This window comes from Paenibacillus alba (assembly GCF_013204855.1).
GTDB classification, from domain to species: Bacteria; Bacillota; Bacilli; order Paenibacillales; family NBRC-103111; genus Paenibacillus_E; species Paenibacillus_E alba.
In genome coordinates, this window is the sequence record NZ_JABMKZ010000002.1 from 346,030 (window position 1) to 403,069 (window position 57,040).

59 protein-coding genes (2 of these 59 running past the window's edge) are annotated in these 57,040 nt (G+C 47.0%); 13 read left to right on the forward strand and 46 right to left on the reverse strand.

Features of this window, described 5'->3' with window-relative positions; all coding sequences use genetic code 11:
• Positions 1–52 carry the final stretch of a helix-turn-helix transcriptional regulator gene (locus tag HQN90_RS01635; protein ID WP_173215850.1) on the forward strand. The gene continues 938 nt to the left of window position 1, outside the view, so only the last 52 of its 990 coding nucleotides appear in the window; the start codon falls outside the window, past its left edge; it ends in the stop codon at positions 50–52.
• Between the two features lie 315 nt (positions 53–367).
• Positions 368–859: a cysteine dioxygenase gene (locus tag HQN90_RS01640; protein WP_173215852.1), complete on the forward strand. Its 492-nt coding sequence runs from the start codon at positions 368–370 to the stop codon at positions 857–859.
• A 56-nt stretch (positions 860–915) separates the two neighbouring features.
• Here HQN90_RS01640 and HQN90_RS01645 read toward each other — a convergent pair whose 3' ends face one another.
• The 3 genes from HQN90_RS01645 to HQN90_RS01655 all read right to left on the reverse strand — a co-directional run bounded on the left by HQN90_RS01645 (position 916) and on the right by HQN90_RS01655 (position 4,076).
• On the reverse strand, positions 916–2,298 hold the full coding sequence (locus HQN90_RS01645) for a glycine--tRNA ligase (protein WP_173215854.1): 1,383 nt from the start codon (positions 2,296–2,298) through the stop codon (positions 916–918).
• Between the two features lie 370 nt (positions 2,299–2,668).
• Entirely contained in the window at positions 2,669–3,469 is an 801-nt protein-coding gene (locus HQN90_RS01650) for a carbon-nitrogen family hydrolase (RefSeq protein ID WP_246361997.1), read from the reverse strand.
• A gap of 82 nt (positions 3,470–3,551) precedes the next feature.
• A complete protein-coding gene (locus HQN90_RS01655) occupies positions 3,552–4,076 on the reverse strand; it encodes a DUF1572 family protein (RefSeq protein WP_079420782.1) in 525 nt (174 codons plus the stop codon).
• Between the two features lie 152 nt (positions 4,077–4,228).
• Between HQN90_RS01655 and HQN90_RS01660 the strand changes: the two genes are divergently transcribed.
• The 8 genes from HQN90_RS01660 to mtnB all read left to right on the forward strand — a co-directional run bounded on the left by HQN90_RS01660 (position 4,229) and on the right by mtnB (position 13,439).
• Positions 4,229–5,431 (forward strand): pyridoxal phosphate-dependent aminotransferase, encoded by a 1,203-nt coding sequence (locus tag HQN90_RS01660; protein ID WP_338042263.1) that lies wholly within the window; start codon positions 4,229–4,231, stop codon positions 5,429–5,431.
• Between the two features lie 400 nt (positions 5,432–5,831).
• On the forward strand, positions 5,832–6,932 hold the full coding sequence (proB, locus tag HQN90_RS01665) for a glutamate 5-kinase (RefSeq protein WP_173215856.1): 1,101 nt from the start codon (positions 5,832–5,834) through the stop codon (positions 6,930–6,932).
• A gap of 25 nt (positions 6,933–6,957) precedes the next feature.
• The gene (locus tag HQN90_RS01670; protein ID WP_173215858.1) at positions 6,958–8,694 is read left to right on the forward strand and encodes a proline--tRNA ligase; all 1,737 of its coding nucleotides are present in this window, start codon (positions 6,958–6,960) and stop codon (positions 8,692–8,694) included.
• Positions 8,687–9,934, forward strand: coding sequence for a glutamate-5-semialdehyde dehydrogenase (locus HQN90_RS01675; protein ID WP_173215860.1), 1,248 nt, complete (start codon positions 8,687–8,689; stop codon positions 9,932–9,934). The genes HQN90_RS01670 and HQN90_RS01675 overlap by 8 nt, the downstream gene beginning before the upstream one ends.
• A gap of 27 nt (positions 9,935–9,961) precedes the next feature.
• Positions 9,962–10,831 carry a pyrroline-5-carboxylate reductase gene (gene proC, locus HQN90_RS01680; protein ID WP_173215862.1) on the forward strand — a complete coding sequence of 290 codons (870 nt, stop codon included), beginning with the start codon at positions 9,962–9,964 and terminating at the stop codon, positions 10,829–10,831.
• Between the two features lie 42 nt (positions 10,832–10,873).
• A complete protein-coding gene (locus HQN90_RS01685; RefSeq protein ID WP_173215864.1) occupies positions 10,874–12,142 on the forward strand; it encodes a 2,3-diketo-5-methylthiopentyl-1-phosphate enolase in 1,269 nt (422 codons plus the stop codon).
• A complete protein-coding gene (locus tag HQN90_RS01690) occupies positions 12,139–12,801 on the forward strand; it encodes a 2-hydroxy-3-keto-5-methylthiopentenyl-1-phosphate phosphatase (RefSeq protein WP_173215866.1) in 663 nt (220 codons plus the stop codon). Before HQN90_RS01685 ends, HQN90_RS01690 begins: the two co-directional genes overlap by 4 nt.
• Positions 12,798–13,439, forward strand: a complete 642-nt coding sequence (mtnB, locus tag HQN90_RS01695) for a methylthioribulose 1-phosphate dehydratase (protein WP_173215868.1) — start codon at positions 12,798–12,800, stop codon at positions 13,437–13,439. The genes HQN90_RS01690 and mtnB overlap by 4 nt, the downstream gene beginning before the upstream one ends.
• A gap of 583 nt (positions 13,440–14,022) precedes the next feature.
• On the opposite strand, the gene HQN90_RS01700 is transcribed toward mtnB, so the two are convergent.
• From HQN90_RS01700 to HQN90_RS01740, 9 genes are all read right to left on the reverse strand, one after another.
• On the reverse strand, positions 14,023–14,703 hold the full coding sequence (locus tag HQN90_RS01700; RefSeq protein WP_173215870.1) for a DnaD domain-containing protein: 681 nt from the start codon (positions 14,701–14,703) through the stop codon (positions 14,023–14,025).
• Positions 14,704–14,747: 44 nt separating this feature from the next.
• Positions 14,748–16,037 carry an asparagine--tRNA ligase gene (gene asnS, locus HQN90_RS01705; RefSeq protein ID WP_173215872.1) on the reverse strand — a complete coding sequence of 430 codons (1,290 nt, stop codon included), beginning with the start codon at positions 16,035–16,037 and terminating at the stop codon, positions 14,748–14,750.
• Between the two features lie 66 nt (positions 16,038–16,103).
• Positions 16,104–17,312, reverse strand: coding sequence for an acetate/propionate family kinase (locus tag HQN90_RS01710; protein WP_173215874.1), 1,209 nt, complete (start codon positions 17,310–17,312; stop codon positions 16,104–16,106).
• Positions 17,309–18,181 carry a 3-hydroxyacyl-CoA dehydrogenase family protein gene (locus tag HQN90_RS01715; protein ID WP_173215876.1) on the reverse strand — a complete coding sequence of 291 codons (873 nt, stop codon included), beginning with the start codon at positions 18,179–18,181 and terminating at the stop codon, positions 17,309–17,311. Before HQN90_RS01715 ends, HQN90_RS01710 begins: the two co-directional genes overlap by 4 nt.
• A gap of 140 nt (positions 18,182–18,321) precedes the next feature.
• The gene (locus tag HQN90_RS01720) at positions 18,322–18,519 is read right to left on the reverse strand and encodes a hypothetical protein (protein WP_173215878.1); all 198 of its coding nucleotides are present in this window, start codon (positions 18,517–18,519) and stop codon (positions 18,322–18,324) included.
• A gap of 239 nt (positions 18,520–18,758) precedes the next feature.
• Positions 18,759–20,264, reverse strand: coding sequence for an AAA family ATPase (locus tag HQN90_RS01725; RefSeq protein WP_173215880.1), 1,506 nt, complete (start codon positions 20,262–20,264; stop codon positions 18,759–18,761).
• Positions 20,257–20,787, reverse strand: a complete 531-nt coding sequence (locus HQN90_RS01730; protein WP_173215882.1) for a hypothetical protein — start codon at positions 20,785–20,787, stop codon at positions 20,257–20,259. The genes HQN90_RS01725 and HQN90_RS01730 overlap by 8 nt, the downstream gene beginning before the upstream one ends.
• A gap of 114 nt (positions 20,788–20,901) precedes the next feature.
• Positions 20,902–21,390, reverse strand: coding sequence for a cell wall elongation regulator TseB-like domain-containing protein (locus tag HQN90_RS01735; protein ID WP_173215884.1), 489 nt, complete (start codon positions 21,388–21,390; stop codon positions 20,902–20,904).
• Between the two features lie 42 nt (positions 21,391–21,432).
• The gene (locus HQN90_RS01740; RefSeq protein ID WP_173215886.1) at positions 21,433–22,728 is read right to left on the reverse strand and encodes an amidohydrolase; all 1,296 of its coding nucleotides are present in this window, start codon (positions 22,726–22,728) and stop codon (positions 21,433–21,435) included.
• 289 nt (positions 22,729–23,017) lie between these two features.
• On the opposite strand from HQN90_RS01740, the gene HQN90_RS01745 reads away from it, so the two are divergent.
• A complete protein-coding gene (locus tag HQN90_RS01745; RefSeq protein WP_173215888.1) occupies positions 23,018–23,644 on the forward strand; it encodes a DUF47 domain-containing protein in 627 nt (208 codons plus the stop codon).
• A 61-nt stretch (positions 23,645–23,705) separates the two neighbouring features.
• Positions 23,706–24,707 (forward strand): inorganic phosphate transporter, encoded by a 1,002-nt coding sequence (locus HQN90_RS01750; protein WP_173215890.1) that lies wholly within the window; start codon positions 23,706–23,708, stop codon positions 24,705–24,707.
• A gap of 955 nt (positions 24,708–25,662) precedes the next feature.
• Here the strand turns inward: HQN90_RS01750 and HQN90_RS01755 are convergent.
• From HQN90_RS01755 to HQN90_RS01820, 14 genes are all read right to left on the reverse strand, one after another.
• Positions 25,663–26,283 carry a redox-sensing transcriptional repressor Rex gene (locus HQN90_RS01755; protein ID WP_079420745.1) on the reverse strand — a complete coding sequence of 207 codons (621 nt, stop codon included), beginning with the start codon at positions 26,281–26,283 and terminating at the stop codon, positions 25,663–25,665.
• Positions 26,284–26,285: 2 nt separating this feature from the next.
• Positions 26,286–29,141, reverse strand: a complete 2,856-nt coding sequence (gene dinG / locus HQN90_RS01760; protein ID WP_173215892.1) for an ATP-dependent DNA helicase DinG — start codon at positions 29,139–29,141, stop codon at positions 26,286–26,288.
• Positions 29,142–29,231: 90 nt separating this feature from the next.
• The gene (locus tag HQN90_RS01765; protein WP_173215894.1) at positions 29,232–29,825 is read right to left on the reverse strand and encodes a tetratricopeptide repeat protein; all 594 of its coding nucleotides are present in this window, start codon (positions 29,823–29,825) and stop codon (positions 29,232–29,234) included.
• A 79-nt stretch (positions 29,826–29,904) separates the two neighbouring features.
• The gene (gene panD / locus HQN90_RS01770) at positions 29,905–30,288 is read right to left on the reverse strand and encodes an aspartate 1-decarboxylase (RefSeq protein ID WP_079420739.1); all 384 of its coding nucleotides are present in this window, start codon (positions 30,286–30,288) and stop codon (positions 29,905–29,907) included.
• Positions 30,289–30,293: 5 nt separating this feature from the next.
• Positions 30,294–31,157 (reverse strand): pantoate--beta-alanine ligase, encoded by an 864-nt coding sequence (gene panC / locus HQN90_RS01775; protein WP_173216472.1) that lies wholly within the window; start codon positions 31,155–31,157, stop codon positions 30,294–30,296.
• 23 nt (positions 31,158–31,180) lie between these two features.
• The gene (gene panB, locus HQN90_RS01780) at positions 31,181–32,038 is read right to left on the reverse strand and encodes a 3-methyl-2-oxobutanoate hydroxymethyltransferase (RefSeq protein ID WP_079421022.1); all 858 of its coding nucleotides are present in this window, start codon (positions 32,036–32,038) and stop codon (positions 31,181–31,183) included.
• Positions 32,039–32,284: 246 nt separating this feature from the next.
• Positions 32,285–33,253: a biotin--[acetyl-CoA-carboxylase] ligase gene (locus tag HQN90_RS01785; RefSeq protein WP_173215896.1), complete on the reverse strand. Its 969-nt coding sequence runs from the start codon at positions 33,251–33,253 to the stop codon at positions 32,285–32,287.
• Positions 33,254–33,302: 49 nt separating this feature from the next.
• Entirely contained in the window at positions 33,303–34,625 is a 1,323-nt protein-coding gene (locus HQN90_RS01790) for a CCA tRNA nucleotidyltransferase (RefSeq protein ID WP_173215898.1), read from the reverse strand.
• Positions 34,626–34,654: 29 nt separating this feature from the next.
• Positions 34,655–35,827 (reverse strand): N-acetyl-alpha-D-glucosaminyl L-malate synthase BshA, encoded by a 1,173-nt coding sequence (bshA, locus tag HQN90_RS01795; protein ID WP_173215900.1) that lies wholly within the window; start codon positions 35,825–35,827, stop codon positions 34,655–34,657.
• A gap of 17 nt (positions 35,828–35,844) precedes the next feature.
• On the reverse strand, positions 35,845–36,537 hold the full coding sequence (bshB1, locus tag HQN90_RS01800; RefSeq protein WP_173215902.1) for a bacillithiol biosynthesis deacetylase BshB1: 693 nt from the start codon (positions 36,535–36,537) through the stop codon (positions 35,845–35,847).
• 1 nt (position 36,538) lies between these two features.
• Positions 36,539–36,958 carry a methylglyoxal synthase gene (locus HQN90_RS01805; protein WP_079420734.1) on the reverse strand — a complete coding sequence of 140 codons (420 nt, stop codon included), beginning with the start codon at positions 36,956–36,958 and terminating at the stop codon, positions 36,539–36,541.
• Positions 36,959–36,984: 26 nt separating this feature from the next.
• Positions 36,985–37,788 carry a 4-hydroxy-tetrahydrodipicolinate reductase gene (dapB, locus tag HQN90_RS01810; RefSeq protein WP_173215904.1) on the reverse strand — a complete coding sequence of 268 codons (804 nt, stop codon included), beginning with the start codon at positions 37,786–37,788 and terminating at the stop codon, positions 36,985–36,987.
• A 33-nt stretch (positions 37,789–37,821) separates the two neighbouring features.
• The gene (locus tag HQN90_RS01815) at positions 37,822–38,325 is read right to left on the reverse strand and encodes a tetratricopeptide repeat protein (RefSeq protein WP_173215906.1); all 504 of its coding nucleotides are present in this window, start codon (positions 38,323–38,325) and stop codon (positions 37,822–37,824) included.
• Between the two features lie 63 nt (positions 38,326–38,388).
• Positions 38,389–38,727, reverse strand: coding sequence for a nucleotide pyrophosphohydrolase (locus HQN90_RS01820; protein ID WP_079420731.1), 339 nt, complete (start codon positions 38,725–38,727; stop codon positions 38,389–38,391).
• Between the two features lie 112 nt (positions 38,728–38,839).
• On the opposite strand from HQN90_RS01820, the gene HQN90_RS01825 reads away from it, so the two are divergent.
• Complete coding sequence (locus HQN90_RS01825) at positions 38,840–39,712, forward strand: YitT family protein (protein WP_079420730.1); 873 nt, start codon at positions 38,840–38,842, stop codon at positions 39,710–39,712.
• Positions 39,713–39,754: 42 nt separating this feature from the next.
• On the opposite strand, the gene HQN90_RS01830 is transcribed toward HQN90_RS01825, so the two are convergent.
• The 20 genes from HQN90_RS01830 to trpD all read right to left on the reverse strand — a co-directional run.
• Positions 39,755–40,633, reverse strand: coding sequence for a sporulation protein YpjB (locus HQN90_RS01830; protein WP_173215909.1), 879 nt, complete (start codon positions 40,631–40,633; stop codon positions 39,755–39,757).
• 66 nt (positions 40,634–40,699) lie between these two features.
• Positions 40,700–41,362 (reverse strand): DUF1405 domain-containing protein, encoded by a 663-nt coding sequence (locus HQN90_RS01835; RefSeq protein ID WP_246361999.1) that lies wholly within the window; start codon positions 41,360–41,362, stop codon positions 40,700–40,702.
• Between the two features lie 62 nt (positions 41,363–41,424).
• Complete coding sequence (locus HQN90_RS01840) at positions 41,425–42,315, reverse strand: menaquinol-cytochrome c reductase cytochrome b/c subunit (protein WP_173215911.1); 891 nt, start codon at positions 42,313–42,315, stop codon at positions 41,425–41,427.
• A 20-nt stretch (positions 42,316–42,335) separates the two neighbouring features.
• The gene (gene qcrB / locus HQN90_RS01845; protein ID WP_028554311.1) at positions 42,336–43,007 is read right to left on the reverse strand and encodes a menaquinol-cytochrome c reductase cytochrome b subunit; all 672 of its coding nucleotides are present in this window, start codon (positions 43,005–43,007) and stop codon (positions 42,336–42,338) included.
• Between the two features lie 17 nt (positions 43,008–43,024).
• The gene (locus HQN90_RS01850) at positions 43,025–43,570 is read right to left on the reverse strand and encodes a QcrA and Rieske domain-containing protein (protein ID WP_173215913.1); all 546 of its coding nucleotides are present in this window, start codon (positions 43,568–43,570) and stop codon (positions 43,025–43,027) included.
• 282 nt (positions 43,571–43,852) lie between these two features.
• The gene (locus tag HQN90_RS01855) at positions 43,853–44,284 is read right to left on the reverse strand and encodes a DUF2487 family protein (RefSeq protein ID WP_173215915.1); all 432 of its coding nucleotides are present in this window, start codon (positions 44,282–44,284) and stop codon (positions 43,853–43,855) included.
• Between the two features lie 70 nt (positions 44,285–44,354).
• Positions 44,355–45,380, reverse strand: coding sequence for an LCP family protein (locus tag HQN90_RS01860; RefSeq protein WP_173215917.1), 1,026 nt, complete (start codon positions 45,378–45,380; stop codon positions 44,355–44,357).
• A gap of 155 nt (positions 45,381–45,535) precedes the next feature.
• Positions 45,536–45,727: an IDEAL domain-containing protein gene (locus tag HQN90_RS01865; RefSeq protein ID WP_079420724.1), complete on the reverse strand. Its 192-nt coding sequence runs from the start codon at positions 45,725–45,727 to the stop codon at positions 45,536–45,538.
• Between the two features lie 207 nt (positions 45,728–45,934).
• Positions 45,935–47,050, reverse strand: coding sequence for a hypothetical protein (locus HQN90_RS01870; RefSeq protein ID WP_173216476.1), 1,116 nt, complete (start codon positions 47,048–47,050; stop codon positions 45,935–45,937).
• 135 nt (positions 47,051–47,185) lie between these two features.
• Positions 47,186–47,767 carry a histidine phosphatase family protein gene (locus HQN90_RS01875; protein ID WP_173215919.1) on the reverse strand — a complete coding sequence of 194 codons (582 nt, stop codon included), beginning with the start codon at positions 47,765–47,767 and terminating at the stop codon, positions 47,186–47,188.
• 49 nt (positions 47,768–47,816) lie between these two features.
• Positions 47,817–48,446: an anti-sigma factor family protein gene (locus tag HQN90_RS01880; protein ID WP_173215921.1), complete on the reverse strand. Its 630-nt coding sequence runs from the start codon at positions 48,444–48,446 to the stop codon at positions 47,817–47,819.
• A 7-nt stretch (positions 48,447–48,453) separates the two neighbouring features.
• On the reverse strand, positions 48,454–49,035 hold the full coding sequence (locus HQN90_RS01885; protein ID WP_079409677.1) for an RNA polymerase sigma factor: 582 nt from the start codon (positions 49,033–49,035) through the stop codon (positions 48,454–48,456).
• A gap of 412 nt (positions 49,036–49,447) precedes the next feature.
• Entirely contained in the window at positions 49,448–50,320 is an 873-nt protein-coding gene (locus HQN90_RS01890; RefSeq protein ID WP_173215923.1) for a polysaccharide deacetylase family protein, read from the reverse strand.
• 180 nt (positions 50,321–50,500) lie between these two features.
• Positions 50,501–51,589 (reverse strand): prephenate dehydrogenase, encoded by a 1,089-nt coding sequence (locus HQN90_RS01895; RefSeq protein WP_173215925.1) that lies wholly within the window; start codon positions 51,587–51,589, stop codon positions 50,501–50,503.
• Between the two features lie 23 nt (positions 51,590–51,612).
• Positions 51,613–52,713 carry a histidinol-phosphate transaminase gene (hisC, locus tag HQN90_RS01900; protein WP_079409674.1) on the reverse strand — a complete coding sequence of 367 codons (1,101 nt, stop codon included), beginning with the start codon at positions 52,711–52,713 and terminating at the stop codon, positions 51,613–51,615.
• A gap of 19 nt (positions 52,714–52,732) precedes the next feature.
• On the reverse strand, positions 52,733–53,548 hold the full coding sequence (gene trpA / locus HQN90_RS01905) for a tryptophan synthase subunit alpha (RefSeq protein WP_173215927.1): 816 nt from the start codon (positions 53,546–53,548) through the stop codon (positions 52,733–52,735).
• Positions 53,549–53,551: 3 nt separating this feature from the next.
• Positions 53,552–54,748 (reverse strand): tryptophan synthase subunit beta, encoded by a 1,197-nt coding sequence (gene trpB / locus HQN90_RS01910; protein WP_079409672.1) that lies wholly within the window; start codon positions 54,746–54,748, stop codon positions 53,552–53,554.
• Positions 54,745–55,443 (reverse strand): phosphoribosylanthranilate isomerase, encoded by a 699-nt coding sequence (locus tag HQN90_RS01915; RefSeq protein ID WP_173215929.1) that lies wholly within the window; start codon positions 55,441–55,443, stop codon positions 54,745–54,747. The genes trpB and HQN90_RS01915 overlap by 4 nt, the downstream gene beginning before the upstream one ends.
• A 32-nt stretch (positions 55,444–55,475) precedes the next feature.
• Entirely contained in the window at positions 55,476–56,261 is a 786-nt protein-coding gene (gene trpC, locus HQN90_RS01920; protein WP_173215931.1) for an indole-3-glycerol phosphate synthase TrpC, read from the reverse strand.
• Positions 56,251–57,040, reverse strand: the 3' portion of a protein-coding gene (gene trpD, locus HQN90_RS01925; RefSeq protein ID WP_173215933.1) for an anthranilate phosphoribosyltransferase. It continues 251 nt past the right edge of the window; 790 of the gene's 1,041 nt are visible here — the last part of the coding sequence; the start codon falls outside the window, past its right edge; the stop codon is at positions 56,251–56,253. Before trpD ends, trpC begins: the two co-directional genes overlap by 11 nt.

Below are 57,040 nucleotides of genomic sequence, written 5' to 3' on the forward strand. Positions count from 1 at the left end.
GCAGCATGCATACGGTCCGAACATTACAACAAAAGCACGGTCTGATCATTAATACAGGCGTCTTCACGGATATTGGAGGCGACTATCTGATTAATGTCTTCTATGACACGGTCAAACGTGCGTCTGCGAATATGACCCGCTCCATGGCGGATAATCTCAAGCGCAGCCCCCCATGAACCATTTTTGATTACAAATAGGCGGTTGGATTCAGCAGTTGTGAAAAAACTGCTATGTCCAATCGCCTTTTTTATTGCATCAACGCACACCCTAACACTTTGAACTTTGCGTGCATATAATATATAAAGATTTCTTATCACTTGACCAATTTATCGTGATAAAGAAGCAAATGCCTAGGAGGCGGAAAACCATGACATTATTGAAAGCAATTGAACAGTCATTCTGTAAATTGCAGGAGCCATCGCTTGAACAACTTCAAGCAGCGATGGCCTCCATTGAAAGCTTGCTTCATGAGGTCCCGAAATATAAAACAGAACCAGAGCATCTGGCTTATGGCCGAAATGTCATCTATAGCGCTACAAACTTGGAAGTGATCGTCATCCATATTCCCGCATTTGAAGCTACCGCTATCCACAATCACGGTCAATCCATCGGAGTTGCCTATCTAACACAAGGCTCATTAATCAACACCAAATTTCATTTGGATTCTGAAGGGTACCCTGTGACCGACGCTGAGGATGCCATTAACGCCAAAGAATACTTCACAGCTCCCTCCGAGCAAATTCATCAGCTAAGCAATCCTAGCCCAGAAGCGGCCATTTCTATCCATGTCTACAGTCCTCCCCTTCGACAAGTAGAACGGTACCTCCCTTATAGCGAAATCCTTGACTATGTCATCTAACTATGAAAAACCCCCTGCATTCACGCAGCAATGCGTGCTTACAGGGGGTTTTGCTATTAAAATTGAAGCGAGTTCTCGATGAAGGCTTTCAATTCGGAAATAGGCATCCGCGTTTGTTCCATCGTATCACGGTCACGAACGGTCACTTGACCATCGGTTTCGGACTCGAAATCGTATGTGATACAGAATGGCGTACCGATTTCATCGTGACGACGATATCTTTTGCCAATGGATCCTGTGTCATCGTAATCCACCATGAAATGCTTCGCAAGATCCGCAAATACGGCTTGTGCGCCTTCATTCAATTTCTTGGATAGTGGGAAAATAGCCGCTTTAACCGGTGCAAGCGCCGGGTGGAAGTGAAGAACCGTACGGCTGTCGTCACCTTCGAGCTTTTGCTCTTCGAAAGCATCAATCAACAGCGCTAAGGTAACCCGATCAGCACCTAGTGATGGCTCGATACAATAAGGAACATAACGCTCATTCGTATCTTGCTCGATGTAATTGAAATCTTCACCGGAATGCTCCATGTGCTGTTTCAAATCGAAATCGGTACGATCAGCGATACCCCACAGCTCGCCCCAGCCGAATGGGAATTTGTATTCGATATCTGTAGTCGCATTGCTGTAGTGGGAAAGCTCATCTTCGTTGTGATCACGCAGACGGAGATTGTCTGGCTTAGCGCCCAGCGACAACAACCAATTGTGACAGAAGCTTCTCCAGTACTCGAACCATTTCATGTCTTCTCCTGGCTTACAGAAGAACTCAAGCTCCATTTGCTCGAATTCACGCGTACGGAACGTAAAGTTGCCTGGCGTGATTTCATTACGGAAGCTTTTGCCGATTTGGCCGATACCGAATGGCAGTTTTTTGCGCATCGTGCGCTGCACGTTTTTGAAGTTAACGAAAATCCCTTGTGCCGTCTCCGGTCGCAGGTACACCACATTGGAACTGGCTTCTGTTACGCCTTGGAACGTTTTGAACATCAGGTTGAATTGACGAATATCCGTGAAATCCTTGCTTCCGCAATCTGGACAAACGATGTCGTTATCCACGATCAGCTTCATCATATCGTCAAAGGTCATGCCGTCCACGATGATTTCGATATCTTTTTCCGCCAGCTTGTTCTCGATCAATTTGTCTGCACGATGACGGGCTTTGCAGCTTTTGCAATCGATCATCGGGTCGTTGAAGTTGCCTACGTGACCGGATGCCACCCATGCCTGCGGATTCATCAGAATCGCTGCATCAAGACCTACGTTATACGGGGATTCTTGCACGAATTTTTTCCACCATGCGCGTTTGATGTTGTTTTTGAGTTCAACACCCAGCGGACCGTAATCCCACGTATTCGCCAAACCGCCATAAATTTCCGAGCCTGGGAATACAAAACCTCTGTGTTTCGCTAATGCTACGACTTGATCCATTGTGACACTCATTGCTCAATCGCTCCTTCATCTTCTCGTAAAATGGGGTCAATGACCTCTACTGACCCTCTGGTGCTGAGCAGACGCCAAAAAGGCTCAACATCCAAAGGCATCAAAAAATGCCTAGGGACGAGAGCCTGAAGCACCCGCGGTTCCACCCTAGTTGATACACCTGTTCAAAGCGTGCATCCCCTTTATCGTATTGGCTCCGGATAGCCTTTTTCCTTGAGCTTCTGTCTGGGCTCTCACCGTCCCCAGCTCGCTGAACAAGAAGTTGTTCAAGTACTATTCATCCTTCACAGCCACAATTGATCATTCAATTGGCTTTAGTTTACAGAAAAACCGCCAAAAAATCAAACGGTATCCGCTAAACTTTTTATTTTTAGTATAAATGCGGACGACGGTCTTCAAAAACAGGTATCTTGGCACGCACACGCACGACCTCTGTCAGATCAATCGTCGCTTGCAAGATCGCTTCCTGCTCCTCGCCTTCCACCAAAACCTCGCCCCAAGGATCAATAACCATCGAATGTCCGAAGAAATTCGTCGTTCCACTCGTCCCTACACGATTACAAGAAACAACATACATTTGATTTTCAATTGCTCTAGCCATAAGCAGCGTACGCCAGTGATGCAAGCGAGGATGCGGCCATTCCGCAGGAACGAACAAGATTCTAGCGCCATCAAGCGCTAATTTGCGAGCAAGCTCAGGAAACCGGATATCATAACAGATCATAGCACCTGCCGGAACGCCTTCCAGCTCGAAACGGCCAAGCTGATCCCCGCTATGCAGAAACTTTTCCTCATCCATCAGACGAAATAAGTGAATTTTGGAATACTCCGCAATTTCCGCTCCTTCCCGGTCAAACGCATAAATCGTGTTCAAGACACGATCTTCTCTTTTATCCGCGATGGAACCGCCTATCAGATTGACTTGATGCTTTTGGGCAAACTTACTTAGAAAGGCCTTCGTCCGTTCTCCGTTGGAGTCAGCAAGCTGCTGAATCTCGGTCAAGGCGTAGCCTGTATTCCACATTTCGGGAAATACAATAACGTCCGGCTTCTGCTCAGCCTGAATCGCTTGCTCCAAAAGTTTTTCCAGGTGCAAAAAGTTAGTATCGGGCTCACCGATGGTAATATCCATTTGAATTAGAGCAATATGCAACAACTGTGATTCGGACATGCGCTTGAAACTCCTTTCATGGGCAAAAATAGTGCTATCTCCTCATAGTAGTCGAAATTAGTGTTCAACTCAATCATTAGCGCTATGGTTTAAACGATTTGGACTGTCCTCTGGCAATACTCAGAGTCTGCCAATGCGCACTTGCCCAATGCTTGCTCAGAAATACGATTTGCCCAACATGATAGCCATAATGCGAAACTTGCCGCTGAATGGCCTGCAGTACCGTATGTCCCTCCCCACGAATAAGGACAATCTTGAGAACATCCTCAGCTGTGAGGGATTCCAATGTCTGAAAAAGAATGGCCCAGCCTTCCTCCCAAAGGGAAATCAGCGCTTCACGCGCAAGCTGTTTGCCTTCGAATTCGCCATCGCGTTCCCTTGTTTCTTTCTCACCATCTGTGGTTAAGAAATCCGTCCAGCGAGATCTCATATTCCCATGCATATGCTTGATCAGCACTTCCAAGGAATTCGACTCTTCATCTAAGGTTAAATAAAAATGCGCTTCCGCGGTTTGAGCCAAGGCTTTATCCGCCAGCTTTTTCATATTGACAAACGCACGTATTGATTCCTGCAAAAAAGCTTCTGCGACTTGGGATTGTTCCGACATCGTCTCATCACCTTTCTCATCCTATGGGATAACCATAAGACAAGGATCGCCAGAAGTAAAATCGATTATTTTCATCACTATGAAAAAAAGTTTAATCATGTTACATTAAGGATATTAATCAAAATCCCGACCTTCGGAGTGTGAATTAAACCGTGACGAAATTATCTACGAAATCAAGCGCCTTTTCCATACAGCCTGCTGAACGGATGAAAGGTTTACCGACGCAATTTTTCGCAACGCTCGTTGGCAAAGCCAACGCACAGATCGCACAAGGCCACGACGTTATCAATTTGGGCCAAGGAAATCCGGATCGTCCCACGCCTCCGCATATCGTGGCATCCATCCAAGAAGCAGCAGCCAATCCGCTGTATCACAAATATCCGCCTTTTAGCGGCTTCCCTTTCTTGAAGCAAGCTGTTGCCCAGCGTTACAAGGAAGATCACAACGTCGATCTTGATCCCGAGACAGAAGTCGCGATTCTGTTCGGCGGCAAAACTGGACTCATTGAGATCGCTCAGTGCTTGCTGAATCCCGGCGATGTATGCTTAGTTCCCGATCCAGGTTATCCAGACTACTGGTCAGGCGTAGCGCTGGCAGGCGCAGAAATGGCGTTCATGCCTCTGCGGGAAGAAAATAACTTCCTGCCTGATTACTCCCAGCTTAAGGAGTCCGATTTGAACAGAGCCAAGCTTATGTTCATTAATTATCCGAACAATCCGACAGGCGCCACAGCCCCTGCCTCCTTCTATGAAGATACCGTTGCTTTCGCAGAACGCAATGGTGTCGTGGTAGCAAGTGATTTCGCTTACGGAGCTATCGGTTTCGATGGTCAGAAGCCCGTGAGCTTCCTGCAAACTCCCGGTGCCAAAGAAGTGGGTATCGAGTTCTATACGCTTTCCAAAACATACAACATGGCCGGTTGGCGCGTAGGGTTCGCCCTCGGCAATAAAGAAGTAATCCGTCTTATTAACCTGATGCAGGATCATTATTACTGCTCTCTCTTTGGCGGTATTCAAGTTGCTGCCGCAACAGCATTAACAGGGCCGCAGGACTGTGTAACCGAGCTGCGCGACGTGTATGAGAGCCGCCGCAATGCCCTCTATTCCTCACTGGCTGGCATTGGCTGGCATGCTCGTCCTTCACAAGGTTCGTTCTTCTCGTGGCTGCCGGTCCCCAAAGGCCATACCTCACAAAGCTTGGCTGACCTCCTTCTGGAAGAGGCCAAAGTTGTTGTCGCACCGGGCATCGGCTTCGGGACACATGGAGAAGGATATGTGCGACTCGGACTCCTATCATCGGAAGAGAGATTGCAAGAAGCTGTCCAGCGAATCGGCACCCTGCATTTGTTTGAGTAGTCGCCACGAACAGGCTCGATGCGTTGGAGAATTAGGTGCTTGCTTCTTTACAAACGTTCGATCAGCGTGCTATTCTAGATAGAACCAAAAAAGGAAGTCCTCCAAAACTTCTATATCACAACGTAATGATGGGAATAGTAGGAACGTGAAGCACGTAGCCAGAGAGTAAGCTCCATAGTCTGAGAGAGCCTGCCGTGAACCGATTCTGAACCCGCCCCTGAACAGTCAACGATGAGTTGAACAGCCCCCTGCTGTTATTAGGGAATCTAGAGTGGGTGCTGCCTTGAGGCATGCGCCAATCTAAGGTGGTACCGCGGAAGCAACAGACTTTCGTCCTTATGTGTTAAGGACGGGAGTCTTTTTTGTATGTACATAGATAGAAATAAAGGATGGGATCGTTATGACTCAGCGCATTGTTGTCAAAATCGGCAGCAGCTCACTAACTTCAGATACAGGCGGTTTGAACCCTGACAAAATCCGTTTCTTCGCCACTGAGCTTGCACAATTGCAGAAAGACGGCAATCAAGTGCTGCTCGTCACGTCCGGCGCGGTTGCCGCAGGCTTCACCTCTCTCGGCTACCGCACACGGCCTAAGGTGCTGCATGAGAAACAGGCCGCTGCCGCCGTCGGCCAAGCGCTTCTGATGCAGGCGTACCATGAAGCCTTTGCGTCCCACGCGGTAAGCGTGGCGCAAATTCTGCTGACCCGGTACGACTTCTCCAACCGCAAGCGCGTCCAGAACGCGCTGATGACGATCGACGAGCTGCTGCAGCGCGGCGTCGTTCCGATCATTAACGAGAACGACACCGTCGCGGTCGACGAGCTGAAATTCGGCGACAACGATACGTTGTCTGCCTTGGTCGGCAATTTGGTCAAAGCCAGCAAATTGATCATCATTACCGATATGGACGGCCTCTACACGGACGATCCACGGAAAAACGCGAACGCGCAGCGCATCGAACGCGTGGACGCTATCAGCGATGAGCTGTTCAGCTTCGCTGGAGGCTCTGGGAGCGCGGTCGGCACCGGCGGCATGCGCTCCAAGGTCGAAGCCGCCCGCATCGCGATGCGCGGGGGCGTGCCGGTATTCATCGGGCGCGTGCTCGAGCCCAGCGATTTGGCCTATGCCGTGAACGGCACCGGCAAGGGCACCTACTTTGACACGGCGCTCAACAATTTGCCCGTGAAGAAGCAGTGGGTTGGCTTCCATTCCCTACCCCAAGGACAAATCCTTGTGGACCAAGGCGCGATGATAGCTTTGATCAGCGGTGGCAAGAGCTTGCTCCCCGCTGGCATCATCGGCGCTACCGGCGATTTCCACCCCGGCGATGTCGTCGAGGTCTTGAACAAGGAAGGCTCGCTGCTTGGCCGCGGCGTCGTCAATTACGCCGCTTGGCAGGTGCAAGCTGCCGCAGGGTTAAGCACCGATGAAGTTCAGAAGCGGGTCGAAGTCTCCCGCATTGAAGTGATTCATCGGGATGAATGGGTCCCTTTGACCTAGATAAGAAAGAGAGGCGAGCTGACACATGAGACAACAACGAATGCTGATCCCAACCCAACGCGACGTACCGGGAGATGCCGAAGCCGCAAGCCATCGCCTCATGCTGAGAGCGGGCTTGATCCGTCAGCTCTCAAGCGGAATTTACTCTTATTTACCTTTAGGGCTGAAAGCTCTTCAGCATATACAAGCAATTGTCCGTGAAGAAATGGATGCAGCAGGCGCTCAAGAAATGCTCATGCCTGCCCTCCATCCTTCCGAATTATGGAAAGCTTCCGGCAGATGGGACGTTTATGGCCCCGAGCTCATGCGTTTGGAAGATCGACATGGTCGGGAATTTGCCCTTGGCGCTACCCATGAGGAAGTTATTACTTCTCTTGTGAAGGATGAGATTCATTCCTACAAAAAGCTGCCGGTTACCCTGTATCAAATTCAGACCAAATATCGGGATGAACGCAGACCGCGTTTTGGACTTCTGCGCGGACGAGAATTTCTAATGAAAGACGCTTACTCGTTCGATCGAACGGAAAGCGGACTTGATGACAGCTATACCAGCATGTATAACGCTTATGTCCGAATTTTCACACGATGCGGCTTGAAGTTCCGAGCTGTTGAAGCAGATTCCGGCGCCATCGGCGGTACGGACACCCATGAATTCATGGCACTTGCCGATATCGGCGAAGATACCATTGTCTATTGTCCGACTTGCCAATATGCCGCCAATCTGGAAAAAGCCGTTGGTCGTATACCGCAATCATCGGAGTCCTTAGACACTCATAATGATTCGGCAGTATCTGAGCTCGTAAAAACTCATACGCCTGGCGTTAGCACAATTAAGCAATTAGGCCAATTTCTCGGTCAATCGCCCGCTCAGATCATCAAGTCGATTGCCCTGGAAGCGGATGGAAAGCCCGTCATCGTGCTCCTCCGAGGTGATTATGAGCTGAATGAAGTCAAACTGAAGCAGGCGATTGGCGCAGAGAATGTCACTCTACTATCCGAAGATGGCATCCTAAAGCTAGGATCAACTGCCGGATTTATCGGTCCCATCGGACTGCATAATGTCAAAATCGTTGCAGATGTGTCGGTCTATGGGCTGAAAAATGCTATCGTTGGCGCCAATGAACCCGACTATCACTTGCTCCATGTTGATCTTCAGCGCGATCTTCCTGGGTTAACCTTTCAAGATGTCCACAATGTCACTGAAGGGGAGTTATGTTCCCATTGCGGCAATGAGCTTTCCTTTGCCAAAGGAATCGAGCTTGGGCACGTCTTCAAACTCGGCACCAAATACAGCCGTTCGCTTGGCGCGACATTCAGCAATGAAAATGGCGTTACTGAACCCATCATTATGGGCTGTTATGGCATTGGCGTTTCCCGTGTGCTTGCTGCCGTTATAGAACAACACTACGATGAGCGAGGTATCCTTTGGCCAGAAACTCTTGCGCCATTTTCGATTCATCTCCTTACCGTACATGTCCATGACGAGATGCAGATGAAGCTTTCTCAAGATATTTATACAAGCCTGCAAAATGCCGGTTACTCCGTTCTGTGGGATGATCGCGATGAGCGTCCAGGTGTGAAATTCAATGATTCTGACCTGCTAGGTTTCCCATTGCGAATAACTGTAGGTAAGAAAGCAAACGAACAAATGATAGAATGCAAAGAACGCCGCAGCGGAAAACAATATGAATTAATGGCCAATCAACTGCTTAGCCATTGCCAATCCTTTTTCCAATCAGGAGGTCGATCGAATCATGAGTGAAGTCATTCAAAAATCAAAATTAGCCAAACAAGCGGCTCAAACTATGGGCAATTTAACAACCGAACAAAAAAATGCGGCACTGCTCCTTATGGCGGATGCTCTTGTCACTGAACAGCAGTCCATTATTGAAGCAAATGCGAAGGATTTGCAAAGAGGCAAAGAGCAAGGCACTAGCGCTTCGCTTCTCGATCGTTTGGCTTTAAATGAATCGCGGATTGCCGCAATTGCCGAAGGACTTCGCCAAATTGCTGAATTGCCGGATCCGGTTGGAGATACGCTGGAAGCCTTTGATCGTCCAAACGGCTTGCGCATTCGCAAAATCCGTGTTCCCCTAGGTGTTGTCGGCATTATTTATGAAGCTAGACCCAATGTAACGGTGGATGCCGCTGGGTTATGTCTAAAAACTGGCAATGCGGTTGTGCTGCGTGGAGGCTCTTCCGCCTTATTTTCCAATGAGCGCATCGTGGAAGTTCTGCATGAAGCACTTCACCGTTCGGCGATTCCAGCGGATGCCCTGCAATTAATTCTCAGTGCTGATCGCAGCTCGGTGGATGAAATGCTGAAGTTGAACGGCTTGATTGATGTTCTGATCCCAAGAGGCGGCAGCTCACTTATTCAAAATGTTGTCAATAACGCCTCTGTTCCTGTCATTGAAACAGGCGCAGGTGTGTGTCATACTTTTATAGATGAAAGTGCACAGCTGGATATGGCGGTACGCATTGGCATCAATGCCAAAGCTCAGCGTCCTTCTGTTTGCAATTCGATGGAAACTTTGCTCGTACATGAGGCGATTGCCGAAAAGCATTTGAGTGCGATTGCCGAAGCATTCACAGGTGCTCATGTTGAGCTTCGCGGTGACGAGCGCGCTCGAGCGCTGGTGCCTAGCATGCATGAAGCTGTAACTGAGGATTGGAAGACAGAATACGGGGATTATATCCTCTCCATCAAAGTGGTCAAAAATCTCGACGAAGCACTCTCCCATATTCGGGAATATGGCACGATGCACTCGGAGTGTATTGTAACGGAAGATGCCGCTAATGCTGAAAGATTTCTGCAGGAAGTGGATGCTGCTGCGGTTTATCATAATGCATCGACCCGTTTTACGGATGGATTTGAATTTGGCTTCGGAGCCGAAATCGGTATCTCGACTCAAAAGCTGCACGCACGTGGACCTATGGGGCTGCCTGCTTTAACTTCAACCAAATTCCGCGTCTACGGAAACGGACAAATAAGAGAATAAGAATTCACCATTAAGGAGGTTTGCACAATGTCTACAACGTTATCACAGGCCAAGATTGCCTTTGTCGGCGCGGGCTCGATGGCAGAAGCGATCATCCGCGGGCTCATCGAAACCAAGGTAGCCGAACCGCAAAATTTATATGTCATGAACCGTTCGGATCAAAACCGTCTGGCGTTCCTCCGCTCAGAATACGGGCTGCAAGCCACGTCTGACAACCAAACGAAAGAAACTTTTTTGCGTGAAGCTGACGTTGTCGTGTTATGCATGAAGCCCAAAGATGTCGTTACAGCTTTCGCAGAACTGCAGCCACTGCTGAATGAAAAGCAGCTTCTTGTATCCGTGATTGCGGGGCTGTCGATCGCCAAAGCAGAAGCCTTATTGCAAACTACGATGCCAATCGTTCGGACGATGCCGAATACCTCCAGCACCATTGGTTTAGGCGCTACAGGAATGAGCTTCTCCGCTAAGGTCAATGATACATTCAAACAGCTGGCTACCCAGATGTTCGAAGCTGTTGGCATCGTGACGATTGTCGAAGAAGAGAAACTGGAAATCGTAACCGGCGTATCTGGCAGCGGTCCTGCTTATGTCTACTACTTTATGGAAGCTATGATCAAAGCTGCTATCGAAGGCGGGCTTACAGAAGAGAATGCGCGCCAACTGACACTGCAAACCGTACTTGGTGCCGCGCATATGGTTGAGCATACACAGGAGGACCCTGCTGAGCTAAGACGCAAAGTGACGTCACCCAACGGTGCAACGCAAGCTTCGATTGAAGCTCTGGATCGTTTTCAATTTAGCGAAGCCGTTGTGCAAGCTGTTTTCCGCTCCGCCGAGCGGGCCAAAGAAATGGGCGAGCAGATTGCTGCGCCAAGCCCGATTGCCAAATCATCCTAATCGAATTAGGATTTATACTAACTTAAGCAGGTGAATGTTTCGATGAGTGCCTATTGTTTAGCAACGTATCGGAGTTTCGATGAGAAAGCCGATTTTCATAAAAAAGCAACAAGTATTGCCGTTGGTCTCACCGTCGGCAGCTGGACGGAGCTCCCTGAAGCACAAAAAGCGCAAATGGAGAAGCATTTAGGCAAAGTCATTTCCGTCGAGGTCCATGAACCCGTGTCAGGCGAAGCTGCCTCGAGCCGTTACGCGGATATCACCATTGCCTATCCCGATGTTAATTTCAGCCGCGACATTCCGGCTCTGTTAGTTACCGTATTCGGAAAGCTCTCGATGGATGGCAAAATCAGACTGATCGACTTATCTTTCTCCTCCGACTTCTTATCCGGCTTCTCGGGTCCGAAATTCGGCATGCAAGGAGTCAGAGACTTGCTTGGGGTGCATGATCGACCTTTGTTGATGAGCATTTTCAAGTCTGTTGTTGGCTATGAGCTGCCTGCGCTGCGTGAGCAATTTTATTTGCAAGCGGCCGGCGGCGTTGATCTGATTAAGGACGATGAGATTTTATTCGAAAATCCTTTAACTCCGCTCGAGAAGCGAATTGAGATTTGTCTGGAAGCCGCTGAGCAGGCCACCCAGTTGACCGGCCAAAAGCTGCTTTATGCCGTTAACCTGACAGGCTCCACCTCCAAGCTTGCCGCGCAAGCCAAAAAAGCGATCGCAGCAGGCGCTAATGCCCTTCTGTTTAATGTTTTGGCTTATGGCTTCGATGTCTTGCACGAGCTAAGCTCCGATCCGGAGATTACGATTCCGATCATGGCGCATCCTGCCTTGGCAGGAGCGACTTATCCTTCTCCGCATTATGGCATCTCTCCGTCCGTACTGCTTGGGAAGCTTATGCGTTTGGCCGGGGCTGATTTGGTCCTTTTCCCTTCACCTTACGGCTCGGTCGTCATGCCAAGAGAAGAAAATTTAGCGATTAAGCATGTATTGCTTACGAAGAATTTACATCAGGACTATGCTTACAATGCTTCTACCGATGCGATTTTGAAGCTTGCAGCCAGCTTCCCTGTACCTTCTGCCGGCATTCATCCGGGACTCGTGCCTCATATCCTGCGAGATTTCGGCACAGACGTCATCGTCAACGCAGGCGGCGGCATACATGGTCATCGCATGGGAACGATCGCCGGTGGACATGCTTTCCGGCAAGCGATTGACGCAACATTACAAGGCATCAGCCTTCGCGATTATGCCCAAACACATCCAGAATTACAGTCAGCTATTGATACTTGGGGGACTCCGGAATGAGCAAGGAACGCATTATCTTCTGTGACTTTGACGGTACCATTACCGTTAACGATAACATCGTTGCGATCATGAAGCATTTCAACCCGCCTGGCTGGGATGCCATTGTAGAGCAAATTTTGAGTAAGCAAATCTCAATTAAGCAAGGCGTAGGCGCTATGTTCGCCCTGCTCCCTACTTCACGCAGAGAAGAAATTGTCAACTATGCCATCTCTAATGCTGTGATCCGAGATGGCTTCAAAGAGTTCGTTGATTATTGCCAAGTCAACGGGATTAAGCTGCTGATTACGAGCGGCGGCATTGATTTCTTTATTTATCCGCTGCTTAAGCCATTCCCGATTAGCGTTGATCATATTTATTGCAATGCCAGCTCTTTTGAAGGCAGCACCATTGAAATTTTATGGCCAAACCGCTGTGATGAACATTGCACAACCGATTGCGGCATGTGCAAAACAAGCATCATTCGTTCTTATCCAGCTGAGAAATATGAGCGGATCATTATCGGAGACAGCATTACCGATTTCGAAGGCGCGAAGCTGGTCGATACCATCTTCGCACGCTCACATCTGATCGACATGTGCGAACAGATGAACTATCCCTATTACGCATTTGATACCTTCTTCGATATTATGAAGCAACTGGAGGCTGAACCTGTCATATGAGCATTCTACTAGAAGAGAAACAACGAGCATTCGCTGATTTGCGCGAGATCAAAGCTAATTTAGCAGCGAGAGGCTGGTTTCCGGCAACAAGCGGCAATTTGTCCGTTCGTGTGGGAGGCTTTGAGCCAGAAGCTTTCACTTTTGCCATCACCTCAAGCGGCAGAGATAAATCCGTACAAACACCGGAAGATTTCTTGCTTGTGAATGAAAAAGGCCAGCCTACGGAAGCTACGAGCCTTAAGCCGTCAGCTGAAACGTTAATTCATAGTGAAATCTACCGTTTAACCGGCGCAGGCGCTATTTTCCATGTACATACCATCTTCAACAACTTGATTTCTGAGCTTTATTGGGAACGCAAAAGCATTCCTGTTGACGGTGTTGAACTGATTAAAGCTTTTAATATCTGGGATGAAGAAGCGCAGATCGAAATTCCTATTTTGCCGAATTACGCAGAAATCCCACGCATTGCCGAGCTAGTCGAAGGTGCGATTGTTCCACGCATTCCTGGCATCGTGCTGCGTAAACATGGCATCTATGCATGGGGCGCCAATGCTTTTGAAGCCAAACGCCATCTGGAAGCGTTCGAATTCCTCTTCGAATACGTCTACCGCTCCCATTTGCTGCACAAAGGGGTATAAGAAAACACTTCATAGGAAACGAGTATGCGGGCATAGCAGCGCATACTCGTTTCTTTTTATTTTATAAGAAAAATGGGATTTCGCAGGTTTTTAAGCTGCTGAATGCCTCTTGATGTTTGTCGAGATGATATTGAGAGGGGTTTCAGCCTGGATGCTGTGACTTCTGGAGTGTGTAGGTGGTTTGGGGTATCTCCCAGAAGAGAAACAAGGTCATCTCGGACATCCTGCCTCAACTTGCGCTGAATTTCAACCACTCCGCTACCGATTTTAGAGAATCAGTACCCTTCTCCTCCTGTAAGGCTGTTTTTCGGTTTTAAAGTGGTGGGTTGGCGCTGACTTCCACCCGTAAGGCTGAAAAACAGCCTTATCTGCTTGGATTTTCTGCCTTGCCAGCCAAAACACTACCCGTAAGCACGTTTTTCGGCCTTAAAGATATGATTTGGCTCTGACTTCCACCGGTAAGGCTGAAAAACAGCCCTATCTGCTTGGATTTTCTGCCTGGCAAGCCAAAACATCACCCGTAAGCACGTAAAAAAACCTCCAACCCCACGATTAACGCGGGGCAGGAGGCTAGTTACAACTTTTATCTAGATTGCCGAAAACGCTGAGAATATTCCTTCGCTTGATCCACAGTAGCCACCCGATTGCGGTTCCATTCCATCAAAATCCGATCAATATAGCGGAAATGGACTTTGCCCGCAAACACGGCTTCCTTGAGCGCTGTCAGAATCAGATCCTCTTTGTACATATCCTTATCCAACCAGCCAGTAATGGTTTCAAGCTCCATCGGTGTTAAGGGACGTGCAAACTCCCGCTCAAAAGTTGTGAAAATGTTTTTGGCATTCTCGTCGACGATAACAGGCTGCCGCGCATTTGCCGCTTCGGCTAACTGCTCCTCAGCTACCCGTTTTGCCAGTTTACGATATAGCGGGGTCAGATTGTAGCGTTCACTCCGAATGCCTGTGGATGCTTCGATATCCTCGTCAATCATAATAAACTGTTCATGAATCAGCTTCTGCAAGCTCGATATAACTTGATCAGGGGAAGCTGACATTCGCGCCTGAATCTCATCTGTAGTTGGAAAATCTTTTTTTTCTTTTTCCAAAAAGGAGATCAGATGAATCAGCGTCATCACTTCGATTTCACTGACGTCCAGTGCCCGATAATGTTTCAAAAGCAGAAGCGGAATCCCCACGCTGCCCTCCTGAAAACTGGCTAGAAGAGCTGCTTCTATCTGCTGCTGTGTAATTGTCTGTTTACTCAATGTGCGATTCGGCTCCCCTTTCTACCCATGGTTGATAAATCTGTTTACGGGTATAGACGGTATAAGAGACGCGGGAATGGAATCGTTTCGCGGACATGATCAAGTCCACAGATCCAAGCGACAGTACGTTCAAGTCCAAGTCCGAAACCGGAATGAGGCACTGTGCCATATTTCCGCAGGTCTAGATACCATTGATAAGCTTCTTTGGACAATTCATGCTCTTGGAAGCGCTGCTCCATTAGTTCTGGATCGTCAATTCGCTGGCTGCCTCCGATAATTTCGCCATACCCCTCCGGAGCAATCATATCGGCACAAAGTACGACCTCAGGTCGGCTCGGATCAGGCTTCATATAGAACGCCTTAATTTCTGTCGGCCAATGGGTAATGAAAACAGGCGTCTCATATTGAGCAGCAATCGCCGTCTCATGCGGAGCCCCGAAGTCTTCGCCCCATTCGAATTCATGACCATTTTTTTGCAGAAAATCGACCGCTTGGTCGTAGGTTAATCTTGGGAAACTGCCTTGAATTTTCTCGAGTTTGGACGTATCACGCTCCAAGGTTTCCAGCTCTTGCGTACAATTGCGGAGTACGGTTTGAACAATGTGAGATACAAATTGCTCCTGAATCTCCAGGTTTTCAACGTGATCAACGAATGCCATTTCCGGCTCAATCATCCAAAATTCAATTAAATGACGGCGCGTTTTCGATTTCTCAGCTCGAAATGTCGGGCCAAAGGAATACACGCGGCCTAATGCCATCGCTGCTGCCTCCATATAAAGCTGCCCGCTCTGTGTAAGGAAAGCGTCCTCATCAAAATACTTCGTATGGAACAAATTAGTCGTTCCCTCACAGGAAGATGGCGTCAGAATCGGCGGATCAACCAGATGAAAGCCGCGTTCATTGAAAAATTGCTGAATGGCTTGGATAATTTGCGCGCGAATCACAAGTACTGCCCGTTGTCGCGGACTGCGAATCCAGAGATGACGATTATCCATTAAGAAGTCTACACCGTGCTCTTTTGGTGAGATCGGATATTCTTCGGTCACCTGAATGATGTCTACCCCCAGCACGTCAAGCTCATAGCCGCCTTTGCTGCGTGTATCCTCTTTTACCGTACCTGTTATGTACAGCGAACTTTCTTGGGTCAGTTTGGAAGCCGCTTCCCATACCTCTTCACTGACATCACTTTTGACCACAATGCCCTGTATATAGCCGGAACCGTCTCGAAGTTGTAAAAACTGAATTTTACCGCTGGAACGCTTCTTGTTTAACCAACAGCCAATCGTAACAGACTCGCCGACATGATGTTTGACTTCACCTATCGTACATTTCATCTTCCGATCGAACCTCCTTATGTGTTTCAGAATCCTTATCTATTGTACACTATTTTCTCCAAACAATCAGTCGACCGCTGCTTGGACAAGTCGATATGTATCTTCTGCAATGACCAATTCTTCATTCGTAGGAATAACGAGCACTTGTACCCTTGAGCTAGGTGTCGTGATGCGCCGTTCCAGCCCTCTTCCCTGACGGTTAGCTTCTTCATCGAACTCCACGCCTAGGAAGGTAAGATGCTCGCAAACCGCTTTGCGCAGCAGCTCGGAGTTTTCTCCTACCCCTGCGGTAAATACGATAGCATCGATGCCGTTCATCGCCGCCACGTACGCACCGATGTATTTGCGCAGCCGATACTCGTACATGTCAAATGCGAGAGCAGCGTTCTTATCGCCCGCTTCCATCGCTTCCACGATCTCCCGCATATCGCTGGAGCCCCCCGAGATCGCCTGCAGACCGCTGTGTTTGTTCAGCATGGAGCTGATCTCGCCAAGCGTCAAATCCTCCTTGCCCATCGCATAGGGGACGATGGCCGGATCGAGATCGCCGCTGCGCGTGCCCATCATCAGACCTTCGAGCGGGGTCATCCCCATGCTCGTATCAACGGATTGGCCGCCCAAGATAGCGGCGCAGGAAGCTCCGTTGCCGATATGGCAGGTAACAAGCTTCAGCTGCTCTAACGGACGGCCCAGAAAGGCTGCGGCACGCTCGCTGACGTACTTGTGCGAGGTGCCGTGAAAACCATAACGGCGCACCTTATGCTTCCGATACAACACCATCGGTATCGGATAGAGATAGGCTGGCGCCGGCATGGTTTGGTGGAAGGCGGTATCAAACACGACGGCCTGCGGCACGTCAGGCATGTTCGCCTCCACCGCAATAATGCCCAGCATATGCGCCGGATTGTGCAGCGGCGCCAGATCGAAGAGCCGCTTGATCTCTTGCTTCACTTCGTCCGTGACGAGGACGGAGTTCTTGAACGATTCACCGCCGTGTACAACCCTGTGACCTACAGCGTCAATTTCAGCCGTGGATGCAAGAACACCATGCTCTGAGTGAACGAGCAGCGCCAGAACCTTGCGAATAGCTGTCGTGTGCTCCAGAATTTCACTGACCTCCCGCACCTCGGCTTTGCCAGCAGGCTCATGGGTTAAGATCGCGGTTTCCATCCCGATGCGTTCAATTTTGCCTTTTGCCAGAACAGCTTCATCTTTCATTTGAAAAAGCTGATATTTGAGTGACGAGCTGCCCGCGTTAATAACGAGAATGTTCATAGACGATCACCATCCTTATCGTAACGGAAAAAGCCTTCCCCTGTTTTAGCCCCTAGATGGCCTGCTCGTACCATTTGCTTCAATAGGAAGGATGGACGGTACTTAATGTCTCCGTAATCGCGGAACATGCCTTCCAGAGCTGCCTGAACGGAATCCAGCCCGAACCGGTCGCACATTTCAAGTGGACCATATTTGAAGTCGTAACCAATTCGCATGGCCGTGTCGATATCTTCCGCGGAAGCAACACCTTCAGATAAAGTATGCAGCGCCTCATTGATTAACGTACAGATCAATCTTGTTGTGATAAATCCAGGTGATTCCGTCACCTTGATACTTTTTTTCAATATTAGCTCATCTACGAAACGTCTTGTGCGTTCAAATGTTTCATCCGATGTTTTCATAGCCCGAATAATTTCGACAAGATCGATCTTGGCTACTGGATGCAGAAAATGCAGCCCAATAACCCGCTGTGGATTCGTTGTAATCGCAGCAATCTCGGTAACGCTTAAAGTCGATGTATTAGTCGCCAAAATAATGGCAGGGTTGCAAATTTGATTTAACTGAAAAAAGACATGCTTTTTAGCATTCAGATCTTCAGTTATCGTTTCAATAACCATATCGCAATCGGCCATATCCTCAAGCGAATCTGCCTTTTTTATTTTGGCCAAAATCAGCTTCTTCTCCGATTCTGTCATCGCCCAGCGCTCTATTTGCTTATCTAAGCTGACCGTAATTTGCTCTAACGCACGGTCCAGTTTTTCAGTTGTTTTCTCGGCAATTCTGACTTCCAGGCCACGAGCGGCAAGCATTTCCGAAATGCCTTGCCCCATTGTACCGCCACCAACGACGCCAATTGTTTTAAAGTTCATACCTATTTCTCCTTCTCTTGCCCCTTGTTCAAACTGAAATCTATGTCTATGGGTTCCTGCGAATCATGAAAACCCACTCATATCATACAATTTTTGATGCTTAATTTCATTAGTATACACAAAACGTTCCTGAGACTTTCTCAGCTTAGACACATTTCAGATACAGATGCTAGATCATAGAAAATGACTATTCCATGATAGTTAAACGCCGCTTTTTGTGAAAAATGGGGATTCCAGTTCTGGTGAGCCCCAACAGTAAAAGCCTGCGGATGTGCAGGAATTTCCGGAGGAATTGGACTAAAAAGTGGAAATGCCTGCAATTGTGCAGATATTTTCATCTTTTCCAGCCTCTGATCCAGAAAAACCCTCAAAAACATGCACAATCGCAGGAATTTAATGATTAAGGCTATTAGAGGAGTAAAAAAGATGCACAATTGCAGGTTTATAAAAGTAACTGGAGGCTATAGCAGGACAACATCAAGGGCTTACTAACACGCTCTCTTTTCCATAAAGCTTATGTATTTCAAAAAAAGAGCCGCCCTCAAGTAGTTTATCTACTTAAGGGACAGCTCCTCCACTATGCACTTTGTGAAACAGACGCATCAAACAGGGTACGGAACGTATCACCTGATAGGACTTCTTCTTTCATCAATATCGCAAAAGAATGATCGAATACACTGCGCTGCTGCTCTAGCAATTCCTTCGTTCGTATCATTAGCGCATCCAGAATTGCCGTATTTTCTTTCATCAGCTGATCCTTCGTCACCATCTCGCGGTCGATAATACCGAGGGAAGTTAAGCCGGAATCCATCATATTGCGCACCATGGAAAGCGCCTGCTCGAAGTCGTTACGGGAGCCGGTACTGCGTCCGCCGTAGAAAATTTCTTCAGCCGCGGCACCGCCAAGAGCAATCATGATCTGATGTTCAATATAATCTTTCGTGTACAAATAATGGTCCTTCGGAGGATTATGACGTACATAACCAAGTGCTTTTCCTCGCGGACTCACCGTAACCTGAGAAACCGAGCCAGGGCGGACCATTTCGGCAATGATCGCATGGCCTAATTCATGATAGGCGACACGCTCTTTTTCCTCTAATGCAGCTTCTTTATCTGTTCTCTCGCCCATCATCACTTTATCAATCGCCGAAGCAAGGTGATGCTGCTCGATAGCCGGTTTTTCCTCACGCATAGCATAAATAGCTGCTTCATTCAGAACGCCTTCCAACTGTGCTCCTGAGAAGCCAAAGGTTTGATCTGCAATAGTATCCAGTGAAACGCTATCGGCTAAAGGTTTATTTTTCACGTGAATATCCAAAATAGATAGACGTCCCTTTTTATCAGGCAGATCCACTTCAATATGACGGTCAAATCGACCTGGACGCAATAAAGCACTATCGAGCATTTCTTTACGATTCGTTGCCGCAATGATCAGAATACGCGGAGCGTCGTTCGTATGGATGCCATCCATTTCCGTTAATAGCTGATTCAAAGTCTGATCATATTCTCGCTGCTGACCGCCATCACGCTTACCGCCAATTACATCAATCTCATCAATAAAAATAATCGCATTATCTTTACCTTCTTTGGCCGCACGAGTTCTGGCTTCCTTGAATAAATCACGTACACGGCTGGCACCAACACCGACGTACATTTCTACAAATTCACTTCCTGAAGCTGCCAAATAAACAGAATTCGTATAATGCGCGGCTGCTTTGGCCATTAATGTTTTCCCAGTCCCCGGAGGGCCTGTGAGCAAAAGCCCTTTGAGCGGTCGAATGCCCAGCTTCTTCATTTCTTCATGTTTGATCAGAAAATCAAGAGCTTCCGTTAACTCCTTTTTTGCTCGGTCTTGTCCGCCGATCTCATCAAAGGTTAAATACGAGGGTGTGCGGTTTTTATTTTTGCGTTCACCGCCGCCAGTCGCAACTCCAACCCCTCCGCGGCCTCTAATCATATAAAATAAAGAAACACCGAGAACCGCGACAAACAATATCGGAATCACATTCACACCTAGAAAAGCAAGAAAGATAAGTAAAACAGGGATAAATCCAATACCGATTTCCTTATAAATTTTACTCATTCGGCCACACTCCTATCTGTGACGATCTAGGCAGCATGATAAATTTCGTAGCATCACCATCTGTCAAACGAATGTACACATTCGACTGGTCCATTTCAGTTTCAACTTTCATCGTCGGAACTTCTGCCGCATATTTCTGCAAGGTGGTTGGAATATCGGCATAATGCTTGGTTTCCATCGCTTGAGCAACCTCGAATAAAGCTTTGGACCACCACAGCTCGAGCTTGTCTGACGGGTTGCTTTTGACATCAATATTAACTGTACGCTTGCCAATTATTGAGGCACCATCTTTGTGAATGCGATCAACCACCGTTCTTAAACTGGCATCTTGGCTTAAGGCTACTTCTATATCAACACGGTCACTGTTCAATTTCATTGTAGAGCTTGTTACACCGGGAACCTTGCTTATGATGTCACTTAACGGATTTTCCATGGCAAAGCTTGTATAGGCAAACCAACCGCCGAACAAAACACCGGCAGAGATAATAACACTCAACACGACAGGTAAGAGACGCAGCTTCATCAGTCAACGTCCCCCTTTCTACGGTTATTTTGTTTCGTCCGTTTCTATACGAAAAGTATATCACGTCATATATACGATTGCTCTATGAAATGAGTGGAAACAAAAAAACTCAGCCTAATGAAGGCTGAGTCGATACGTATCCAAGTATTGTCCGTCTTTGAATTTATAATAATCATAGAAATAGCGCGTGCCGCCGTCTTCTTGTCTTTTGTAGAACACTTCCCACACGTAATCTTGACCAAGCTTGCCAGGCATCACACGTTGGACCTCAAAGTCTTGGCCCTTTTTCAGCATGATATCCCGCACTTGCTCTTCTGTAAAACCTTCATTAGCCATTTCCGAGTGGATTTCTTTATCTGACACCCAAACAATCAGATCTTGGCCAATCTTATCTTCACCATACACAATTTGGAACGGTTCGTCTCCATAGAAAAAATCGACCTTGGTTGCTTTGGTCATGATACTTTTCTCATAGGCCGTTTCCACTGCTTTGCTTTTTCCGTCCCAGTGTTCACTCTGTACATTCAAGTAAAAGCGGCTGAGCACGACACCAAGTGTCACTATAATAAATACACCTAATGTGATTGATCGCTTCAGATTCATAAACGCCGCTCACCTCCCCAGACGAACTTGCCGGCTATCTGCTTATCCAATCAATCTGTCAAAGCATTGTTCAAATTCACGCTTAATTTTCTCTTCATCCAGCGTAGTACATTCGCCCTTGCGCACAATCCAATTCCCATCCACGCATACGTCTACAACATCTTTCGCACAGGCCGAGTAGACAACATGAGAAACGAAATCCGTCTTCGGCAAGAAGTGCGGCTGATCGATATCCAACGCAATAAAATCGGCTTTCATGCCAGGCTGCAGCGTACCGACTTGATCAAGCCAAATGGATTCCGCCCCCATGCGAGTGCCCATCAACAGCGCTTCAGCTGCGGGAACAGCAAGTGGATCACCGGAAACCCCTTTGTGAATCAACGCCGCTAATCGCATTTCCTCGAACATGTCCAAATTGTTATTGGAAGCCGCCCCGTCTGTTCCCAAGGAAACTTTCACTCCAGCACGAAGCAGCTCAGGAACGCGCGCTACTCCACTTGCCAGTTTAAGATTGCTGCCTGGATTATGCGATACACGAACATCGTATTGTTTGAGAATGCTAATTTCTTCATCCGTGAGATGAACGCCATGAGCGATAAGGGTTGGTCGGCTGAACACACCCAGTTTCTCTAAATGAGCTACTGGATGAAGTCCGTATTGATCAACATTCGCTTGCACTTCTCGACTTGTCTCAGACATATGCGTATGAATCGGCAAGTTCAAATCATGAGCAGCTTGAACGATACGCTCGATATAGTCCGGAGGGCATGTATATGGCGCGTGAGGCGACATCATCGTTGTGATCCGGCCATTTGCTGCGCCATGCCAATTTTTGGCGAACTCGGTCGCGTCGATTAACTTAGAAGTTTGTACTTCCGGTGGACAAAGTCCAATCACACCCCGTGTAAGCACGCCGCGCATACCGGACTCTTCCACAGCTTTGGCTACTTCATTCATATGATCATACATGTCAACTACGGTCGTAGTACCGCCTTTGATCATTTCCAAAATGGACAATAATGTCCCCCATTTCACATCCTGTGACGTGAATTTGGCTTCCATTGGCCACATTTTTTCTTCTAACCAAATTTGCAGCGCAAGATCATCTCCGTAACCACGCAAAAGCGACATCGCGGCATGACCATGCGTATTAACCAAGCCCGGCATGTACAGCTTATTAGTTCCGTCGATAACTTCATCATAGTTTTCTCGGGGCTCCGGACTTTGCTCTCCGATGTATGTAATTAAACTTCCTTCGATAACCATACAGCCTTTGATGGATGATTTCGCTTCATTATTAGAAATAAAAATACCATTCGTAATTAATGTTTTTTTCATACTAAAAAACCCTCTCTATGCTCATTCTATAAACAAACACTGCACTCTAAACTTTACATCTTCAGGCTTGTAAAATCAAGAATGCAACCCCGTGTAAAGAAATTGTAAATTGTCACGGAATTTTCGTTGCTTAAAGTACGATTGTTATGATACTTTTAGCATTGTGAGTTTTTTTCTACATAGGGGTCTGTTTATCCTCATAAATCGAAGAAAAAACCCTCTTTTGAGGTTATTCAATGATGAGCGAATGCGTTTATCTTGTATATATAGTAAATATTAGGAGGATCTTATGACAACGTTATTCACAAAAAAGAACGAAGTCGATTTCTTACAGCTGCTTATCCGGGCTGCAGAAAACGCACTTCAAACCGCCCAGTTATTTCGCACAGCCATGATGGGTGAAAAGCCTCCGATCGAATATGTTAAACCCATCCATGATCTAGAACATGCCGGTGATTCCATTACGCATGAAATTTTCAAAGGTCTAAACAAGGTTTTCATTACCCCGATTGACCGCGAAGACATTATGGTTCTCGCTTCCAAAGTTGACGATGTCACAGACGGTATTGAAGCGACCATTGCCCGTTTCGACTATTTAGGTGTTTCTCACACTGATTCTTATATGAAAGAATTTTCAGCAGTCATTGTGGACTCTTGTCAACATATGCTCGATGCTTTCAAACTGCTCGCCAAGAAAAAGTATATGCAAATTCCTGAGCATACCGTTGCCATCAACTCGCTTGAAAATGATGGAGACCGCTTAATGCGCGAAGGCATTCGCCAAATTTTCATAACCCGCAAAGACCCCTACGAGGATTTCAAACTCAAAGAAATCTATGAGCGTCTGGAAGAAACGACGGATGCCTGTGAAGATGTTGCCAATATCCTTGATAGTGTCGTACTTCGTTATTCATAGGAGTTTTCGCTGCTGTGGTGCGAAGAAAGTTTTCCTGCCGGAAAACGCTTAGGAGGAACTCATGTTAACCTATTTAATCATTATCGTTGTACTTGCTCTGCTATTCGATTTCATCAATGGATTTCACGACACAGCGAATGCGATAGCAACTTCCATTTCAACACGTGCATTGAGTCCGCGAGTTGCTATCATCATGGCAGCCACACTTAACTTTGTTGGCGCTATGGTTTCTTCTAAAGTTGCCAAAACAGTTGGGGGCAGCATTGCCAATCCAGCCAAGATTGAGAACGGTGTAGAAATCGTCATTGCCGCTCTACTCGCCGCTATTATTTGGAATTTACTTACCTGGTATCTTTCAATCCCATCTTCATCTTCCCATACTTTACTTGGTGCCTTGGCTGGGGCTGTCATCGCTGGAGCCGGCGTCCATTCTGTGAATTGGGATGGTTTCACTCAGATTATCATCATCTTGCTGCTATCGCCAATTATTGCTTTTGGGCTAGGTTATCTGATCATGGTGTTGATCAAGTACATCGTCATCTGGTCAGGGAATACATCGCGATCTAAGCTGAATCGGATGTTCCGCACCCTGCAGATTATATCCGCTGGTCTACTCTCCTACTCGCACGGCGGAAACGATGCACAGAAAGCAATGGGCATCATCGTGTTTGGTCTCGTCGCAGCCGGCGTGCAAACCGATCTGAACGTTCCTCTTTGGGTGAAAATCGCCGCGGCACTGGCTATGGGGCTTGGTACATCCATCGGAGGCTGGCGCATTATCAAAACAGTCTCAGGTAAAATTGTTAAAATCGAGCCGATAAACGGCTTTGCCTCAGACTTAACCTCTTCCATTGTTATTCAGTTCTCAACATTTATCGGTAAACCACTTTCAACAACACATGTGATTTCGTCCGCCATTATCGGGACAGGCAGTGTGCTGCGATTCCATGATGTACAATGGGGTACCGTTGGCCGCATGCTGATAACGTGGATCATCACCATTCCGATTAGCATCGTGTTAGCGTTCTCGATCTATTTCGTTTTATTTAGACTTATTTTCTAATCTTAGGAGCTGTTTCGAGTAGATAAACTACTTGAAGGCAGCTCCTTTTTGTTGAAACTCTCCAGCTCTAGTGGCTTTTTAAAAGAAAGCCTGCAATTGTGCATCTTTTTTACGCTTGGAGCAGCCTCTATTATGAAATGCCTGCAATTGTGCAGGTTTTTGAGGCTTTTTCTGGATTGGAGGCTGGTTAAGCTGAAAATACCTGCATTTTTGCAGGCATTTCCACTTTTTAAGCGAATTCGGTGAAAATTCCTGCACTTTTGCAGGTTTTCGGTCGTGTGGAACAAAATCTTGCCGAAAAATTAGGGATAGGATGGCACCGGATAGCATGGATGGTATGGTATGGCATAGCATCACATAGCACTGTATCGCATCACATAGCACTACATAGCACTACATAGCACTACATAGCACTACATAGCATCACATAGCATCACATAGCACTGCATAGCATCACATGGCACTCCATAGCATCACATAGCAATGCATAGCATCACATAGCACTACATAGCATCACATAGCATCACATAGCATCACATAGCATCACATAGCATCACATAGCACCGCATAGCATCACATAGCACTACATAGCATCACATAGCACCGCATAGCATCACATAGCACTGTATCGCATCACATAGCATGGCATTGCATCACATAGCACTGCATAACATCACATAGCACTGCATAGCATCACATAGCACTGTATCGCATCACATAGCACTGTATCGCACCACATAGCACTGTATCGCACCACATAGCACCTTAAGAGGCCACTCTCTCCGCCAAATCTTCTAATCAACTGTTTCCTTGCAGCCACAACGCAAAAAACAGCACTAAGCTCTTTGGATGCTTAGCACTGTTAACTTCGGCTGATCAGTTACCTCGATAGACACCAATCAACACGGAACGGTTGGCTTATATCTTATCGTATCTTATCTACCCCTAGCCCGCCTCAATCCAAATAGTAGGCCAAGCTCTGCAGCTCCGTTGTGAAATCCGCATAATGCACACGCACTTCCGGGGGGACCTTAATGATAACCGGGGCAAAATTGAGGATCGCTTCGATACCGCAGTCGACGAATTGATTCGCGACATTTTGAGCCTCGTTAGCAGGCACCGTAATGATGCCTATGCGCACACCCAACTGCGACAGCACGGTCTTCATTTCAGACATCGGCTGGACGATCAGATTATTAATCATCTCGCCCGCTTTTTCAGGCATCGCATCAAACAAAGCGACAATTTTCATATCATTGCGCAAGTACGTATTATAATTGCATAACGCACGGCCTAAATTGCCCGCTCCGACAAGCGCTACTTGAATATGACGATCGAGCTTAAGAATTTGCCTGATTTTCTCGATCAAATAAGAAATATCATAGCCAATGCCTTTTTTCCCGAATTCTCCGAAATAAGCCAGATCCTTGCGAATCTGAGCAGGATTCAGATCCAGCTTTTGACCCAAATCCTGCGAAGAAACCGTCGATACATTTTTCATCGAAAGCTCATTCAGATAGCGTAAATATATGGGCAGCCTGCGTACGACAGCCTCCGAAATTTTCTGTGTTTTCATCTCTACGCCTCCCCCATCCACTGCTCAATCCGCGGTAACATTTGTTCTGTCGTCATATGCTCTATCTTAGGTCCGGGCAGGGAATAGAGGAAATGCTTGCCATAATAAGTGTCAATGACGCGAGTATCATAAATGATGACAATTCCTTTATCGGAAGCGCGTCTAACAAGCCGGCCAAACCCTTGCTTGAAACGTATGACCGCCTGCGGCACGGAAAATTTCATAAAGGGATTTTCATTGCGTTTTTTAATATTCTCACACTTGGCTTCGACCAGAGGATTATTCGGCGGCTGGAACGGCAAGCGAATGATAGCCAGGCAGCTCAGCGCATCCCCGGGGATATCGACGCCTTCCCAGAATGAACTGGTGCCCAGCAGGACGCACATGGCGTTATCTTGGAACATTCGGGTCAACTTGCTGCGATTGCTGCTGTCAATCCCCTGACCAAGCACGGTAATGCCATACGGCTTCAGGACGTCTTTCATGCCCGCGTGAATTTGCTTCAGCATCCGGTTCGAGGTGCACAGAATCAGCATTCGCCCCTTGGTGACTTGCGCTACATCGCTGAGCGATTGAATAAGGGCATTGATAAATACAGGATCACCCGCCCCTTTAATCATCGGAAAATCACGCGGAATCACAACAAGCGCTTGCTCGCGATAATTAAAAGGAGAAGGCAGCTGCACCGTTTTGAGCTTGCCGTTCTCTTCATCTTCAGGAATCGTTAATCCCAGCTGATCCGCTGAATATTGAAAGGACTTGTTTACGGACAGCGTCGCCGAAGTAAGGATTATACTCTCTTTGGTTTCAAAGAAATGCTGCTGCAGCAAGCTGCTGACATCAATCGGCACGGAGTTAAGCTGCAGGGATTTCGCCTTGGCGTATGTCCCCGCTTCCATCCAATACACATACCCCTCGTCAGCCAGCTTCATAAAAAAGTGAAGAGCATCGCGGTGGTTGTACAGCTCTTTGACCGTTCCGTTCAGATCGGTCACTAGCCCCTGAACACCGAACACGTCCTGCATGTCTTTCACTTCGCTCAGCAGCTTATCCAAAGTTCTCAGCATGTCATTGGCATTCAAATAAATATTGTCTTCCATGATGACCAATTCCCGCCAATTATCGGGCAGGTTCTCCGGCTTCATGCGAAGAACATATTGCGAGTTTTCCGTTTGAGACGGATCGCTTTGGGAAGACAACAGCTCATACAGCGACTCGCTTAAACGATCCCAATCCTCTTTGATTTTGATGATTTTCGGAAAAACACTGTCAATCGCTTGACCCCAAGCCGCAACGCGCTCTTGGTGGTCATCGGATTTCTGCAAGCGGAACCGCAGCATTGGCAATTGACCGCTTCTGTTGTCCTTATACAGCCATAAGAGAGAATGATAGAAAGCGGAGGCATGCAGTTCAATGCCCAGATGTTTGCTCGCCACTTCTTCAAAATGATGTGCCTCATCAATCACAAGATGTTTGTAAGCCGGTAGAAGGCGGTTCTCAGCCTTCATATCCGTAAAGAGGAGGGAATGGTTGGTTATGATAACATCGGCCGTATTGGCGTCATTACGGGCGCGATGATAGAAGCACTTTTTGTACCATGGACACATTCGATTCAGACAGGAGTCGGTATCGCTGGCAACGGAATGCCAGAACTGAGCCCCTTTATTGCCAAAATGCAGCTCTTCTTCATCGCCATGCTCGGTTTCACTGAGCCAAACGACCATCTGGGCAGCTGTAATCGGATCTTCCTTGCCATTCTCATAATCCCGTGTCGTCAGCTTTGTTTCGAATTTCCGCAAACATAAGTAGTGGCTTCTGCCTTTGAGTATCGCGGCTTTGAACGGAACCGGAAAAATCGCTTTAAGCAGCGGAATATCCCTGTCGCGCAGCTGTTCCTGCAAGTTGATCGTGTGTGTAGACACAACCACTTTCTTTTCATACTTAATGCCGTAATAAATTGACGGAATTAAATAGCCCAGCGATTTGCCCGTCCCTGTTCCCGCTTCGATCATCAAGTGCTGATCTTGCTCCAGCGATTTCTCTACCTCCCAGATCATTTGCTCCTGGGATTCCCGATCTTCAAAGATCTCAAATTTTTCCTGGAGAGCCGTCTTCAGACTTTGATGAAACTCCTTGAAAGAAGCGCCCAAGCCGGCCTCATCCGCTTCCGTGCGAATCTCTTCTTCTTCGCCCCAATCGGCAACGTTCAGTGTAAACTGACGGAAATACCGATTCGTATCCATATCAACACTCGTGATGGATTCTTTGTATAGACAGATTTCATCAAGAAACCAACCTAAATCCGTGTTGCCGTTTTCGAAAATGTGCTGCAAGCGCTGAACGGTAAGAAGCGGCAAGCCAATCAAGCGCTCCAAACACATAATCCAGATGGCTGCCGTTACTTCTGCATCGCTGTCTGCCTGATGAGGCCTTTCATGATCAAGGCCAAACAAAGCGGCCACCATGCTGAGCTGAAGACTTGATATCGAGGGGAATAACATACGCAGCATATCAATGGTATCCAGCACGCGTCCTGAGAACGGAGGATAGCCGGTTTTCGTTAACCCTTTTTGCAAAAAAGAAACATCAAAGGCTGCGTGATGCGCCACTAGCACACAATCAAACAACAGCGGAAACATATCCGACATCACTTGGTCGATAGTAGGAGCATCCGCCACCATCTCATCGGTGATGCCCGTAAGGGTTGTAATCGAAGAAGGTATACCGATCCCTGGTTTGACCAGAGAAGTATACCTGTCTGTAATTTGAAATTGATCTATAATGACTAATCCAACCTGGATAATCTCATCCGCCGGCTGACTTCCTGTTGTTTCAAAATCCAAAACTGCAAATTTCATGACGTGTATCTTCAATCCCTTCGTCCTGCACTTCTCCTAGCATACCAAATCTCATGAGGAAAAGGGAATACCCAGTTAGCCGCTTTGTAATTAAGACTCGTCCAAATTGATCAGCGGCTCTATACAAGAAGGATCGGTATGATACGCTTTTTGGAAATACTCAAAGGCTTTCTCCATGTTCTGATTCTGAACTTGAATACACCCCATAGCATTGTAGGAGATGGCTTTCATTTGGGAATTATCGGTTAGGGGAAGAAGGAATTTGAAGTGCTGATACGCTTCGCCAAACTCCCCTTTCCGTAAATGTCCCATAGCTAGATACACTCTTGCCAGCAGGAAATCAGGCTGTCTTTCAATCAAAATCTCGAATTCCTTAATCGCCTGATCATACATGTAGAGCTTGTAATAGCCTTGGCCCCGCACGAATTCATCCGTTTGCTTCCCGGAAACATCGAGATCCATCAGTTCCTTATGAAGGGTTTGGGTGCTGATCGGAACGGCCCCATAGAACTTTCCCAGCTTCTCTTCAAAAAGCAGCCATGCCTCGATGAACTCATCGCTCATCGTTTTCAATACCTGCAATTGCTCGTCTAGCTCCGCCTTTTTCTCCACATTACTATTCGGATATTCTTTTTGGATTTCTTCCAAAACCTCGTTCATTGTGGAAAATAAATGCTTAAACATTTGGCATCCCACCTTTGCTTCGAAAGCTTATCCTCATTCTTTGTAAACAGCGCCGATTTCATGCATGGAGGAAATGATCTTAAAGGATCGTGGAATGCTCTTCCTCTTTCAGCAGCTGGGCAACCTTGTTGTTGGCCCCCATGATCGCAATCGTTGGATGATGCTTCTTCGCTTCCTCGTCACTCATCATGGCATAGGAAACAATAATCACCGTGTCGCCAGTTTGCACCAGCCGAGCGGCTGCACCATTCAAACAGATGATCCCAGAGCCTCGCGGCCCTGGAATAATATAAGTTTCTAGCCGTGCGCCGTTATTGTTATTGACAATCTGTACTTTCTCATTCGGCAGCATATCGACCAAATCGATCAAATCCTCATCGATGGTAATACTTCCAATATAGTTTAAGTTCGCTTCCGTAACGGTAGCACGGTGGATTTTGGCTTTCATCATTGTGCGAAACATAGACATCACTTCCTAACTTGTAAAATGAGATTATCAATTAAACGCGTCTTGCCAAATTTAACAGCTAAAGCCACGATAATAGATGTGGGATGATGACCAATTTCGAAAGGCTCCAGTGTCGGATAACCTAGTGCTTCTACGTAATCAATAGTCGCTAGCGGCGCAGATGCAATATGGCTGCTGACCAATTGTACTAACTCCTCTGAGGAAAATGAAGGATGAGATTGAATGAATTCCTTGACTTTGTCTAACGATTGCGATAATACTAACGCTTGTTTCCGTTCCTGTTCCGAGAGATAGACATTACGTGAACTCATAGCGAGACCGTCCGCTTCCCGGAGTGTCGGACAAGGAACGATTTCGATATCGAGATTAAGATCCTGCACCATTTGCTCGATCACAGCAATCTGTTGGGCGTCTTTAAGACCAAAGAAGGCTTGATCTGGCTGCACAATATGAAACAGCTTGCTGACAACCGTTGCTACCCCGTCAAAATGTCCAGGGCGCGAGGCCCCGCAAAGTCTCGAGGTCAAACCTGTCACACTAACCGTCGTGCGCGTAGGGGTCGGGTACATTTCTGCTACCGTCGGCATAAACACGAGATCAGCCCCCGCGGCTTCCGCCAGCTGGAGGTCCTTCTCGGTATTGCGAGGATAACGCTCGAAATCCTCACCGGGCCCGAACTGCAGCGGATTCACAAAGATACTTAGCACCACAAGGCCGCTTTGGGCCCGAGCTTTGCGAAGCAAGCTGACGTGCCCTTCGTGCAAATACCCCATCGTGGGCACAAAGCCCACGGATTGATCATGCTTGCGTCGATAATCCTTGATCCGAGAACGTAAATCGGCAATTGAATGAACTACTTGCATGGTTTGCGTAGCTTCCATGACGGTCATTCCTCCTTGTCGCCGTATAAATATTGAACCACATCGTTATCCATATGAAAAGAATGATCCGGGCTAGGGAAAGCTCGCGACTTCACTTCTTTCACATATTCGCCAATACCTGCTCGAATAGTTTCCCCTATATTGGCGTAAGCTTTGACGAACTTTCTGGGAGCACTGTCAGAACCATACTGTAATAAATCATGATAAACGAGCACTTGTCCGTCGCACTGAACGCCGGAACCAATGCCGATGGTCGGAATCGCCAATTGCTTGGAAATCCAAGCAGCCAGCTCATCAGTAACCAATTCCAAGACGATTGCAAAAGCACCGGCTGCCTCAATCGCTTTCGCATCGCTCAGCAGCTTCTCTGCTTGCTCCGAGCTGCGCCCCTGCACACGAAACCCGCCAAGCTGATGGACCGACTGCGGTGTTAAGCCTAAATGGCCAACGACAGGAACGCCTGCCTCTGTAATAGCTTTGACCGTTGCGGCGATTTCGGCGCCGCCTTCGAGCTTGACTGCCTTCGCTCCGCCCTCTTGCATCAAGCGCGCAACTCCTTTTAACGTTGCATCCAAGCTGCCGTGATACGTTAAGAATGGCATATCCGCAACGATGAATGTCCGTGAAGCCCCACGTACGGCCGCGCGAGTATGATAAACCATATCATCCATGGTGACGGGCAAAGTGGAATCGTAACCGTCTACGACATTCCCGAGCGAATCTCCCACGAGGATCACATCAATTCCAGCCTCTTCCGCCAATCTGGCCGAAGGATAATCATACGCCGTAATCATCGTAATCGGCACGCCGTCTTGCTTCATTTTTCTCATCTTAGTCGTTGTGAGCGCCTTGCGTTGTTCCATTTCCATCCCAGCTTCCCATATAAAATAAAAAACCTTTTAGCTAAGAGCTAAAAGGATCGCATGCAGAAAGAATCTAAGGTGATCCTTCTGTCTCGGTCCCATAAGGCTCAGAGCAGAATCCAACATCTCGTGTAACGTTATTCAAATGTCCAATAGATTGGCTTTCAAGCTGCAAGTGCAGTTCCTTTAAGGATACCGCCTTGTCATTCTATTATACCAAATCCGACTTCCATTTGATACCTTAAATTATTTCAATTCGATATCGCCGGAATAAATTTTAATTTTTTCCCCGTTTGCGGTAATGACCGTCAAAGCGCCGGAGTCATCCAACGAATCGGCTATTCCTTCAATAGGGCCCGAAGGCGAGTAAGTGCGAATCGGCCGCTTTAAGGTCACGCTCAGCGCCTCCCAGAGCAGTCGAATCGGCGCAAATCCTTTATCCATATAGAGCGCATAAAGATCTTCAAACTCCTGAAGAAAGGCTTGTACGAGATGCTCCCTCGAGATTTCTTGACCGGATTCGATAGCAAGCGATGTCGCAATGTTTCGCAGCTCCTCAGGATAATCCTCTGTTTTCAGATTTACACTGATGCCTATCCCGGCAATGACATATTTGAGACGCTCATCTTCACCGCTGCTCTCCAGTAAAATACCGCTGACTTTTTTACCTTTGATCAAAAGATCATTAGGCCATTTGATGCCAATTTCAACTTGGCATACCTTTTGAATAGAACGGCACAACGCTACGGCGCTCAAGAGCGTTAGCTGCGGCATGAAATACACTGGGACGCGCGGCGTCAAGACCATACTCATCCATATCCCTTTACCCGGCGGAGAATGCCACGCACGGCCCATTCGGCCTCGCCCGGCTGTCTGTTCCTCAGCAAGCACAATCGTGCCTTCAGGAGCCCCTGAAGCAACCAAAGCGTGAGCAATTGTCTGAGTCGAGTCTACTGCGCCATACACATGAACTTTCTGCCCCAGCACTTTGGTCTTCAATCCACTGAGCAGCTTGCTGACCTGCCAGCGGTCCGGCTTGCTTACCAACCGATAGCCTTTGCGAGGCGCTGCTTCAAATTCGTAGCCAGCTGCGCGAAGCTCTTCAATATGCTTCCATATTGCCGTACGGCTTACGTTCAGCCTGCGGCTGATTTCCTCGCCGGATACATAGGCATCCGGTGATTCCTGGAACAACTCCAAAATACGTTCGTTCATCTCTTTCACTCGCGATCTATCAGGAATTTAAAAAAACCGCGCTGCACTGCTACTGTGCAGCACGCGCGGCTTGTATTAGGATGTCTTTCTCGTTCGCCAGTTCTCCGAGCGCGGTTCGTTCAAGCAGCTGCTGCAGCAAGGTGCCCATCCATGGGCCCGGCTGCAGGCCAAGCTCCCCCGCCAGATCCTTGCCGGATATGGCGAGCTGCTTCAGGCTGAAGCAGAGAACCTCGCTCAGCCAAGCTTCTCCGCTGCGCACCAGCTCGGGCGCTGCGGTCTGGAGGAAACGCGCGAGCTCGCCGCGCTGCTGCGAAGCATCCGGCAGCGCGCGAAGCTGCCGCAGCAGTGCGCGGGCTGCGGCTTCGCCGCGGCGCACCGCGCCGAGCTTCCAGACCCGCTCCAGATGAGCCGGGTCTATCTGGCCGACGGCGTCCTGCGGAGCGCCGCCGCTGTGCATCTGCGCGGCTACCGCCTCGCGCAGGGCGAGATCCGCTACGACCGCGTCGCCGTCGGCGCGGGAGAAGGTCAGCTCCTGGAGCGCCGTGCGGACGATGTCCGAGGGCACCTCCAGGAGCATCAGCAGCATCGACCAGCGGTCATGCTGCCCTTCCAGCGCGCTGACGGCGTCCAGCGCGTCATCCCAAGCGAGCCAACGCTCAAAAGGCAGCGGAAGCTGCTTTTTGAGGTGTGCCGTGAGGCGGCTCGCCAGCAATAAGCGCACGGCCCGGGCGGGCGCCGGGCCTTCGATCATGCGCTCCAGCTCGCTGCGCACACGCTCCATCGCGATGTGGCGCATGAGCGGAGCTTGCTTGAGCAGCGCCTGCCAAGTTCCCGCTTCGACCTCAAGCTTATAGGTCGAAGCAAAACGAACACAGCGAAGCATGCGCAGCGCATCTTCCCCAAATCGCTCTTCGGCCGAGCCTACGCAGCGAAGCACACCGGCCTCCAGATCCTTCTGACCGTCAAAAGGATCCAGAATCCTTCCATTTCTGTCCATCGCCATCGCGTTCATCGTGAAATCACGACGCTTCAAATCCTCGATCAAATCGGAGATATAGGCGACGGAAGCCGGTCTTCGGAAACCTTCGTATTCGGATTCTTTGCGGAATGTGGTCACTTCGTAAGTTCCCTCAGCTAATACCACGGTAACTGTACCATGCTGCAAGCCTGTTGGCACTGTGCGCGTGAAACAAGCAATGACCTGCTCCGGAAGTGCAGAGGTTGCGATATCAATATCCTTGATCCGCCGATTCAGCACAGCATCCCGTACACAACCGCCAACCAGATAAGCTTCATACCCGGCTTCTTCCAGCTTGCAGATGACAGCCGAAGCACCACGATCCTGTATATGACTATTAACCTTGTCTGACATGTTACTCCTGACCAGCGTTTCTACCCTGCTTATTGACAGAATGACGCTGTAATCCGATGTGATTCGGGAAGCTCTCTTCCCAGCACGCGGTAATAGATTTCTTCATATTGCATGGTTGTGATGTCGTTGCAGAACGTATTTCTGGCACGCATCAAGCAATTTTGCACAACTTGCTCATACAATGCTTGATTGCTTAGCAGGTTAACGGCAAGCTCAGCCATTTTCTCCGTATCTCCCACTTCTGCCAAATAGCCCGTTTCGCCGTGTGTGATAAGCTCAGGAATACCTCCGGCATTCGAGCCAATCGTTGGCACACCGCAAGCCATTGCTTCTAGAGCAACTAGTCCAAAGCTTTCTTTCTCCGAAGGCAGCAGCATCACATCCGCCAATGAAATCACCTGAGCGACATCATCTTGCTTGCCGCAGAAGGTCACCTTATCCGTAAGTCCCATCTCTTTGACTTTCGCAATCATTTTGGACAGATCAGGCCCTTCCCCGACAAACAATAGGCGTGAAGGAATGCGTTGACTGACTTTTGCAAAAATATCAATAACATCCTGCACACGTTTAACCGGTCTGAAGTTGGAAATATGAATTAATATTTTTTCTTCCGGCCGTGCAAACTCACTTCTTAGCTTGGAAATATCCCGTGGATAATACACGCGCTTATCAACAAAGTTATACGTTAAATCAATATCTCGATCTATATCCAGTGATTCCCTAGTTTCTTTAATTAAATCCTTCGATACGGCAGTAACCGCATCACTTTCGTTAATCGCATACCGAATTAAATCAGAAATCGATTGATCCTGCCCCAGAACGGTTATATCTGTCCCGTGAAGCGTCGTAACTACCTTAAGCTTCGTACCCACCATCTGCTTCGCTAACAGCGCGCACACAGCGTGTGGGATCGCGTAATGAACATGCAATAGATCCAGATCTTCCATTTTGGCAACCTGGGCCAATTTACTAGCCAAAGAAAGGTCGTACGGCGGATAACGGAAAACATAATATTGACTGACTTCAACTTCGTGATAAAAAATATTTTTATGAAATTTACCCAAGCGGAACGGCATGCTGTGGGTAATAAAGTGAACCTCGTGTCCTTTTTCGGCAAGCAGCTTGCCAAGTTCAGTAGCAACTACACCTGATCCGCCCAAAGTCGGATAACAAGTGATGCCAATTTTAAGTTTGTCGTTCATCCTACACCTCTTTTCGATCAATCGAAACGATCTACCACATAGGGCAGCTTGGATACAAAACCTTCTGCATACGTAATCATGCGTCTTTGCCCCATAAGGCGGTCGCGAGCCTCTACGCGCTCTACATACCCTTGATTAAGCGGCGTAGCTACTGTTCCCTGCCCTGTAATAAACTGAGAACGGTAGGCGCTTAACGCAGCTAATTTTTGGGCATACCATTCCGTCACATTAACCATTATATCTGCTTCATACACATCATTTATAAAATAAAAATACAAGTGTTCCACATTCACCGGCTCGGAATCCGGCAAATATTTTCGCAGCTTCGCATTGAAGACTGCTTCTTGAATTAATTCTGAACAAGCGATATGGTCAGGATGACGGTCCTGCCAATAAGGCGCGAACACAATCCTTGGTTGATACGTTCGAATTTCTTGCGTAATGCGTTCAATGTGGGCGCGTGTGGCCGACAGCCCCCGATCCGGTAAACCCAGATTGGTCCTGACCGTTAATCCGAGTAGGCTTGCAGCCTCATTCGCTTCTTCCATTCTTGTTTCCACAGTTCCATTCGAAGACATCTCGGCATACGTTAAGTCGCAAATGCCAACCTTCACGCCTTGAGCGGTATGTTTGGCAATCGTTCCACCCATCCCAATCTCAGCATCATCAGCATGTGCGCCAAAAATAAGGATATCCAGTTTTTCGCTCATGTTATTCAATACCCGGCTTATATTTATGTACGAGTTCTCGCCATGCAAAATCCCCGCGATCAAGCGCTCTAACGAGCAGCTCCGCTGTCGCAACGTTCGTCGCGCAAGGAATGCCTTGAACGTCGCAAAGACGCAGGAGGGCAATAATATCAGGCTCATGCGGCTGAGCCATCAATGGATCTCGCAAAAAGATAATAAAATCCATCTCATTTTCAGCTACTAATGCGCCAATCTGTTGATCCCCGCCAAGAGGACCTGACATAAACCGGTGAACGTCTAATTTCGTGTTGTCCATAATGCGCTGTCCTGTTGTTCCTGTCCCATAGAGCTTATGTCCTTGAAAAACATGCTCATAGGCGGTTATAAAGTTCACCATTTCGTCTTTCTTACGATCATGGGCAATTAGTGCAATCTTCAACATCCTACATTCCACTCCCCTAGGGCTCTTTAATCTATAAAATGCTCAAAACCGTAAATCATTCCGCTGTACGTCATTACTTTGCGTATGGCGATCGCAACCCCCGGCATATAAGCCGCACGGTCATAAGAATCATGTCTTATTTTCAGCGCTTGGCCAGGCTCGGCCATGATGACTTCCTGTTGCGCAAAAATGCCCGGCAGTCGAACACTATGTATTCTAAACCCATTGTAATACCCACCGCGCGAGCCTTCAATGGTTTCTTCTTCATTCGGATTCCCTTGACGACGTTCTTCTCTCACCTCGGAGATAAGCTCGGCCGTTTTCACTGCCGTACCCGAAGGCGCATCAAGCTTCTGATCACCATGGTACTCGATGATTTCCAAATTCGGAAAATATTTAGAGGCTTGTGCTGCGAATTTCATCATCAGAATCGCGCCGATCGAGAAATTGGGAGCGATCAAGCCACCGATGCCCTTTTCTTGACACAGCTTGTCCAATTCAGCAATAGCTTGAGGCGTGAAGCCGGTCGTCCCCATCACTGGGCGGATACCTAGACGAATCGCTAGATTCGTATGGGAAACCGCTGTTTGCGGACCTGTAAAATCTACGATCACATCCGGTCTTGCCTCTGTAAGCGCCTGCTCCACGTCGTTGCTCATCTTGACGCCGCACTCCTCGAATCCAACCATTTTCCCCAAATCAATTGGGCCAGAGGTACGGGAAACACCTGCAACCAGCTCCATATCGGACTCTGTGAGTACCGTCTTCACGACCTCTCGACCCATTCTTCCACTTGCTCCAATGACTGCTACTCGAATTTTACGATCCATGCGCCGTATATCTCCTTTGTGTATGTTTCCAGCCTACGATTTCAACTTCCTTTTATAGCGTGCAGCCTGCTGCTTCGCAAGCTCATGATTAGGCTCCAAGCGAATGGCTTCCAATATCGTTTGATACGCTCTTACATAATCATTGCGAAGAGCAAACACTTCGCCTAGTATAAGATACGCTTCTATCGCGAGAGGATCAAGAACAATCGCTTCTTTCAGCAAAAAAATAGCTCGTTCGGCATGCTCAGATTCGGTGCTTAACTCCTTCTGAGCACGATCGACCAGTTCTCTGGCATGCAGGACTTGCAAATGATAGCGATATACTTCATTGCCTGCTTCCAGTTCAAGCGCCTTCGTGGCATGCTCAATAGCCTGAACCAGCTTATTGCTTCTTGCAAAGGTAATCGAAAGTTTATAGTGATAGGCAGCATTGTCCGGTTCTGCAGCTATCGCTTTTTCAAACCATTCAATGGCTAATTCGAAATCATGACCAAGTATGGCTTCGTACGCTTTCTGTATTTGATCTTCTCCATTCATCTGCCCATCCTCCTTTGCGAAAGTCAGTCTCCCGTCTTCGAGGGATAGTACAGTTTATGAAGCTTACGTAGTTTCGGTGTTAATTTTGGTCCAACGACCTGCGTCCCTTGTGTTGAATTTGTGCATGATTTTATCATGCGCTTCGGTCAGATCAATCCCTAACGAGTTGGCAAAACAAATCGTAATGAACAGAATATCGCCCAGCTCCAGCTCTATGGAATTATCTGCTTCGGTACTTTTTTTGGGCTTTTCACCATAGGTATGGTTGACCTCTCGTGCCAGCTCCCCAACTTCTTCAGACATTCTCGCCAGCATCGCCAAGGGACTGAAATATCCTTCCTTGAACTGGGAAATATAAGTATCAACTTCTTGCTGTATATCTTTAAGTGTACGTTCTGACATGTTCACCCTTCTTTCCATCATCTTCACCAAAGCTATCATTACTATGTTAAACTAAACAAGAAAAGTTGACAAATTTTTTTGACCAACTCATCACGTATCCGGAGGAATAAAAATGATTTTCAAAGAACGATTTGCTGATCAATTTATGAATGTCCTTGCCATTATGATCGGTACAGCCATCTACGCGTTTGGTTTGCATTATTTCGTCATCTCGAATGAGTTGATGGAAGGGGGCGTTACGGGCATTTCATTGCTGTTAAAATACGTTCTGAACGTTCCGCCTTCGATCTCGACTTTAGTCATTAATATTCCTTTATTCTATTTGGGGTGGCGAGTCTTTGGCAAAGGTCCCATGCTGTATACGATTTTCGGCGTTGTCTCTCTCTCTTTCTTTCTCTGGGTGATGGAAGTGCTTATTCGGCTTCAGTGGCTAGTCCCTTTCCACACCAGCCAAGACTACTTCTTAGCTACGTTGTATGCCGGGATCAGTTTAGGAACAGGGCTTGGACTCGTATTCCGATTTGGCGGTACGACGGGGGGATCCGATATATTAGCCCGTATCGGACAGAAAAAAAGAGGCTGGAGTGTCGGACAGGTCATCCTGATCATCGATGTTGTCGTCATCGGCTCTTCCTTTCTTTATTTGCCGAAGGAGAAAGTCCTTTACTCGCTCGTTGCTGTCTTCGTCAGTTCTCGCATCATTGATTACATATCGGAAGGTGCTTATACCGCCAAAGCCTTTACAATTATTAGCGATCAAGCTGTTCCTATGGCTAAATCCATCACCCAGGAGCTAGACCGAGGCGTAACCCTGTTTCCTGCCCGTGGTGCTTACTCCGGCAATAATAAAGAAGTTGTTTACTGCGTCGTCTATCGTCATGAAACACGAAGACTCAAAGAACTCATTCATTCCATAGATCCCCAAGCTTTTATTATTATTGGTGAAGTACACGATGTCATTGGAGAAGGCTTCAAGACACAATGACAAAAAGTGGGTTGCGCAGCACGTCTGCACAACCCACTTTTTTCATCTGTTTTCGCTCTCACGCGTTGGCTTGACCGTTACAAAGCTTCTCCCTGACTGATACATCCTCCAACCAGCATAAGACAGAACGCTGACGATTATGAGACCAATCCCTAAGGACCAAATAATCGGCTGCCTCGGGTCTGTAATAGGTACAAAGGCAATGGCATCCTTATTCTTGAGAAACAATTCATCCAAGACTTGATTCAAATGCGTTAAGCCTGACTCCAGTTGGCGTGCAGCCATTGGTTTCTCGCTGATATTCTTGTGCAGAAAAACCAGCACAGAATCGAGCTTCTCTACCGAGCTTGCCTCGCGGCTGATCAGTAAAGCAGGATGAATAATCGCGATATGCTGTGACATTTTACCGAAATCTGTCAATGCTTCTGCTTGTTTATTGGACTTGATATCCTGCGTCAATAACAGGGCATCGTTTTGCAGCACTTTATGATATTGCAACCACATGGGTTGATTTTTATGTGTCAGGGCATCTGTGGCAAGCCGTAGCTTGGCAACGGCAACCTGTCCTTCGTCGGAAGAATATTGAGCCGCGTTATAGACTCTTTTCGCTTGCGTAATCGTTTCCGTCAAAGCGTTCAGGCCTTCCACAGAAGTAATGCCTTCAAAATGGATTTTAGGAATTTGATCCGATATTTGCTGCAATTTATTCCGTGCCTCCACGACTTGTCCATCCATCGTTTGTTTGTACATCTCGTCGGTGATTTGATTCAAAAACTCCACACGCTGAATTTGATCTGTATCTATGGGCTTAGCAGCTTGTCCTGTCGTACTTGTACCAGCCCCGCAAGCCGCGCTGATCGTTGCAACAATCGTGAGCATAAGAGTTGTTGCAACCATTCTCGACCTGATGGAAATAAACATGGGACATCCCCTCCTTCACCATCATCATATGGAGGTTCGTCCCACTTTAGACCAGACAATAGGCAGTTATCGCTCTGTTTTCTGACGTGTCGCCAGACATAGAACAGCAATGATGATACCTATCACGCTTAAGCTAATTGTGAAGCCTTCAATTGTCCGATAGTAATTGTCTACGAGTACATCCGGCAGTCTTGGAAAAACGCCTCTTTCATAGTCCATGAAATCGTTCCAGAACGTCCACGCTGCTACAAGGACTATTGCTGTAAGCTTGTAGCGGTACCATCTAACAAATAATAACGCTTCCAGGGCCATAGCCAAGTGAGATGCTGTCAGCATCCAACCATCCCAGCCAACCGGCACTCCTTGCCAGGCCCCTGCCCAAATCATCGTGACCGCCCAAATGCCATATTTAAAGGATGTAATTAATGCAAAAGCTTCAATAAATCCGCGAATGGCTTGATAAAGTTTACTAGGCTTTTTAGTTGAACGGTAATCGATCAGCAAGTAGCCAATGGTTAAGGTGAAAAATAGACTCGCCGTTGGACTGTCTGGCACGAAATACACATACCACAGCGGTTTCTCTGCAATGGTTTCAGTCATTTGTAACCAGTACCACTCATAACCGTAGATGGTTCCAAGAAGATTTGTGATGAAAAACAACCACAACATTTTTTTGCTTAACAGAAAATCCTTGCTCCAAAAATAGGCAATAGATAACCCTTCCTGCAAGTAAGCTCCTCCTCAAACTGATTTAAAAAAACCTGATCGCTCGCGCGATCAGGTTTCCCTTTTTATTGGGCTTTTTGTTTGGCTAACCATTCTGTCAGCTTCGTGATATCAGCATCTGTTAAGCCTTTATCAATATTAGCTTGGTACTGTTTACCCATGTTGCCCTTACCGTTTTTGATAATGCCAAGAATTTCATCTTGGGAATGCTTGTCACCTACACCAAGTAGGGCTGGTACACCAGAAGCCGGCATTCCTTTGAGTCCTGCGCCATGACAAGATAAGCATGTCGCTTTCTTGTAAATTTCTGCGCCTGGATCATCAGCGGCAACAATAGCTGCGCCTTTTTTCGTGTCTTTGGAAGCACCGCCGCCAGCAGCAGCACCTTTGTTTGCGTGCATTTCTTCTTCACGCTTAATGTGCTCAGGGACGATATTTTTCTCTTTCAATTCCACTTGATAATGAGCCCATGACGTGTACGTCAAATATGTACATGCAACTAAAGACAAGATCATAATGGATGAAGCAATGGGTCTTCTGTAGAAGCGACGCTCTTTGCCTGTATCCAAGAAAGGAGCAAGCAGCAAGCCGCCGAACAGTAAACCAGGAACAACAACCGCACCAAGAACAACGTAATCTCCTGATGTATATGGGTATTTCAACAATTGATACATGAACAAGAAGTACCAATCCGGCATTGGAATGAACGCCGTGTTCTTAGGATCCGCAGGATAACCGAGCGGAGCTGGATCGGACATGACCAGTACTAACATACCGACCAAGACGACAACACCAACCATCCATTCTTTCAGTAAGAAGTTTGGTACAAACGCTTCTGATTTCCCAGGATAAGCAGAATAATCTCTAGGAATCAGTCGTTGCTCTTGTGATTTCTTAATTACGCGGGAATCTCCCACATAAACGATTTTTTCGTCAGACTTATGACCATGCGCCACGCTATTTGCCCCTCCTTCAATTATAGCGGTCCAGAAATACCTTGTTTGCGAATCATGAAGAAATGTCCAGCAAGCAAAGCTAACAGAACGCCCGGCAGGAAGAATACGTGGATGGCGAAGAAACGAGTCAATGTTTGTGCGCCAACGATGCTTCCACCTTGCAGCAATGTTTCAATGTAAGGTCCCGCAAATGGAACAGATGCTGCAATTTTCATACCTACTTGCGTAGCGAAATACGCTTTGTTATCCCAAGGAAGCAGGTATCCGGTAAAACCAAGACCTAACATAACGAAGAAAATCAACATGCCTACAACCCAGTTCATTTCACGAGGAGCTTTGTACGAACCAGTGAAGAACACGCGCAGGGTATGTAAGAACATCATAACAATTACTAAGCTGGCTCCCCAGTGGTGCATACCTCTGACGATAACACCGAAAGCCACTTTATGTTGTAAATAGTCAACGCTGGCATACGCGTTGATAATATCAGGCGTGTAGTACATCGTTAAGAACATACCTGACAGAATTTGAATGACTGTGATGAAAAACGTCAATCCGCCGAAGCAATATACGAAAGCGGAAAAATGATGAGCAGGGTTTACGTGCTCTGGAACCTCGTGGTCTGCTACATCCCTCCACATTGGCGTAATATCAAGACGTTCGTCAATCCAGTTGTATACGTTTTTAAACATCTGATGCTGACGCCTCCTTATACTCTTGTGTTAGCATGTAGTTGTCCCACATAAACGAAACCATTCTCTACTTTGGTCGTGTATTCGTCCAGTGGCTTAGGTGCTACCGCAAGGTTCTTGCCATCTTGCGTATAGTGAGCACCGTGACAAGGACAGAAATACTGATCTTTGTAGGCAGGGTTGTCGTTCCAGTTGACTGTACATCCAAGATGCTTACAGGTTGGATTCAACGCAAAGAGCTTGCCGCCGCTGTCTTTGGAGATCCATGCAACCAATTCAGCATCACTTTCGTACCAGCCATCGACTTGATGGACTTGGAACGTAAACGCTTGTGGAACATTTGTAATTTTACTTTCTTCGACAACTTTAACCCAGTCCGAAGCACTTTTCTTTTGAAGGACAGGATCTACAGCAAACCGTATCATCGGTATAATAATACCGGCCCCCATGAATCCTCCAGCGCCACCAAGGGTGTAAGAAAGAAATTGCCGACGAGACATTTCGCGTTTGGTCCCGGGCTTCTTCCCATGCTGTTCTTCTTTGTGATTGTTGTGATCACTCATTCTCAGGTCTACCCTCCTACATTGGCCGATGTCCGAACCCTCTCGGACGTCAGTTACCTCTATCACGTGTCGTTCGACATTACACTACATAACTAGGACATTACTAATAATAGCCTAGGACTACTAGGTCGTCAAGAATCCATAACTCCTTTTAGTCGATTGAAATCTTGGCCTTTGAACAAATTTTAACGAAATTGTCACAACTTTTTCACAGCCATTGTAAGCAGTTACTCCCCTTATCCTGCACATTTTTTTTTCCAATAATACGCTTTGCGAATAAAGTTAATCACTCCGCTGCCATAATTGTTGAACTTGCTTGGAAATACTTGATTTGATCTGCTCCGACTCTGTTGTCCACTGATCCATATCTACGGCAATGAATAAATCGGTTTCTTCCGCTTTCCACTCAGCAGCTTCTTTATGTACGGTGAGAACGATGATATAACGGAACCCCATTCTTTTTAAATGAAGCGAAATGGTGTTCAGCTGATCTCTGATCTGGGTGCCTGTTATATAATGAAGCGCTGGATATGTGACCACTCTGCCTTTGTAAGGAAGCTCTATCGTTTCCAAAGCATCGCGCAGCTGCTCTAACGTGATCGTGACTTGGGTAGGATCTTCAAATCCTGTCAACCCAGTGACCGGGAGCAAGCAAGTATCCAAATAAGGTTTCAAATCAGGCCATTCTTGTGCAGGTACATCATTAAACTTCAATGCCGCTTACCTCCCTATCGTTTGCCAAAAAAGGGCTTACTATGTAATCTCAGCAATCTCTTCTTGTACTTTAATCCGTCCTCACCTGACTGTCAATTGAAAGGCTGTTTTCTCCGCGCAGCGCAGCAAATGCATCATCCAAATCCTGCTGCTTGACAACCAGATAAGGACTCTCCCATTCACCGTCCAAATGGATGTATTGAACAGTTGCCGGTTTCAATTCGCGATAGGATTTCGTCATCGTCCGCAGTTCCTCAGAAGGGATATCCGTTTTGATGGAGCTTCCGATAATGTCTAGAATGCCGCCCCAAGCTGTAATTCCGTTCAAGGACGTTAATTTATTAAGCAATTCATTCAGCACGAATTGTTCTCTTTGATTTCTAACCGTATCGGAGGACTCTGCTGTACCCATATTGGATTTGCGATAACGAATATAATCGAGTACCTGCTTGCCGTCCAGAAGCTGAAGTCCTTTTTTCAAATTAATATCTGTACCGTCACTATCATCCTGATAACGCATATCCATGTCTACATTTACTGTCATACCGCCCAATTGATCAATTAATTTGCGAAATCCATCAAAATTAATGACCGACATATAATCAATTGGCACTTGATAGACGTGACTAAACAGGTTTTTCGTTTCATTGAGTGCCGTATTTTTGTTTTTATTATAATAATAGGCGTAGAAATAATTCGCTTTGTGAGAAGTTTCCAGTCCTGATTTCGCAGCTTCAACCTCTAGATCTCTTGGGATAGAAACGACAGTGCCTTGATGGGTCTGCGGATCTATCCGAAACAGCATCATGACGTCCGTATTTAGCGAGCCTTCGCTTCCTTCTCTTTCATCGGTTGCTGCCAGTAAGAACGTTAATGGCTTGCTCTCGGCTTTAACGGTTTGACTCAGCGTAATATTGTTACCGGAGAAGCTGGGCGCTTCGGTTGTTTCCGGTGCCGCAATGTGATCAATCGTTTGATTAATTTTATGAGTCAGAAAAGCAGCGTAAAGGGATAATGAGCCCACCAGCATAGCGGCTGCAAGGATCCCTGCCATGATGATTTTCCGTTTTTTAGTAAAGCCTTTTTTGGATTCCATGTTGTTTCTCCTTATGTTCAAATGATCTGTTTTAATAAAATGGACGTAAGGGATAACGATTTGGTTCTTTTTCTCGCATCAATTCAAATCAAAAAAGACAAGTGATTAAACATCACCTGCCTTTTTCATATCTTGCTATCGCAGCTGCAATGACCTCATGAACCTGATGATTGTAATGTTTTCAGCTCTGACGTAAGAGCAAGGAACGTCGTTTGATCTCCCTTGGCCAGTGCACGATCAATCTCTTTATAGAGATTTTCTTCTTTATATTTGCGAATGGCATCATCCCAAACCATTTCCGCGAAAAGTGCCAGCAGCGCGTTGTTAGATACATTCATTTTTCCCATGAGACCTACCTCCAAATGTTGTCCGCGGTTTGTCAGGAGCTTCTTTTTCGCAAAAACATGTTGAATTGTATCCTGGTGTATGCCAACCCCTGTATGTGGCTCCTACTTCATCATATTCATAACGCACAGGAGCGCTTCCTTCAATCGCCCGATTAGCTAGGAATGTGCCTTTACCTACTTTATCGGATTTCTCTGAATACATGCCTTTTAAAATAGAACGACCTTATCTTCTTCGTTTACAAAAGTCCCTTGAATCACTTTGCTTCCCAGCTTCGTTAGCTGGACAACGGTTCCATGCACCTCATCGTCCCCGATCCGAATTAATCCCAAATGCATCATCATTTGCAGGATGCGCTGTTCAACAATCGAAGTCGAGCTGTCATAATAAAAAGGCTTAACCAATTTGCAGAGCACATCCGACAGGGAGGCCATCGTAACCCATTGCCCCCCCAAACGATCAATCCAGCCCGCCATGCTTGGGAGATTTGGAATAGGATTTTTGTAGAGACGCAGCCAAAATTTATAGACTTCTGTCAGGTTTTCTTTCTTCCCCTCCGTCAACCGGGAATTCCCTTCTTCCGTTAAGCGCAAGGTTAGTCCATGCTCGCTAATCAAATTCCGATAGTAGCAATAATCGTAGATGAATGAAAATCGGTTCGGATACTCTTTAAATAAACGACCATAGCCAAACCGCCATGTCCCTTTTGGAACCATTTCTTCCTGAACCGATAAACGGTCAAGAAGCTGCTGCAGCTGTCGTTTGTACATCGAGCCATCAGCCGTAAGCGGTATGTCTGGTTGTCCCGAGATGAATGTCAAGAAATGAAAGATGTCATCCACAATAAGCATTTGCTCATCCCTATAAACAGTAGGCTCCGATGATAGCTGCAGCGACTGTTTGAATTGATTAGTCAGCGCATCGCTAAACTTGCGTTTCAAATCTTCCGGTACGTGGAACAAAAATTTCGTCTGTTGGGAATAGCCGTTAAACAGCCAACCCAGCTTCTTAAATTTAATAACCATATCCCGGGGATTCCAATCGCTCGACTCGTCTTTCTCGAAACGCGATTGCTGAACTCTAGCGATCAATTCTTCAATGCTGAACGCATTGCGAGAATCGAACAGAAGAGAATTCAAGAATCGGATATCCTCTAGGTTTAAGCTTTGAATATGCTTCTCGAAAATTTCTCTGCGCAGCGCTGTGCTTAGAATCGATTGAATTAATTCATTCTTCGAATGACCGTTGCATTGGCATTCATAGGTATGAGCAATTCGACCTAAATCATGAATATCAGCATAGCTGAGCATGTCCGCTAGGTTCATTTGCATCCTACATCCCCCAATTGCGAAGCCTTCTGCTTCGTGGTTTCTAGTAACCATTATGGGATTTTTTTCCGAAAATATTCCGTTTAACATAAAAAAACATGACTCTTATCGAGTCATGTTCGTCTATCAATGTTATTTGGATACGGAATGCAAGTGTGCTAGACAATTGTACAATTGCAGCTCCCAGCCTGTTTCTTGGCGCATTAGGATGGTAAGCGATGTATTTTGCAGAAAATCCTCACTGTCCATCCGCAGAACGCGCAGGATCTGGACAATGAATCCGCCATGAGAAATCAGCAGAATTTTCTTATTCGGATAGTCCTGTATGATTTCTTTCTCTAGTTCTATCCAACGAGCCCACAGATCATCATCCGACTCCTGACCTAGTGCCTGCAGCTTCCAGTCTGGGCCCCAGCGCTCTTCCCGCTCCGCGACCGTAGTTCCTTCAGCCTGCCCATACATGCGCTCTCTGAGCCTTTTATCCGTCCTGATAAAGGGAATTCCCGACAACTTCGAAACAATGAGTCCCGTTTCTCTGGCCCTTGTCAGATCACTGCTAATAATGCCATCCCATTGTTCTTGAGCAAGTCTTAGTCCTAACAGATTTGCTTGCTCTTTCCCTTCTTCGGTTAAATCCGTGTCCAATTGTCCTTGCAGCTTGCCCAATCGATTCCATTCTGTGCTTCCGTGCCGGATAAATCCAATTGTCGTCATCGTAATGTCCCCCATTGCCCTTAAAATGAAAAATGCTCCTTCCGGAGCATTATGTTTTCGTTCGTGACAGCCAATTCATAATAATAATCGTGGCAATCAGCCCTAGAATCGAAACCACAAGCAAATAATGTGGATAGGAGTAAATTGGTCCCACGTGGAACCGCAGTGGTTCCATGAAACTCGGATTCAAACTAGCTACTGCATCCTTCATCTTGTGACCATTCATTGACTCCGCATTCGTTGACTTCAAAGCTTGCGGTGCTTGCAGATCGAATAAGGAGTTATCTGCGGAAGCAATCGTAGATTGCGGTGTACCTTCATAGACCACCGCAAACAAAAAACTAAAAACAAATAGTGCTATGCAAAAAGCAATGACCGCCGTGAGATTCCTGCGCAATTTGTAAGAGATTGCATACATGCGTTCCGTTACAGGCAACCGCCAGGACTCGTTTTCATATATGCGATTCATTACCATATTGGAAACCTTCGGTTCGTAGTCAGGCAGTTCACTGTCGATTGCGGCTGTGCGTATGAGCATTGTGCTTTCTTCCCATATCTGAAATTCCTCCGCACACTCTGCGCAAGTCGCAATATGCTGATCTACCGCGACACGTCTCAGGTCATCATTCGGCAGATCCCAATAGACTCCAAATAACTCCTGGATCTCACTACACTTCATCGCGCTTTCATCCCTTCGATTCTTCGAATATCGGTTCACTGAAATAGGGATCTAGCTGCAACTTGACGGAGGCTCTTGCTCGAAATAAAAGAGACTTCACCGAGCTTACAGTTTGACCTAGTATGTTTGCGATTTCCTGATAATCCATCTGATCATACTCTCTTAAGATCAAAGCTGATCGCTGTTTCTCTGGCAAGCTGTTAATCGCATCGCGAACCATCGTTACTTTCTCGTTGCGCAGCATCGCTTGCTCCGGCATCGCATCAAAGGATGCATGCGGCGTAAGCCCGCTTTGCTCCAACGAGACTTGAACACTTTTATTTTTGCGCAGCTCACTCAGAACCGTGTTCCGGGCAATTGTGTACAACCATGTTGAAAAGGATGCCTCAATTTCTCGGAATGAATGCAAACTGCGGTACGCTTTATAAAATGTTTCATTGCACAGATCTTCTGCGATTGCTTCCATCTGTGTACTTTTGAGCATATGAAAGATAAATGCAAGGATTTTACGCTCGTAACGACGCATAAGTTCATTATAAAGTTGAACATTTCCATCCTTGATTTCTCTGATCAATTGGGAATCGGTCATTACGTGGCGACCCTCCTAGCGGATCCAATTGCCACTCCAACTGCTCATACATGTTTGTACTGCAGCAAGAGTGAAAAGTTGCGGTTATTTGTAAAAAGATTATGAATACATAAATATTTAGACTATCCCATACTAACTCTTCTGGGTCGATTCCCAAATTCCTGCTCAGTTCGACAAATTGTTGGATAAAGTTCATATTCACGGTTGTCGAATATAAACAACAGCACGTCTTTCCTATTATATTATAAAATCCCAAGAATATGGTACATTTGCACAAAAAAAAACCGCCAAATTGGCGGCTGCACTTATGGTGCGATTATCGGATAGGAGTGGAGAGAAACCATACTGTACTTTTATTATATGTATACGGTTTCATTTTGTCAACGTTTTTTTGAAAACGTTTACCTGCATTTTAATTTTTATTTAAACCTGGCATTTCGTGCCTATTGGCTTGTTTGATGAGATTGTTGATGGAATGCGGTCGGATATACGGACTGCCTGCATTTATCCTCGGGATTTGCATCGGATCTGTCCGTTTTGTCGCGACGCCTGCCTTTGTGGTAAAGGCAAACCTCACTCCGGCTTCCTGCAGCAAGGACATGGTTTGATCATCATAGCTTCCAAATGGATAAGCATAGGAATCAACCGCTTGGGCCCCGCCTAGGTCCCTAAGTTTAGTCAGGCATTTTCGTGTATCGCCCAAAATTCTATTTCTAAACTCGCTATCGGTTTCTAACGCGCCGTTCGTTGTCACTTTGTTTGTCAATAACGGTTTTCCATCTTTCATGGCATGCAATTGATCGGAGTGAGCTTGAAAATCAATGCCTGCGAACTCTTTGCGCATCTGTTTGATTTCTTCCCTTGACATGGAAGGCAGCAACGTCCCTTTCGGACTGTCGAGACCGTTCGTTATGACGAAATTAACAGCAGGAATGCCCATTTTCTTCAGAATAGGAAATGCTTTTGTATAAAAGCTTTCATATCCGTCGTCAAAAGTAACTAACACGGCATTATCAGGCACTTCGGCCCCTTTGGATAAAAAACGCTTAAACTGATCCATGGTGATGAATTGATAACCTTGTCTTCGCAATGCACCTAATTGCTTTTCGAATAATTTCGACGAAATGGTGACAGCTCCCTCCGTTTGGTCATCGATGTGGTGGTAAACCAGAACAGCTACTTCGTTCGTAAACATGACTTTGTTCGCACTTACGAAAGAAGGAAAAAAATTAACAAAAATAAGTACGCCAATCAAAAGACTTTTCCACATCATCCATAACTTCATCCAATTCGCCCCACAGTTAGAAAGTAAAATAAAAATAATAAGTGCAACAACAGATGTCATTATAGCATGAAGCCCTTTTTTTGAATATCCAGTTGACATAATAAAAAAACAAGCTGGATTTCCCTCCCTGTTACTTTGAACAGGAAGAAAATTCACAGCTTGCTTAATCGTTTTGACAGCTTAAACATGAACAGCATATTGTTGTCCCAGCAGCGCAGAAGCGCGATCTGCATCTTCTTGATTGCGGAACGAAAGACGCAGAACACCGGGAACATCTTCTCGGCTTTCAATAATTTGAATGTTGCTCAAATTAATCCGGGCATTCCCCAGCAGCGTCGTGATTTGACCAATAATGCCTGGGTGATCGGGAATATCCACATAGATATCGAATAAGGATGTTATCATGCCTTTTCTACGCTCAGGCAGCTGGCTTCTGAACTCACCTGCCAAACGGAACTGCTCGACAATGCCATCTCCGTCTCCGGATTCAAGAAGCTTAACAAACTGTGCAATCTCCAAGTTCCAATCCTTCAAAAGCTTGAGCAGCACTTCACGATTGTTAATCAGAATATCCCGCCAAATCATCGGCTCACTGGAGGCGATTCGGGTAATATCTCTGAATCCTCCGGCGGCCAGATTCTGATACAAGGGATTGCTTGCGTTGTAGCCTCTGACTTGATTCACTAGAGCAACTGCAATGATATGCGGTAAATGACTGATTGCGCCTACGATATCATCATGCTCGCGCGCCTCAACTTGGACAATTTGAGCCTTTGTCGTTTTTAACAGCTCTGTCAGTCGATCAACTTCAGCTTGAGGAGTTCCTTCAGCCGGCGTCAATACATAGAAGGCATTCTCAAAGAGATGGGAAGAAGCTGCTTCTACGCCGTGACGCTCTGAACCAGCCATCGGGTGACCACCAATAAAGTAGACGCCTTCCTTCACGATCTTAGCCGAGCTTTCTGTAACGGAGGCTTTGGTACTGCCAACATCCGTAATGATACAACCCCGTTTAAGCGGAAGTTGTACCAACTGCTGAACATAATCCTCCAGCATCCCAACAGGCACACATAGAAAGATATAATCAGCATCTGCTACGGCCTCAGCCATACTTGTTGTCCCTATATCGACGACACCACGCTTAAGCAATTTCTCAACCGACTTCGGGTTCGGTGAATGACCGACGACGGTAAACTCTGGTTTTCCTTTATAGCAGAGGGCAAGTGATCCACCGATTAGCCCGACGCCGAATATCGCAATTTTTGTCATGAAATCAACCTTTATAATATGAATTAGGCTTGAACAGCCACTTCAGCAAGAACTTCCTTCAGGGCTGCAATGAATTTCTCATTCTGTTCGCGCGAGCCGATGGTTACCCGTATCGACGTTGGGAATCCAAGCATATGTCCTCCGCGAATAATAATGCCTCTGCGCAGCAGCCCATTGAATACATCTGCCGCAGGGCGCCCTACATTAACCATAATGAAGTTACCGTGCGCTGGGAAAGCATGCAGATCCAACTGAGCAAATTGCTCGTTTAAATATTGCAACCCCGCTGTATTGGCTTCTCGGCAGCTTGTGATGAAGTCTTGATCTTTGACAGCAGCAAGAGCCGCTGCTTGAGCAAATCTCGAGGTATTAAACGGTTCCCGCACTTGGTTAATGGATCGAATCACATCGGGATGCCCGATTCCATAGCCCACACGGAGTGAAGCCAAGCCATAAATTTTGGAGAAAGTCCGTAAGGCAATCACGTTGCGATACTGACCGATGAGCTCAATGCTATTCGGGAATTGTCCCGTTGTATTGTATTCACAGTAGGCTTCATCCAAAACCACTAATACATGAGCCGGAACCTTTGCTAAAAACGCTTTAATTTCCGCATCGGTATTCATGGTTCCCGTTGGGTTATTTGGATTGCAAATCCATACAATCTTCGTTTTGTCCGTTATGGCAGCCAACATGCCGTCAAGATCATGAGTACCATCAATCAATGGAACCTCGATGGATACCGCTCCTTCAATCTCACAGTTGTGTTTGTACTGAGGGAATGTATGGGAAGCCATAACCGTCTCGTCGCCTTGAACAAGGAAAGCCCTTGCCAGCATCAAGATAACCTCATCGGATCCCGCGCCAAAAATCAATTGATTCGTAGCCACTCCCAGCGATTGAGCAACAGCTTCAGACAGCTGAACAGCCCCGCCATCCGGGTACAGGCTGATATTGGCTATTTCTGCCTCTAGGGCTGCTTTCACATTGGGTGATGACCCAAAAGGATTTTCATTTGAAGCTAGTTTGATTACTTCTGTTAAGCCAAGTTCTCTTTTCACTTCTTCAATCGGTTTGCCTGGTTGATAAACAGGTAGATGCACAATCGTTTGTTTCGGTTTCACCGGTAAGTCACCTCGTCAATTAGTTGTCCGAACCCTTTAATTTTCCCACAAAGTTGCGAATTTGCAAGAGCCCCTCGGGGTGTGCAGCATCGTTCTCAAAATGAGTCAAAGCATCCTCAATTGTACGCACAATCGCACTTCCTACAACAACGCCATCACAGAGCTTCTCAAAGCGCTGAACTTGCTCGCGGTTCGATATGCCAAAGCCGACTACAATCGGCACTTGAGCAGCTTCTCTTACGGTCGCTAGGAAATCCTCAATGCCTCCAAAAAATTCTGCGCGCTCGCCTGTAACACCTAGGGATGACACACAGTAAACGAAGCCGCGAGCACCCGCTGCGATTCGTTTCACGCGTTCATTCGAGGTTGGCGCAACAAGCGGAATCAAGTGAACGCCATGAGCTTCAGCAATGGCTCTCGTTTCGCTGTCTTCTTCCAGCGGAAGATCCGGAATAATAATGCCGCTGATTTCATTCTCTTGCATCGTTTGGAAAATACGTTCAAGCCCGATTTGCAAAACCGGATTATAGTAAGTAAACAAAATGAAAGGCAGCTTTGAACCTCGTTCTCTAGCTTTGCGGGCAACTTCAATCACATCGAAGATGGATATTTTGCGTTTCAATGCACGCTCAGACGAACGTTGAATAACGGGACCATCCGCAAGCGGATCCGAATAAGGCACGCCCAACTCGATAAGATCAGCCCCAGCCCGCTCCATCTCTAGAATAAGCTCCAGCGAAGCTTCCAAAGATGGATCTCCAATCGTCAAGAAAGGAATCATAGCCGTTTCCCCGCGTTCCTTGAGCTCGGCAAATCGTTGATCAATACGGTTCATCGTCTAGTCCCTCCCTTTGTCGAGATAGCTCATAATGGATTCTACATCCTTATCGCCTCGGCCGGACAGACTCACGATAATGATTTCATCCTTCGACATGGTAGGAGCAAGCTTAAGTGTCTGGGCAATGGCATGAGCACTTTCCAAGGCTGGGATAATCCCCTCGGTGCGGCTCAACAGCTGAAGAGCATCTAAAGCTTCCTGGTCGGAAATTGGATAATAGGTCGCACGCTCAATATCTTTCAGATAGGAATGCTCAGGACCGATGCCGGGATAGTCCAGTCCTGCGGAGATCGAGTGAGCCGGAAGCACTTGGCCATACTCATCTTGCAGCAAATAACTGAGTGACCCTTGGAATACGCCTGGCGTGCCCTTCGTCATCGTTGCAGCATGCTCTTCGGTATGAATACCTCGGCCGGCCGCTTCCACGCCGATCAATTTGACCGATTCATCTTGGACAAACGGGTAGAAGATCCCCATCGCATTGCTGCCACCGCCAACACAGGCCACAACAGCATCAGGCAATCGGCCTTCTGTTTCAAGAATCTGTTCACGAGACTCATCGCCAATGACACGTTGAAAATCTCGCACCATCATTGGATAGGGATGAGGTCCTGTTACTGAACCCAAGATATAGTAAGTGTCCTGAACATTGCTAACCCAATAACGCAGCGTCTCATTACATGCGTCTTTCAGCGTACGTGTTCCTGAAGTAACAGGAATAACTTCAGAACCTAACAGCTTCATACGGAAAACATTCAGCTGCTGACGTTTCGTGTCTTCCTCGCCCATGAATACTTTACACTCGAAGCCCATTAGCGCGGCAACCGTAGCAGAAGCAACGCCGTGCTGCCCTGCGCCAGTCTCGGCAATAATTTTCTTCTTGCCCATTCGTTTCGCGAGGACGGCTTGTCCGATGGTGTTATTGATTTTGTGAGCGCCTGTATGGTTCAAATCTTCTCTTTTCAGATAAATTTTGGCTCCGCCTAATAATTCGGTTAGACGTTCCGCGTAATACAGAGGCGTTGGACGGCCCGAATATTGCTTTTGCAAATAACGGATCTCGGCAATGAATTCAGGGTCATCTTTGTATTGGTTATAAGCTTCTTCAAGCTCACTAAGTGCATTCATCAATGTTTCCGGTACATAACGGCCGCCGAACTTGCCAAATCTGCCGTGCTGGTCAGGTACTTGCGTCACTTTTGAGTCACCCTTTCCACAAATGCGGTAATTTTCGCAATATCTTTCACGCCTTCTGTCTCAACACCGCTGGAAACATCCACACCATCGGGTTGATAGGCTGTCACTAACTCATTCACGTTATCAGGCTGCAGACCGCCTGCTACCAGCAGCTGTACGCCAGCGAAGCGAGCCCACTCTTGGTACACAGGAATACAATCCCAAGCAAACGTCTTGCCTGAACCACCGCCATAGACCGGATCAAACGTATCCAGAAGTACGGCATCTACAGTCCCTTTGTAAGGGTCAAGCTGGGCGCTAACTTCATCAAGTGAAGGCACCTTATGATCTGATTTGGAAATCGACACTGACTTAAACACTTTCACCTGAAAATGCTCACGCACAAAGCGGCAGAATTCCGGTGTCTCCTGGCTATGCAATTGAACAACATCCAAAGGAGCCACAGCCAGAACTTGCTTCAATTGCTCTTCCGTCGGGTTAACAAACACACCTACGGTCAGCGGGACCGCAATGCCGTTCTTCTCTTCCGATTTCAGGAAAGCAATCAGCTCGCCCGCCTTCTCCGGCGTTACTTGTCGCTTGCTTGGAGCAAAAACAAAGCCGATATGATCTATCGGCAAATGCACGATTGATTTTAACACTTCAACGCTTTGAAGTCCACAAATTTTTACCGTAGGAGCCGTCTTCGCAGCCATTCCATTCGCCTCTTTCTACTGCAGGTTGTCGTTTAAATGCGCGCGCCCATCAGATCATGAACAGCCTGTTCAACGCTCGGTTGGCGCATGAAATGTTCGCCGATGAGTACGGCCTTCGAGCCGATTTGTTGTAAATAAGCCATATCCTGTATGGATGAAATGCCGCTTTCGCTAACAACCGTTTTACCAGCAGGAATGTATTGTATCAATTCTTCCGTCGTCCGCAGGTCCGTAACGAAAGTCTTCAGGTTGCGGTTATTCACGCCAATCAATTGCGTATCCAATTCGAGAGCACGCTCCAGCTCTTCACGATCATGTACTTCAACTAGCGCGTCCAGTCCCAGATCACTCGCCAATTGCAAATACTGTTTCATTTGTTCCGTGGTCAATATAGCCGCAATCAGCAAGATGGCATCTGCCCCCAGCAATCGGGCTTCATAAATTTGTTTCGGATCAATGGTGAAATCCTTCCGCAGCAGTGGCACATTTACCGCACCGCGGACAGCTTGCAAGTAAGCATTGCTCCCTTGGAAGTACTGCACATCCGTTAGTACGGATATACAATCGGCACCCGCTTGCTCATACGATTTGGCCAAAAGAACCGGATCGAAATCTTCGCGAATCAATCCTTTGGAAGGAGAAGCCTTCTTCACCTCTGCAATAAGGCCCATAGCCCGTTTATTGCGCACTGTCAACGCTTGTTCAAAGCCTAGGCAAGGAGGAAGCGCAGCGATGAGCTTCTCTGCTTCCTTGATTGAAAAATGGCTCATCGCTTCTACTTCGGCTAATTTCGTAGCTACAATTTTATCAAGAAACATGGCATAGTTCTCCTGTATATTGGATTAAATCATTCAACTTCTGTTCTGCGCGTCCTGAATCAATTACATCCGCCGCCAGCTTTACGCCTTGCTGCATCGTGCCAACATGCCCTGTTACGTAGAAGCACGCGGCTGCATTAGCCAACACGATATCGCGATGGGGCCCTTTTTCTCCGGCAAAAATATGACGAATGATCTCTGCATTCAGCAGGGCATCTCCGCCCGCTACATCTTTGATGCTGTGTGCCCGCAGTCCCAGATCATCTGGCGTAATGGTATAGGTCGTAATCGTGTCCGCTTTCAACTCCGTCACTTTGGTTGGTGCCGAAATACTGAATTCGTCCAAACCGTCCTCGCTCGCTACAACGAGTGCACGTTTCAAGCCTAGCGCTTGCAACGCTTGCGCAATCAGCTCTGTCTTCGTCCTGTCAAACACGCCAAGCACTTGACGGTCTGCTCCAGCCGGATTCGTTAACGGACCCAACAAGTTGAATACCGTTCGAAAGCCTAATTCACGGCGCGGCGCAGCAACATGCTTCATCGATTGATGATACGTTTGGGCAAACATGAAGCAGATGCCCGTTTTGTCCAAGCATTTGGCTGCTTGCTCCCCGCTTAGCGTTATCTTCACGCCAAGAGCTTCCAGCACATCAGCGCTGCCGCTTTTGCTCGACATCGCCCGGTTCCCATGCTTCGCTACCCGAATACCACCCGCAGAAGCGACGATCGCCGCCGTTGTAGAGATGTTGAAGGTTTCCGCACCATCTCCCCCTGTTCCG

What these genes read in the sequence shown, in the direction of transcription:
- HQN90_RS01765 (WP_173215894.1), bottom strand. Translation starts at nt 29,825, where the DNA reads ATGTTTAAGCATTTATTTTCCACAATGAACGAGGTTTTGGAAGAAATC.
- qcrB (WP_028554311.1), bottom strand. Translation starts at nt 43,007, where the DNA reads ATGTTTAAAAACGTATACAACTGGATTGACGAACGTCTTGATATTACG.
- HQN90_RS01650 (WP_246361997.1), bottom strand. Translation starts at nt 3,469, where the DNA reads ATGTCCGAATCACAGTTGTTGCATATTGCTCTAATTCAAATGGATATT.
- HQN90_RS01830 (WP_173215909.1), bottom strand. Translation starts at nt 40,633, where the DNA reads ATGTTTATTTCCATCAGGTCGAGAATGGTTGCAACAACTCTTATGCTC.
- HQN90_RS01755 (WP_079420745.1), bottom strand. Translation starts at nt 26,283, where the DNA reads ATGAAAACACAGAAAATTTCGGAGGCTGTCGTACGCAGGCTGCCCATA.
- HQN90_RS01720 (WP_173215878.1), bottom strand. Translation starts at nt 18,519, where the DNA reads ATGAAAATATCTGCACAATTGCAGGCATTTCCACTTTTTAGTCCAATT.
- HQN90_RS01885 (WP_079409677.1), bottom strand. Translation starts at nt 49,035, where the DNA reads ATGACCGATTCCCAATTGATCAGAGAAATCAAGGATGGAAATGTTCAA.
- HQN90_RS01860 (WP_173215917.1), bottom strand. Translation starts at nt 45,380, where the DNA reads ATGGAATCCAAAAAAGGCTTTACTAAAAAACGGAAAATCATCATGGCA.
- trpA (WP_173215927.1), bottom strand. Translation starts at nt 53,548, where the DNA reads ATGAACCGTATTGATCAACGATTTGCCGAGCTCAAGGAACGCGGGGAA.
- HQN90_RS01895 (WP_173215925.1), bottom strand. Translation starts at nt 51,589, where the DNA reads ATGACAAAAATTGCGATATTCGGCGTCGGGCTAATCGGTGGATCACTT.
- HQN90_RS01815 (WP_173215906.1), bottom strand. Translation starts at nt 38,325, where the DNA reads ATGAATGGAGAAGATCAAATACAGAAAGCGTACGAAGCCATACTTGGT.
- HQN90_RS01820 (WP_079420731.1), bottom strand. Translation starts at nt 38,727, where the DNA reads ATGTCAGAACGTACACTTAAAGATATACAGCAAGAAGTTGATACTTAT.
- HQN90_RS01805 (WP_079420734.1), bottom strand. Translation starts at nt 36,958, where the DNA reads ATGTTGAAGATTGCACTAATTGCCCATGATCGTAAGAAAGACGAAATG.
- HQN90_RS01670 (WP_173215858.1), top strand. Translation starts at nt 6,958, where the DNA reads ATGAGACAACAACGAATGCTGATCCCAACCCAACGCGACGTACCGGGA.
- HQN90_RS01825 (WP_079420730.1), top strand. Translation starts at nt 38,840, where the DNA reads ATGATTTTCAAAGAACGATTTGCTGATCAATTTATGAATGTCCTTGCC.
- HQN90_RS01725 (WP_173215880.1), bottom strand. Translation starts at nt 20,264, where the DNA reads ATGAGTAAAATTTATAAGGAAATCGGTATTGGATTTATCCCTGTTTTA.
- HQN90_RS01690 (WP_173215866.1), top strand. Translation starts at nt 12,139, where the DNA reads ATGAGCAAGGAACGCATTATCTTCTGTGACTTTGACGGTACCATTACC.
- HQN90_RS01740 (WP_173215886.1), bottom strand. Translation starts at nt 22,728, where the DNA reads ATGAAAAAAACATTAATTACGAATGGTATTTTTATTTCTAATAATGAA.
- trpC (WP_173215931.1), bottom strand. Translation starts at nt 56,261, where the DNA reads ATGTTTCTTGATAAAATTGTAGCTACGAAATTAGCCGAAGTAGAAGCG.
- HQN90_RS01890 (WP_173215923.1), bottom strand. Translation starts at nt 50,320, where the DNA reads ATGAAGTTATGGATGATGTGGAAAAGTCTTTTGATTGGCGTACTTATT.
- HQN90_RS01675 (WP_173215860.1), top strand. Translation starts at nt 8,687, where the DNA reads ATGAGTGAAGTCATTCAAAAATCAAAATTAGCCAAACAAGCGGCTCAA.
- HQN90_RS01850 (WP_173215913.1), bottom strand. Translation starts at nt 43,570, where the DNA reads ATGAGTGATCACAACAATCACAAAGAAGAACAGCATGGGAAGAAGCCC.
- HQN90_RS01715 (WP_173215876.1), bottom strand. Translation starts at nt 18,181, where the DNA reads ATGAACTTTAAAACAATTGGCGTCGTTGGTGGCGGTACAATGGGGCAA.
- HQN90_RS01870 (WP_173216476.1), bottom strand. Translation starts at nt 47,050, where the DNA reads ATGAACCTAGCGGACATGCTCAGCTATGCTGATATTCATGATTTAGGT.
- HQN90_RS01710 (WP_173215874.1), bottom strand. Translation starts at nt 17,312, where the DNA reads ATGAACATTCTCGTTATTAACGCGGGCAGCTCGTCACTCAAATATCAG.
- HQN90_RS01785 (WP_173215896.1), bottom strand. Translation starts at nt 33,253, where the DNA reads ATGAACGAACGTATTTTGGAGTTGTTCCAGGAATCACCGGATGCCTAT.
- HQN90_RS01875 (WP_173215919.1), bottom strand. Translation starts at nt 47,767, where the DNA reads ATGACGACAATTGGATTTATCCGGCACGGAAGCACAGAATGGAATCGA.
- bshB1 (WP_173215902.1), bottom strand. Translation starts at nt 36,537, where the DNA reads ATGAGCGAAAAACTGGATATCCTTATTTTTGGCGCACATGCTGATGAT.
- HQN90_RS01640 (WP_173215852.1), top strand. Translation starts at nt 368, where the DNA reads ATGACATTATTGAAAGCAATTGAACAGTCATTCTGTAAATTGCAGGAG.
- HQN90_RS01865 (WP_079420724.1), bottom strand. Translation starts at nt 45,727, where the DNA reads ATGGGAAAAATGAATGTATCTAACAACGCGCTGCTGGCACTTTTCGCG.
- HQN90_RS01645 (WP_173215854.1), bottom strand. Translation starts at nt 2,298, where the DNA reads ATGAGTGTCACAATGGATCAAGTCGTAGCATTAGCGAAACACAGAGGT.
- HQN90_RS01790 (WP_173215898.1), bottom strand. Translation starts at nt 34,625, where the DNA reads ATGTCAGACAAGGTTAATAGTCATATACAGGATCGTGGTGCTTCGGCT.
- panB (WP_079421022.1), bottom strand. Translation starts at nt 32,038, where the DNA reads ATGGAACAACGCAAGGCGCTCACAACGACTAAGATGAGAAAAATGAAG.
- panC (WP_173216472.1), bottom strand. Translation starts at nt 31,157, where the DNA reads ATGCAAGTAGTTCATTCAATTGCCGATTTACGTTCTCGGATCAAGGAT.
- dinG (WP_173215892.1), bottom strand. Translation starts at nt 29,141, where the DNA reads ATGAAATTTGCAGTTTTGGATTTTGAAACAACAGGAAGTCAGCCGGCG.
- HQN90_RS01685 (WP_173215864.1), top strand. Translation starts at nt 10,874, where the DNA reads ATGAGTGCCTATTGTTTAGCAACGTATCGGAGTTTCGATGAGAAAGCC.
- HQN90_RS01745 (WP_173215888.1), top strand. Translation starts at nt 23,018, where the DNA reads ATGACAACGTTATTCACAAAAAAGAACGAAGTCGATTTCTTACAGCTG.
- HQN90_RS01750 (WP_173215890.1), top strand. Translation starts at nt 23,706, where the DNA reads ATGTTAACCTATTTAATCATTATCGTTGTACTTGCTCTGCTATTCGAT.
- mtnB (WP_173215868.1), top strand. Translation starts at nt 12,798, where the DNA reads ATGAGCATTCTACTAGAAGAGAAACAACGAGCATTCGCTGATTTGCGC.
- bshA (WP_173215900.1), bottom strand. Translation starts at nt 35,827, where the DNA reads ATGAACGACAAACTTAAAATTGGCATCACTTGTTATCCGACTTTGGGC.
- HQN90_RS01735 (WP_173215884.1), bottom strand. Translation starts at nt 21,390, where the DNA reads ATGAATCTGAAGCGATCAATCACATTAGGTGTATTTATTATAGTGACA.
- HQN90_RS01730 (WP_173215882.1), bottom strand. Translation starts at nt 20,787, where the DNA reads ATGAAGCTGCGTCTCTTACCTGTCGTGTTGAGTGTTATTATCTCTGCC.
- proB (WP_173215856.1), top strand. Translation starts at nt 5,832, where the DNA reads ATGACTCAGCGCATTGTTGTCAAAATCGGCAGCAGCTCACTAACTTCA.
- asnS (WP_173215872.1), bottom strand. Translation starts at nt 16,037, where the DNA reads ATGAAATGTACGATAGGTGAAGTCAAACATCATGTCGGCGAGTCTGTT.
- HQN90_RS01915 (WP_173215929.1), bottom strand. Translation starts at nt 55,443, where the DNA reads ATGGCTGCGAAGACGGCTCCTACGGTAAAAATTTGTGGACTTCAAAGC.
- HQN90_RS01655 (WP_079420782.1), bottom strand. Translation starts at nt 4,076, where the DNA reads ATGTCGGAACAATCCCAAGTCGCAGAAGCTTTTTTGCAGGAATCAATA.
- dapB (WP_173215904.1), bottom strand. Translation starts at nt 37,788, where the DNA reads ATGGATCGTAAAATTCGAGTAGCAGTCATTGGAGCAAGTGGAAGAATG.
- HQN90_RS01880 (WP_173215921.1), bottom strand. Translation starts at nt 48,446, where the DNA reads ATGAAGTGTAGTGAGATCCAGGAGTTATTTGGAGTCTATTGGGATCTG.
- panD (WP_079420739.1), bottom strand. Translation starts at nt 30,288, where the DNA reads ATGTTTCGCACAATGATGAAAGCCAAAATCCACCGTGCTACCGTTACG.
- proC (WP_173215862.1), top strand. Translation starts at nt 9,962, where the DNA reads ATGTCTACAACGTTATCACAGGCCAAGATTGCCTTTGTCGGCGCGGGC.